We start from the raw sequence: 57671 nt of genomic DNA on the forward strand, positions 1-57671 counted from the left end.
CCAGGCGTGCAGCCTCTTCACGGGCCTCATCGAAATCACGGCCATACTCGACCACCTCGCCGCCAAAGCCGCGCATGGCCTTGTTCTTTTCGACCGAGTTACCTTCCGGCACCACGATCAACGCTCTCAATCCCAGGGCGCTCGCCGCCAGTGCCAGACTCTGACCGTGATTGCCGCGAGTGGCGGTGACGATGCCTTTCACGTCTGGGTGCTCGCGCTTGAGCCAGTGCATGAAGGTAATGCCGCCGCGCACCTTGAAAGCACCCGTCGGTGTGTGGTTTTCGTGCTTGACCCACACCGTGCAACCCAACCGCTGGGCCAACAAGGGCCAAGCGTACTGGGCGGTGGCAGGCATCACCTCGTAAACGTGGCGAGAAGCTTGTTCGATATCGTCGCGGGTCAGTCTGTGCATGAGAAGGTTCCCTGAAGTTTTGCCCAGTCTAGACTCGTCTGCCGCGTGGCGGCTTTCAAAAAACTGACCTGACTTTTGTGCTTCCACTTCACTACTATGCGGTTATGAGCCATCGAAACCATCCGCCACCACCGCTGCCCTCTGAACCGGTCCGCCGCATCGAGGCCGGGCCATGGGCGATTGAATTGCTGCCTGCCTCAGCCTACGCGACCCGTTATGTGGCCGCCCAATCGGCGATCGGCTTTGCCTTCGACAGCCAACGCGGCCTGCACGCTATCGGCAGTGACCGAGTGCTTCCCTTCGAGGCCATGCCCAATGGCCTGGCGTTCGTTCCTGTTGGGTGTGATGTTTTGTCCGAGTCGCCCAAGGGCGGTGAATACCTGCGGGTGATACGCACCGACGGCATTGCACTGGTGGGTGATCGCGCCTTCAACAATCGCCTCGATCCGCAAGCAACAACCCTCGCGCTGCAGATGCGCAGCGCGCTGTTGCGGGCCTCGGTTGAAGACGATTGGGAGGCGTGGGCGCTTGCTTTGTCTGAACGGGTAAACGCTAGCGACGCGTTGGCGACGCCACCCCATGGCTCGATAACCGGTAGCCGGATGCGCACGCTTGATGAGTTCATCGACGCCGGCCTCGACAGTCCGCTGGGTGTACCGGCCATGGCGCAGTTGCTTGGATTGTCCGAAGGCTACTTCATCCGGGCCTTCAAGCACGCAACAGGCAAAAGCCCCCACAGCTACCTGATCGACCGTCGCCTCGCCAAGGCCCGTGCCTTGATGCGCGATTCGACCGCCAGCCTGTCGGCAATCGCCCACACCTGCGGTTTCAACTCACAGGCACACATGGCGACCACCTTCAAGCAACGCCTTGGCGTCAGTCCGGCGCAGTTGCGAGCTCACTCGAAGGGTTTTTAGCGCCAGGGTAACGGTAGATTGTTGCTAGGCGCGTGACGTGGCAATGCAATCGAAATCAACGCTGCAAACAGCACGAATGCACTCGATATCCATAAACACGCTTGCAGTCCATACACCTGATAAACCCAACCGGAAAGCACCGTGCCGATCAATCGCCCCATCGCGTTCGACATGTAATAGAAACCCACGTCCAGCGACACCCCGTCTTCCTTGGCATAGGACACGATCAAGTAACTGTGCAACGACGAATTCACCGCGAACAGCACGCCGAAAACCATCAATCCGCCGAGCAGCACAGCCTGTTGCGAAAGGCCGGTGTTCAGCCCAAGAGCGATTGCCGCAGGCAGACCCGCCAGGGCAAGAGCCCAAAGAAATGCCGCACGACCATCGGGTACATGCCCACGTTTCTTACCCGTGATGTTGGGTGCGAACGACTGCACGATGCCGTAGCCAATCACCCAGGCTGCAAGGAAGCCGCCAACCTTCCAGAAGTCCCAGCCGAAGACACTGCTCAGGTACACCGGCAACGCCACCACAAACCAGACATCGCGGGCGCCGAACAGAAACATGCGCGCCGCCGAGAGGATATTGATCGCCCGGCTCTTGGAGAGAATGTCGCGAAACTTTGGCTTGGCTTTCGCTTTGCCCAGATCCTTCTTCAACAGGATCAAGCTGCCGATCCAGATCAACGCCAGCACGCCCGCCATGGCGAACAAGGCACCTTTGAAGCCGATCAAGGCCAGCAAGGCGCCGCCAAGAAAGAAGCCGACGCCCTTGAGTGCATTCTTCGAGCCGGTGAGGATCGCCACCCACTGGTAAAGCTTGCCCTGCTGCCCATCGGGGACCAGGAGCTTGATCGTGCTTTTGGCACTCATCTTGTTCAGGTCTTTGGCAATCCCCGACACCGCCTGAGCGCCCATCACCCAGGGGATGGTTAGCCAGGCCACCGGAACCGTGAGCATCAGCAGTGCCGCAACCTGGAGGCCCAGCCCGATGTTCATGGTTCGGTTCAGACCCAGCCGGGCGCCGAGGTAGCCACCCACCAGGTTGGTGATCACACCAAAGAGTTCGTAGAACAGAAACAACGCCGCGATTTGCAGCGGGCTGTAGCCCAACGCGTGAAAGTGCAGCACCACCAACATGCGCAAGGCGCCGTCGGTGAGGGTGAAGGCCCAGTAGTTGCACGTCACGAGCAGGTACTGCCGCACTTGCGGCGCGAGGGCTGACAAGGCTTTCATGACCGCTCCTTAAACGGCCAGACCGACCATTTTGGCCAGCTCGACAGTGCGGTTGGCATAGCCCCACTCGTTGTCGTACCAGGCATAGAGTTTGACCTGGGTGCCGTTGATGACCATGGTCGACAGCGCATCGATGATCGATGAGCGCGGGTCGGTGCGGTAGTCGATGGACACCAGCGGGCGCTCCTCGAAACCGAGGATATCTTTCAGTTCATTCTCGGAAGCGTCCTTGAGGAACTGATTCACCTCTTCGACTGTGGTGGGACGCTCGACTTCAAAGACACAGTCCGTCAGCGAAGCGTTGGCCAGCGGCACGCGCACGGCGTGACCATTGAGGCGCCCACGCAGCTCCGGGAAAATTTCGGCAATAGCCGTGGCCGAGCCGGTGCTGGTCGGAATCAGGCTCATGCCTGAAGCACGTGCACGGCGCAGATCCTTGTGCGGTTGATCGAGAATGCTTTGGGTGTTGGTCAGGTCGTGAATGGTGGTGATGGAACCGTGGCGAATGCCCAGCTTCTCGTGGATGACTTTCACCACTGGCGCGAGGCAATTGGTGGTGCAGGAGGCGGCAGTGACGATGCGGTGCTGCGCCGGGTCAAACAGCTGATGGTTAACGCCCATCACCACGTTCAAGGCGCCTTGCTCCTTGACCGGCGCGCAGACCACCACTCGTTTCACGCCTTGGTCGAGGTAAGCCTGAAGCACTGCGACGGTTTTCATCTTGCCGCTGGCTTCAATCACCAGATCGCAGCCCGACCAATCCGTGTCGGCAATCGCCTTGTTGGCCGTTACTTTGATCCGTTGACCGTCGATGATGACGCTGTCGCCCTCGGCGCTGGCTTCGTTGTTCCAGCGGCCATGCACCGAGTCGAAGTTGATCAGGTGGGCATGAGTCGCCGCGTCACCTGCTGGATCATTGATCTGCACGAATTCGAACTCTGGCCAGCGCCAGGCCGCTCGCAGAGCGAGTCGACCGATCCGGCCAAAACCATTGATGCCAACTTTTATAGTCATGTGGTTGTGCTCTGTATCTGTTGTCAGTGGGCGTTCGACCGGCTGTCGAACGGGCCGGTGTATTGGATGTGGGCAGGATGCCGAGTGCCGCGTGGACGCATCGGCTGATCCTCAGATGGAGCGCTGATTGACACGTTTCATGAGTTCTTCCGCCGACTCCTTGCGCTCGGAATAACGATCCACCAGATAGTCTTGGCGGTCGCGAAGCAACAGCGTGAACTTCACCAACTCTTCCATCACGTCAACGACACGGTCGTAGAACGGAGAAGGTTTCATCCTGCCGTTGTCGTCGAATTCCATATAGGCCTTCGGTACGGAGGATTGATTGGGGATAGTGAACATGCGCATCCAACGTCCCAGCACCCGCAGCTGATTGACCACGTTGAATGACTGCGAGCCACCGCACACCTGCATGACCGCGAGGGTTTTGCCCTGAGTCGGGCGTACAGCGCCCATCGCGAGTGGCACCCAGTCGATCTGCGCTTTGAACACCGCGCTCATAGAGCCATGACGTTCTGGAGAGCACCATACCTGTCCCTCGGACCACAACACCAAATCGCGCAGCTCCTTCACTCGTGGGTGATCGTCGGGGGCGTCATCTGGCAGCGGTAAACCTGACGGATTGAAGATCCGCGCCTCGGCGCCGAAGTGCTCCAGCAGTCGAGCGGCTTCCTCTACCAGCAGGCGACTGAAGGAGCGTTCACGGGTCGATCCGTACAGCAGCAAAATGCGCGGCTTGTGAATGGAGGTCTTTTCAATACCGAGTTTGTCTGCCGACGGGAGATCAACCAGTTCGCTATCGAGTTGGGGGATGTGGTCATCAAACATAGTCTTTGTCCTGCGCAATGGCGCTCTTGGATTCATTGAACCAGCGGCGTTTCAACCAAAGGGCAACACCGACCAGGGAAATCAGAACCGGCACTTCCACTAACGGACCAATCACTGTGGCGAAGGCGACCGGGGAAGCTAGGCCGAAGGTGGCAATAGCCACGGCAATCGCCAGTTCGAAGTTGTTGCTTGCGGCTGTGAAAGCCAGTGCAGTGGTGCGTGGGTAGTCAGCCTTGAGCAATTTGCCCATCCAGAAGCTGATGAAGAACATCACCACGAAATAGATCGTCAGAGGGATCGCGATGCGCAGTACATCGAGTGGCAATTGCAGCACCACGTCACCCTTGAGACTGAACATGGCCACGATGGTCAACAGCAGTGCCACCAACGTCAGCGGACTGATCTTGGGAATGAAACGTTCCTGAAACCACGCTTCGCCTTTACGAGCGATGAGGATCTTGCGGGTCAGGAAACCTGCCAGGAACGGCACACCCAGGTAGATCAGGACCGACTCGGCAATGCTGACAAAGCTGGTCTCAATCACACTGCCTTCCAACCCGAACAGCGGCGGCAACAGCCCCAGGAAAACCCACGCATACACACTGAAAAACAGGATCTGGAAGATGCTGTTGAACGCCACCAGCCCGGCAACATACTGATTGTTGCCACCCGCGATCTGGTTCCAGACCAACACCATCGCAATGCAACGAGCCAAGCCGATCAGGATCAAGCCGGTCATGTATTCCGGTTGGTCCCGAAGGAAGATGATCGCCAGCGCAAACATCAAAACCGGTCCGATGACCCAGTTCTGGACCAAAGACAAAACGAGGATGCGCTTGTCCTTGAAGACCTCCGGCAGTTCCTCATAACGAACCTTGGCCAGAGGCGGATACATCATCACGATCAAGCCGATAGCGATGGGGATGTTGGTGGTGCCCACAGATAGACTGTTGAGCCACTGCGGCCAGCCTTCGAACAGACTCCCCAGACCGATGCCCAACGCCATGGCGAGAACAATCCACAGCGTCAGGTAACGGTCCAGGAAGGAAAGGCGGCTTTTACTCATGATCATTGCTCCTGTGATTACAGCGCGCCAATCAAGGCCAACTCTGCCTTGAGCTGTTCGGCACTCAGTTGGGAAAGCGGTAAAGCCAGGAAGGCTTGGATACGGCTTTTGATCTGCTCCAAGGTGGCTTCAAAAGCGGCCTCGATCTCCTCTTGCGCCCCTTGGTATTCCGAGGGATCGGCCAACCCCCAGTGCGCCTTGGTAGCCGGCCCGAAAAATACCGGACAGGCCTCACCGGCAGCCTTGTCACATACCGTGATGACGAAATCAGCAGCCAGGTTCACATGGACATCGCTGGACTTACTGAACAATCCGGCTGTCGAAATACCACCTTTCTCCAACGTTATTAGACTCAGCGGATGCACTTTGCCTTTGGGCTGCCTGCCAGCGCTGCAGGCTTTCATACCTTCCGGCGCCAAGTGATTGAAGACCGCTTCACAAAGGATGCTGCGGCAACTATTGGCAGTGCAGAGAAACAGGATTTTCATCGAGCGGTCTCGTAGTCAAAGGCGGAATCAGGTGATTTTGCTTTCACAGCACGCGGCTGCGCGTTCAGGGCGGTCGCCCATGTCATCAAGGCGTTTGGCATCAAGGCTCAACCAGTGCTTGTTGCTTTCCAGCACAGTGGTCAGCACGTGATGAACCCAATCCGGGAGATTCGGGTGCAGCCGGTAATACACCCATTGGCCTTGCCGCCGGTCCGACAACAGGCCGCAGGTGCGCAGTTGCGCCAGGTGCCTGGAGATTTTGGGCTGACTCTCGTTCAACGCGCAGGTCAGCTCGCAAACACACAGTTCACCTTCACGGGTGATGAGCATCATCGTGCGGACCCGAGTGTCGTCAGCCAGGCATTTGAAAACAGTGGTCGGTGTCAAAGGCTCAGCCATATCGAGGCCATGGGCTTTGCTGGTCAAGGTGAAGTCTCGCCTAATATGCGGTTTGGCGAATATATGGTTATCCGCATATAAGGTAAAGAGGCAACGAACGACTAATCCATGAAGTCGATTGGCTGTCGTCCTGGAGATGGCGGGACAGAGGGCAGTCCCTCCCCCCCGCCTCGATCGCAGCGACGCTATTGGCGAGTCATTTAATCGCCCATTTACTTACGGATCTGCAGCACCCGAAACGGCGAAAATGTTGCAGGGCACTTGATACAGCACATGCTCCGTCGTACTGCCCACCCATTTGCCCAGTCCCTTGCGATGGGCATTTCCCATGACGATCACATCGGCCCGGTGATGGGCTGCAAACTCGGCCAACGCTTTGCCCGGTGGCCCTTCAACGAAGTGTTGTCGCTCAAGGGGCACACCGTAGTGGTCGGCCAATGCGCTGAATGACTTTTGTAGCGACTTGCGCACATCGCTGCTGAAACCCGGCATCGTCACGGCCCCCGCGCCGGCGTCGGATAGATGCGTCTGCGACAGATCGTAGGCATGCAACAGATGCAACTCCGCGTTGCACTGCATGGACAACCCGTTCGCCGCCTGGATGATGCGATCGTTGATGCCGGTGATCTGAGTCTCGGGGTGTGATGGATCGACTGCCGCCACGACCACCCGTGGCAGTGGACACCTGACTTCGCTGACCAAGTGCACCGCCACTGGACATTCGCGCAACAGGTGCCAATCCAGGGGCGTGATGAAAACGCGTTTAAGCGCAGACTCGTGTTGCACGTCCTTGATCACCAGATCCGGCTGCATTTCTGCCACATGCCGAAGTATTTCTTGCAACGCGGTTCGCGTGACAAGCACTTCAGTACTCACCGTGACCCCGCGCCCGCGGATCAGATCGGCTTCATCCTTCAACCATTTTTCGTTCTCTTGCTGACAGGCCTCACGAAAACGCGCACCCGCACTCGTTAACTCCAAGAGGTGGGAGTCTTCGATGAACACTGTGATGTGCAGCGCCGCGCCCGTGGCCTCGGCAATGGCGACAGCTCGCTCCAACGCCGGGGTATGACGCATGGCGGGACCGACTATCAGAAAGAGTCGTTGATATTGGCTCATGTAACACCTCCAAACGTTCCGGGATATCCAGCGCCCCCAGCACTCTGGTCAGTCACGCCACCGACGATTGACTATCGCCTCAACTTTTTGGATCGACACTATCAATATACGCCTGGATACCATGGTGTGCCTGCCTTGTAGAGCACAGCTCCGGCGTGTTGCTGCGGCTGTTTAACCAGGCCATAACCAAAGGTAAACACATGCTGATTTAGTCAACCTTCAAACGGTGGGAGTATCGGCCACCATGATTTCGCGCCTGCGCTTGATCCGTCGCCAGTTGCGCCCTTCCTTCCCGAAATCAGAAGATTCGAACCAAGTTGCCCCGATATCAGCCCTTCAGATGGACCGGCGGGCAGGCACCTCGAGAGCAGACCTATACTGCCAAGTCATGTTGGGTCAGTGACAGCTTTGATCTCGAGGATAGGCGACATGGACCTTGATCAATTTGAAATGCTCCTCGGCGACATCTATGAGTCCGCCTGGTCAACGGCACACCGGAGCAAGGTGCTGAACCGGCTGGCGCAAATGACCGACTGCACAATTGCGCACCTGTATATTTCCGACCATCGCACCCGCAGGATCCTCGAGTCCTACTGTGGTGGGGATGAGCGGCCACTCAAAGAAAATGATATCGCTGTAGGTTCGCGGGGAAAATCGCATCCAGTAAACAAACATATAGCTTCGCAAATCGAGTTTCGGATATAGGTCTACGCTTCTCCATTTACACACACTTGGAGACACCGTGATGATCCGAGCCCTGCTGATCGCTTCCATGCTAGTTGCCGTCAGCTTTCCAGCGACTGCTGAAGTGACGCCATTCCCTTCATCGTTTCGTACGCAAGACATCGCAGTAGACGGTGCCAAAATCCATGTGCGCGTGGGCGGCAAAGGGCCAGCTGTCGTGATGCTGCACGGCTTCGGCGATACCGGTGATATGTGGGCTCCTTTAGCCGCCGACTTGGCCAAGGATCACACCGTTGTAGTGCCTGACCTCCGCGGCCTGGGCTTATCGTCTATTCCGGAGGGAGGCTACGACAAGAAAACCCAGGCGGGCGACGTTCGGGGGGTGTTGGCGGCGCTGGGCATCGAGAACGCGGTGATCATTGGCCACGACATAGGCACCATGGTCGCCTTTGCCTACGCCTCTCGCTATCCGCAACTGACCGATCAGTTGGTGGTGATGGACGCACCTGTGCCGGGTATACCACCGTGGAACGACATTGTTCGCTCGCCAATGCTCTGGCACTTCGACTTTGGCGGCCCCGACGCCGAGCGTCTGGTGGCCGGCCGCGAGCGCATTTACCTCGACCGTTTTTGGAACGAGTTCGCAGGTGACAGTGCCAAGGTCGATGAAGCCACCCGACAGCACTACGCCAAACTCTATGCCCGCCCTGGCACCATGCGCGCAGCCTTTGCCCAGTTTCGCAGCATTCGCCAGGATGCGGTGGACAACGAAACGTCTATGAAGACAAAGCTGACCATGCCGGTGCTGGCCGTGGGCGGCGAAAAGTCCTTCGGCAACAACGAAGCGATCGTGATGCGCAATGCCGCAGACAACGTCAAGGAGCTGGTAATTCCGGGCGCAGGACATTGGCTGATGGAGGAAGCGCCCACTCAAATCATCCAGGCGATTCGCGATTTTATAACCCAGTGACGGAGTCTGAGTCTCGCCCGGCTCGACTCCGGAGTTGAATCTGCTGCGAGAGGCGAAAAAAGGCGCCGTATTGGCGCCTCAAAGTTATTAAGCGATTTTGATCATAACCTTTCCAAATGCTCCCCTCGCGAGATGCTCGTAAGCTTCTCGTGCTTTCTCGAACGGATATACCTGGTCGATCACGGGACGGATCTTGTATTCGTCGAGGAACGTATTCATCCGGTCGAACGATGAGCGCGGCGCTACAGCGATACCGCGAATGGTCGTCTGGCGAAAGATAAGTGGCATCAGATTGAGTTCAACGGTCTGGCCCGGCTGGATTTGTCCAAAGTCCACCAGCGAATACCAGGCCGTGAGCGCAGCAATAGGAAGTGTTGCGGCCTCTTCGTCGCTCATGTTGTCAGGTGCACCGACGGCGCTGTCCTCATGGATAATCATGTATTCGGCCAAACCACCGGGCAATGGCGAGCCGAAGCAGTACTTGCCGAACTCGGCAGCTTTACCAAAGCCGCAGAATCGCTGGACATCGGGCGACCTCAGGTCACTCGGTATATCCAGGAGTTGGAGAGGTCATTAGGTGTGCGCCTGTTCCAGCGCACCACGAGAAAGGTGGCACTCACCGCCGAAGGCGAGAGGTTCTATGAGCGGATACAGGAAATTCTGGCGGGTATTTCTGCTGCGACCTCGATGTTCGACCGATCCGGAGCAACGCTCGCAGGCCGACTTCGCGTCGATATTCCGACCGCTTTCGCGCAAATGGAATTCATCAAAAGCCTTAAAGAATTCACCGCCTCCTACCCCGGTATCAACATGGTACTGGGTGTGACTGACCGGGCCGTCGATCTGATCGGTGAAGGCATCGACTGTGCATTGCGTATCGGCGAACTACCGGATTCGACTTTGATTGCTCGCCCTATTGCGATGGCGACCATGGTGACGTGTGCAGCGCCCGAGTATCTGCACGAGCATGGTGAACCCGAAACACTCGACGATCTGGCCTCCCATCGTGGCGTTAACTTCTTGTCCGGTCAGAGCAACAGGACATTGCCTTGGCATTTCTCGGTAAAAGGTCAGGATCGCGCGTTTGTGAGTAACGCCGGCATCACCGTCACCGAGTCGAATGCGTACGTTCAGTGCGGGGTGTCGGGCTTCGGAATAATCCAGGCACCAGGAATCACCGTGGCCAAGCATTTGGCCAGTCGCGGTTTGGTGGAAATTCTAAAGCCCTATCGACCAGCCCCTCGGCCTGTGTCATTGCTGTACCCAAGCCGGACGCATCTGGCGCCACAGGTTCAAGTTTTTATTGAGTGGCTGCAAGAGCGTTTTCCGCAGCTTCATTCTGACTGGCTGAAACCATAGCGATCATTGAACCAGTTCCGTGAGCGCCTGCTCTGGGCCGGCTGCAGCCCTTCGCAACAGGCAGCAACCAGTCAAACGCAGCTGCTCAAGACGCCTAAAAATCCAAAGGTCGTTCAGCTTTGTGCTGAACCACGTGAATGTTAAACCGCCCCGACAACGCTTACGGGTAGGCCGGGACTGTCTTTGCCTGCTCGATCAGCCAATCGATGAGCAACGCTATTTCAGGGACATCGCGACTCTCTTCGTTGCAGATACAGAAATAATCCATCCCCGTCGGCACTTTCAGTGCAAAGGGCTGCACCAGGCGGCCCTCGTCCAAATCGCGTAATGAATTGATCTCGTCGCTGAGTGCAACACCATAGCCATCTCGCGCCGCCTGCAGGGCAATGCCGAAATCTTCCAGATGAACATCGGCATCACCTGGGTAAGGCAAGCGCGCCTCAAGTAGCCAGCGCCGCCATTGAGCGCCGTCATCCTCATGCAACAGGCGGTGGTGAACAAGGTCGGACGGCTGCTTGAGCGCACGCGGTCCGCGCAGCAATTGCGGGCTGCAGACGGGAAACATATGCAGGCTTTGCAGTGGCCGCCACCAGAACCCCTCCCACGTCGGAGCGTCGTAGAGCACGGCGATATCGGCCCTGCGCCAGTCCACCTCGCTGATGTCGTCGGCAGTAATGACGCGCAGGTGAATGTGCGGATGTTCTGCACGAAAGGCGAACAACTTCGGCATCAGCCAGGCCGCGCCAAAAATCGGTTCCGTGGAAACGGTCAGGACTTTCGTCACCGGCTCCTGGAAGTACGCCTCGGAAATCTGTCGCACCCCTTCGGTGATCTCGCCGATGCCGCGGGCTACCGAGCGTTGTAGCGCCAGGCCTCGTTCGGTCAGCACCAAGTGGCGGCCCTGCTTGTAGAAAAGATCGATGCCGAGTGAGCCCTGTAACGCTCTTATCTGCTGACTGACAGCCCCGGCGGTGACATGCAGCTCAGCGGCGGCCGCACCGACATGGCCCAGCCTTGCAACACATTCAAATACGCGAAACGCATGGAGCGGAGGTAAGGGCATGCGGGCCAACCGTTTAGTTTTTCTGCCTATTTTCCTGTCAGTTTATATAGATTGATTGGAATTCGAGCAACCGCAACAATTCATCCGGAGCCAGGCCAAAAACAATAATTCAAAAGGTGAGAAATTGATCAAGCACAAACTCCCCCGTTCGCTCCTCGCTACGCTCTGCAGCCTGGGCCTGCTGACTGCTAACGCGTATGCGCAAGAGCGCACGCTGCGTGTCTACAACTGGTTCGACTACGTCGCCCCGCAGACGCTGGACAACTTCAAGAAGGAGAATGGCGCAAATCTGGTCTACGACATCTTCGACAGCAACGAAACCCTGGAGGCCAAACTGCTTACCGGCCACTCCGGCTATGACGTGGTGGTGCCGTCCGACAGTTTCCTCGCCAAGCAGATTCAGGCCAACGCTTTCCAGCCACTTGACCGCAGCAAGCTCCCCAACTGGAAGCATCTGGACCCGCAACTGATGAAGCTGATCGAGGCCAACGATCCAGGCAACCGCTTCGCCGTGCCTTACCTGTACGGAACCGTGCTGATCGGTTTCAACCCGGCCAAGGTCAAGGCTGCGCTCGGCGAGAACGCGCCGGTGGACAGCTGGGGCCTGATCTTCAAGGAAGAGAACATTGCCAAGCTCAAACAGTGCGGCGTGGCCCTTCTCGATTCGCCGACGGATATGATCCCCATCGCCCTTCACTACCTGGGTCTGCGGCCCAACAGCACTCAGGCCAAGGACTACGAGAAGGCCGAAGAACTGCTGAAGAAGATCCGCCCCAACGTCGCCTACTTCCACTCCTCCAAGTACATGACCGATATCGCCAATGGTGACATCTGCGTGGCCGTGGGTTATTCCGGAAGCTTCTCCCAGGCAGCCAATCGCGCCAAGGAGGCCGGTAACGGCGTGGTGGTGGACATGCGCTTGCCCAAGGAAGGCGCACCGGTCTGGTTCGACGTGCTGGCCATCCCCAAGGATGCGAAGAACCCGGAGGATGCCCATGCCTTCATCAACTACTTGCTGCAGCCGCAGGTGATCGCCCCGATCAGCGACTTCGTCGGTTATCCCAACCCGAACAAGGACGCCACTGCCCTGGTCAGCCCGGAAATCCGCAACAACCCCAATCTCTACCCCGCCGCCGACATCCAGACTTCCCTGTTCCCGCTGGTGCCACTGCCGTCCAGTGCAGAACGCGCTCGCACCCGTGCATGGACCAAGCTCAAGTCAGGAACCTGACAGTAAATTGCGCTGTGTGAGCGTACACATTTCTGGGTCTGCTTCAGTTAAACCGCATTGAGAATCCCATGCTAAATGACAATTCAATAATCGATCAGGCGATGACGCGTGACAGCCTGTATGGCACCGACGGTGAACCGACCTACGGTGGTATCACCAGTTTTATGCGGCGTCGCTACACCCGCGATTTACGTGGCGTGGATATCGCCATCAGCGGCATTCCGTTCGATACCGCGACCAGCAATCGACCGGGCAGCCGCTTCGGACCACGGGCCATCCGCGAAGCATCGGTACAGTCCGCCTGGGCGCGTCACTGGCCTTGGGAATTTGACCCGTTCGATCTGCTGGCGTGTGTCGATTATGGCGACTGCTATTTCGATTACGGCACCCCGGCGCAGACCCCGGCGGCGATCCGGGCCCATGCCGAGCGGATCCTGGCGGCGGATACTGCGATGCTGACCCTGGGCGGCGATCACTTCATCAGCTATCCGCTGCTGCAAGCTCACGCGGCCAAGTATGGTCCGCTGTCATTGATCCATTTCGATGCGCACCATGACCTGGAGTCGGACGGCGAGGACAAGCGTATCGACCACGGCTCGATGTTCTATCACGCCGTCCGCGAAAGGCTTGTGGATCCTGCACGGTCCATCCAGATTGGCCAGCGCACGACCAATGACGACGTCATGGGCTTTCAGGTGCTCAATGCCAGCGAAGTGCATGATCGCTCTAGCAAGGAACTTGCGCAGATTATCCGGGCGCGCGTTGGCGACCATCCGGTCTATCTCACCTTCGATATCGACTGCCTCGACCCGGCGTTTGCCCCAGGCACGGGGACGCCGGTCTGCGGTGGACTATCGAGCCATCAGGCCTTGGCGATTCTGCGAGGTCTGCGCGGTATCAACCTGATCGGCATGGACGTGGTCGAAGTGGCACCGCCCTATGACCACGCCGAGATTACTGCGCTTGCCGGGGCCGCGCTGGCGATGGAGATGATCTGCCTGTATGCCGCGCGGCATAAGCTGTAAACCAGGGGGCTGGGCAGGCAACCCCGCCCGTTGAAACACCGCGTCCTGCTTAGTACCCAGGGGCTACAGAGGAGTGAATGAGCTCCGCAGGCCTGAGGGTAGTTTTTTATAGCTGGCCGGGCGCCCCACAACAGATCGAAGCCTTCGCGCAGACCTGCCGGGGCTTCGCGGGTGTCATCTCCTCGAAGGTGCCGGCCACTGGATACAGCGAGAACGCGCATCAGTGGTCAACGAACTGCTGTTGGGCTTTCTGAACGAGCCTTGATGAAGCAATTGAATGTCTATCCCAAGTGGGAGGGTTGTCAGTTAGCTGACCTGTCACGCTTATTTTTCCCTTTCTTTTCCGATGACCAGAAAATGCTCACCTCCATGACCAACCAGACAGCCCCCCTTGAATAAGCGCGAAAAGTGCCAGCTCGGGACTGCATGCTGCACACCTGCTTTAATACTCACCTCTCATTCATCCTGCAGTAGGTGCCATCATGGACATCAAGCAACTCAAATTCCTGATCGCCCTGGAGCAGACTCGACACTTCGGCCAGGCAGCTGCGCGCTGCCACATTACTCAGCCGACGCTGTCCATGCGCTTGCGCAATCTTGAGGATGAACTGGGTCTGGAACTGGTCACCCGAGGCCAGCGTTTTGAAGGATTCACCCAAGCGGGTGAACGCGTGCTGGCCTGGGCCAGAACCTTGCTGGCCGCCCATGACGGGTTGTTCGCCGAAGCCGCTGCGTGTCGCGGTCAGTTAGTCGGTAATTTGCGCCTGGGCCTGGTGCCACTCAGCGGCTTCAATCCAATCGGCTACATTCAGGCGCTTGGCAAAACCTTTCCGGAGCTCAAATACAGCCTGTCTTCCATGAGTTCAGACCAGATCATCGAAGCCCTGGGCACCAACCAACTGGACTTGGGTGTCTGCTATCTCGACCATGTGAACCCCAATTACCTGGAGTTTTTCGAACTGGGTGAAACCCGCGTCGGTTTACTGTACGACACGCGCCACTTCCATTTCGAAGGCACTGAAATGAGCTGGGAAGATGCCGCCGAACTGCCCTTGGGGATGATCAGTAATGGCATGCACTATCGAAAATCCATCGACCTGAGCTTCCGCAGCCGCGGGCTCGATCCGCAGCCGATTCTCGAAAGCGATTCGACGTATCAGTTGTATCAGGCAATCCACGAAGGTTTTTGCTGCTCGATCATGCCGCTGGACAGTGTCCTGGAAAACCCGATCGAGAATCTGGCCTTTATCAACCTGCCGGATGCCAGCGTGCTCGCCCCCCTGGGCCTGGTCATGCGCAAAACCGAACCGCGCTCGGCCATCGCCGAAAAATGTTTTGCTGAAGCCCGAAAGCTGTTTTGCGCACAGTCTGGGAGCTGATGCCGACTTCCCTAAAGCCCGCCTCGCGGGCTTTTTATTCCCTGCCCTCTGAACATCTTACCGCCATTGGCGTTTTTTCTTTTTGGCGCTCTTGCGTTTTACGCCAGCAGGCTCAGCGCCTGGCGCTGGATCCTTGAGGGCAACCGTGGTCGATGGCCGCCGGAATCGATCCAGATCCCTGGTCCCCTTGCGCGCCACTTTGGCAACCAGCCAATAGAAAACGATGAGCAAGGGCACTGGCATGACCGCCATCAGCAGTGCGTGTTTGACGTCCGATAGACCGCTGGAGTCCACGTCCTCCAGCAACGAGACCAGTAGAATCATGGTCACCAACCACGAAAACAGGTTGCACATGCAGAGGGTCATCAACCGATAAAAAATCCGCCAGGGCCTGGAGGGATGATCGATGTTCTCGGAAGATGGCGGGATGACTTGTTGAGGTATCACGACACAGCAGCCAATGATTCCGGCGGCAAACTGAAAGGCTAAAACGTAAGGTGTCAGTGTCATGAGGAGGGGCAATCAAGTGCAGTGGCGAGGAGCACGCTGAGGAGTACACATGCGCTCTGGGCTTGAATCAGGGTCATATTGGCTATGACCCTGAAGCTCTGTTTCTGGAATTGTTTACCAGCGCATGCCTTTAAACGGATTCCATCCCTGTTCGCCTTTTCGTTCCTTGAGGTAGTAAGCGTAGTTGGTCGAAAGGGCGTAAAGCAGATTGAAGCAGAAGCCCACGGCAAAGTTGATTTGCTTGGCAAAGCTGACGTCGACGAGAGCGAAGACAACGTCCAGCGCGAGGGAAATGGCAATGAGGATCGCAAGCAGCGTCAGGTTTTTCTTCCACAGGCCCAGCACAAACAGGTAAATCGGCCCAAAGAAGAACGCAATGATGTTGGCGTTGATCTTTATCTTCTGTTTGAAGGGAAGTTGCTGCATTGCCGATTTGTAATCCGGTGCATTGGGCGCACCGTGAGCATCAAAAAACGCGAAACGCTCCTGCCATTTTGCGTTGTACTTGCTGCTGTCTTGCACTTGATCTGTCGTGTTCATTCAATAAGTCCTTTAATCCCTGAATGGTGTGTCTTCCAGATGTCCTTGGTGCTGCGTTGTATCTGGCCTGTTTCATATAGCCAATGCCAGTGTCATGAATGACCGGCAGATATGTCAAGTAGCCACCAAGCCACCGTATGAGCGCTCCTCCCGAAGTAAGTTCCCACGCCAAACCTATTTTTTACACACCCTGTTCGGCGCTGGCCCTACTACGATACCGGACTTGTCCGCTTGCCCGCCGGGAACCAGGCCGTGCTGGTCAATGACCGGCAGGATGGTTCGGGAAATCAGATTCCACTCGTCGTTGATACTGAAAGGCAGCACTGGCCGGATATTGATGACGCTTTGATAACCCTCCCCGCGGGGGCCGAGTTTCTGGTTCCAGTTGTATTGAATAGGCACGCTGTAGAGTGCGGCCACCGGGTTGAGCGATTGCTTGGCCAATTCTGCCTGGCTATCGGCTGACAGGCCGATATCGGGATAAATGAATGCAAAAGCCACCACCGGTGTGTAGCGATTTTTTTATTCATCAGCAACGCTTCCCGACTTGGAGAACATGGACTACCACTTGATAGGTGTGGCTGATCCAGGCCGGTTCAGCTTAGTTCAGGTTTTCTCGACTATAACTAAACGAATTGAGAAGGACAGCGCCGCGCCAGCGGGCTGAATGCCGATCTCTGGGTATTCATTCGCAGTTGCGCCTGATTGAACGGCCAACAGACGTTGGCTCAATACACTTCCAGCAGAGGATGCTGACATGCCCCCTTCTTCATCGCATCGACTCTCAAGATGGCAGCGACCGTTGCTCGTCGCGGCCCTCGTTGCCAGTGTGCTGGCGTTAGGTGCCTGCGCATCGGTAGATGCACAGACCACAGCTTATGTCGGCGTCGAACACCCTGAGCCGACCCTGCCCAACGAAGTCCAGGTGCTACGCACTGAACCGACAAGACCCCATGTGCGGTTGGGCGAAATCCTGGTCGATGCCTCGGTCGAACCGGCACCGCCGATCACCGAGATCGAACAAAAACTGCGTGAAGAAGGCACCAAACTTGGCGCGGACGCCGTAGTTGTCGTTTACGACCGCATTCAACCCGTCGCGGCCTATGTCACTGGGCCGTTGTGGAGCCGGGACATCGAAACGATTCAAGGACGCAAGCTGAAAGGCATTGCAATCAAGTACCAATAACGAGGTGAACCGCAAGGCAGTTAAGCTGTACCTGCCTTCTGCAAAAATCTTGTAGGAGCGAGCAAACTCGCGCCTACAAGACCTCCCCCGGCAAATAAAGCAAAATTGCCATGTGTTCCCCTCGTTCTTTCATACGTCGCAGTGTTCACTGCCCGTTTTTGTCTGTCTGGAGTTTTCTCGATGTCCTCGCCCAATTCCCTGCCCGCAGCGCTGCTGGGGCTGGCCCTTGTCTGTCCGGCCATGACCCAAGCCCAAGGCCTGGAACTGGGGCAAGTGCTGATCGGCGCCGAGGATCAGAGCGACGAAGACCAGACGATCGAAGACGCCAAGGCCCGGCTGGCCGAAGTGCCCGGCGGCACCAACGTGGTCGACATGCGCCGTCCGCTGCAAGGTCGCGTCGCCAGCAATCAGGATGTATTGGCCTATCAGCCCGGGATTTACGCCCAGTCTGCTGGCAACGAAGGAACCAAGATTTCGATCCGCGGATCGGGGATCAACCGTGCACCGGGCGCCCATGCTTCGGGGCTGTACGCCATGCTCGACGGTCTGCCGTTGACCGGTCCTGGCGGTACGCCCTATGAATTGCTGGAGCCGCTGTGGCTCGATCATGTGGAAGTGTTGCGCGGCGCCAACGGTTTCGACAGGGGTGCATTGGCCTTGGGCGGGGCCATCGACTACATCAGCCATACCGGCTACGACGCGCCGAAATTGCAGGTGCGCTACGCGACAGGCAGCCACGGTTATCAGCAGCGTCAGGTCAGTTCCGGGCAGGTGTTGGGAGCGTTCGACTACTACGTCGCCCTGACCGATGCGAACGCCGATGGTTATCAGGACCACACGGCCAGCAAGAGCCAGGGTGTCATCGCCAACTTCGGCTATCGCTTCAACCCGAACCTGGAAACGCGCTTCTACCTGCGCCATCGCTCGACCGACAACGACCTCGCGGGCCGCGTGACCAAACACTCCATCGAGCACGACCCACGGGCAGCCAACCCCGCCTACGTGAAACGCGACGACAGCCGTGACCAGCCCGGCAGCACGTTTATCGGTAACAAGACCACGTTCTACATTGATGACGATTCAAGCATCCAGACCGGCCTTGTCTACCACGACTACCCCATGGACTTGCGTGAGGGGCCCAACCGCCTGAAGGTCGCGTACACCGATGTCAGCGGCACGTTCGATTACAAACGCCGCGACACGCTTTGGGGCCTGGCGAGCAACAGCACGATAGGCCTGCGCGTCACCAAACATTTGCCCAATGCCGGCGCCAGCGAGTTCGTGCGCATCCCCACCGGCAACACCGCCGGTTATGCCCCGGGCACGCTCATGCGCAACTTCACCTATCAAGGTTCGGACACGGTCCTGCATGTGGGCAATGATCTGGAAATCGCCGATGACCTGTGGCTGACCACCGGCTTCGCCGCGATCTACACCCGTCGTGAAAGTGACGTCACCTACCCGCAAGAAGGCGGCAAGACCAGCCTCAACGATTGGGACTACGCCCCGCGCGTGGGCCTGCGTTATCAAGTGACGCCGGACCTGCAACTGTTCGGCAACCTGAGCCGCTCGGTCGAGGCGCCACACCCGTGGTCGCTGATCTACAGCTCCAACATTCGCTTCCCGGTCGGCAGCGGCCCGGCCACCGGCACTCAGCGCGACCCGATCGAGCTGCAAAACCAGACCGCGACCACCCTGGAACTCGGCGGTCGTGGCGACAGTGCGATGGGCCAGTGGAGTCTGTCCTGGTACTACGCTCAAGTACGCCACGAATTGCTGTCGGTGCTGCCAGATGCCAACGCCACCACGCCTTACGAACTCAACGCCAGCCCCACGGTGCATCAGGGCGTGGAAGCCAGCCTGCAAAGCAACCTGTGGTCCGGCGACGATGGCGGCCAACTGAACTTGCGCCAGAGTTATACCTTCAGCGACTTCCACTACAGCGACGACGATCGCTTCGGCGACAACCGCCTGCCGGGCCTGCCGATGCACTACTACCAGGGCGAACTGCGCTACGACTGGACGCAGGGTTTCTTCACCGCGCTCAACACACAGTGGGTGTCCAAGGTCGCGGTCGATTACGCCAACAGCTACTACGCCGATCCTTACGCGATCTTCGGCGCGACCCTGGGCTACAACGCCCCAAAGGACGACTGGCAGACCTGGCTGGACATCCGCAACCTGACCGACAAGCACTACGCCGCCACCGTCACGCCGGGTTACGACGACAAAGGGATGGACGCGGCGCGGTCGACGCCTAGCGAGGGAATGGCGATGTACGTCGGGGTGTCGTGGAGCCTGCGCTGAGGCCTCGCTGCACAGCTGAAATGTCGCTGAACAAACGGGAAAAAACAGGTTTCGATCATCGAAACTTGCGAAAAGCGACAGTCAGCTAAGCTTAGGGTCAGCTAATTGCCCACGATGCTCGCGGCGGCAGTGTTTGGATTTTTCTGGAGAGCGTCTGCAACAGCTATTCAGAGAATTCCAAAATTAGAGCAGGACTGCCGTGATGACCGAGCCTCTCCTCAGCTTTGACGAACTCAAGCGTGCTGCTGTCAGCGGCGAAATCGACACCGTGCTGGTGTGCATGGTCGACATGCAAGGTCGACTGGTCGGCAAGCGATTCCAGGTCGAGTTTTTCATCGACAGCGGCCATGAAGAAACCCACTGCTGCAACTACCTGCTGGCCGACGACATCGACATGGAACCGGTGCCAGGGTACGCGGCCGCCAGCTGGAGCAAAGGCTACGGCGACTTTGTGCTCAAGCCCGACATGCGCACCTTGCGCAAGGTGCCGTGGCTGGAATGCACGGCGCTGGTGCTGTGCGATGTGCTCGATCATCACCATCGGCAAGACCTTCCCCACAGCCCGCGGGCGATCCTGAAAAAACAGGTCGAGCGCCTGCGCGAGCGCGGCTACACCGGCATGTTCGCCTCGGAACTGGAATTCTACCTGTTCGACGAAAGCTACGAGGCCATCCACAAACGCAACTACCACAAGCCGAAAACCGCCGGGCATTACATCGAGGACTACAACATCCTGCAGACCACCCGCGAAGAACCGGTGTTGCGGGCGATCCGTAAACACCTGCAAGCCTCGGGTATTCCCGTCGAAAATTCCAAGGGTGAATGGGGCCCGGGCCAGGAAGAGATCAACATCCGTTATGCCGATGCCATGACCATGGCCGACCACCACGTCATCATCAAGCACGCCTGCAAGGAGATCGCGCAGCTGCAGGGCAAGGCGATCACGTTCATGGCCAAGTGGCGTTATGACGCGGCCGGTTCCAGCAGCCATATCCATAATTCGCTGTGGGACAAGAACGCGAAAAAGCCGCTGTTTTATGACGCCAAGGCCGAGTTCGGCATGTCCATACTGATGCGCTCCTGGGTCGCCGGGCAGCTCAAATACGCCAACGACATCACCTGTTTTCTCGCGCCTTACATCAACTCCTACAAGCGTTTCCAGGCGGGCACGTTCGCCCCGACCCGGGCGGTATGGAGCCGTGACAACCGCACCGCCGGCTTTCGTTTGTGCGCCGAGGGCAGCAAATCCATCCGCATCGAATGCCGCATTGGCGGCGCCGACCTCAACCCGTACCTGGCCTTCGCCGCCCTGATTGCGGCGGGGCTGGCCGGCATCGACGAAAAACTCAGCCTCGAAGCGCCCTTCGAAGGCGATGCCTATGTCGACGAGCATTTGCCGGAAGTCTCCAAGACCCTGCGCGAGGCCAGCGCCGCGCTCAAGGGCTCAAGCATGTTGCGCGAGGCGTTCGGTGACGAAGTGATTGACCACTACGTGCACACCGCCGAGTGGGAACAGAAAGAGTACGACCGACGGATCACCGACTGGGAACTGCAGCGCGGCTTCGAGCGCTATTGAGTAGCTCATGACTTCAATCATTCAACTGATCTCACCGGTCGATGGCCGGGTCTATGCCGAACGTCAGTACGCCGATGCGGCCGCGATCGAACAAGCGCTGGCCTCCGCCGCAAACGCCCAGAGCCAATGGAAACGTCGACCGCTAAGCGAACGCGCGGCGTTTTGCAGCGCTGCGGTGGACGCGATGCTGGCCATGAAGGATGAAATCGTCCCGGAACTGGCCTGGCAAATGGGTCGCCCGGTGCGCTTCGGCGCTGGCGAACTGCGCGGTTTCGAGGAGCGTGCACGGCATATGATCGCCATTGCGCCTGACGCACTGGCAGCGCACGAACCCACGCCCATCAACGGGTTTCGACGGCTGATCAAACGTGAGCCACTGGGCACCGTGCTGGTGGTCGCCCCATGGAATTACCCGTACCTGACGGCGGTCAACACGATCATCCCGGCACTGATGGCCGGCAATGCCGTCATCCTCAAGCATGCCTCGCAAACGCTGCTGGTCGGTGAGCGTTTCGCCGAGGCCTTGCGTCGCGCTCATCTACCCGATGGGTTGTTCCACAACTTGCTGCTCGATCATGCCCAGACAGCCGCGATCATTGGCTCCGGATGTGTGCAGCAAGTGAATTTCACCGGGTCGGTGGATGCGGGCAAGGCCATGGAAAACGCCGCCTCGGGACACTTCCTCGGCGTGGGTCTGGAGCTTGGCGGTAAAGACCCGGCCTATGTGCGAGCGGACGCCAATCTGGAGCATGCGGTAGAAAACCTGGTGGACGGCAGCTTCTTCAACTCAGGACAGAGTTGCTGCGCCGTGGAACGGATCTACGTCGATGAAAAAATCTACCCGCCGTTTATCGAACGCTTTGCCGAGTTGACCCGACAGTACGTGCTGGGCAATCCGCTAGATGAAGCCACCACGCTCGGTCCGCTGGTGACACCGGGGGCGGCGTTCTTCGTCCGTGGGCAGATCGCCGAAGCGTTGGCACAGGGCGCCAAGGCCCTGATCGATTCGCAAGCCTTTGCCGCCGACGTGCCGGGCAGCGCCTACCTCGCGCCGCAGGTGCTGGTCGACGTGACCCACCAAATGTCGGTCATGCGCGATGAAAGCTTCGGTCCGGTGGTCGGCATCATGCCGGTGAGCGGCGATGACGAAGCCATCGCCTTGATGAACGACAGCGAGTTCGGGCTCAGCGCGTCAATCTGGACCCAGGACCTCGATGCCGCCGAACACCTGGGCAACCTGATCGACACCGGCACCGTCTTCATGAACCGCTGCGATTACCTGGACCCGACGCTGGCCTGGACCGGGGTGAAAAACAGCGGGCGCGGCGTCACGCTGTCGCGCCTCGGCTACGAGCACCTGACCCGCGCCAAATCCTTCCATTTGCGCCACGAGATTTGAGCCATGAGCCTGACTGGAAACTGGAATTACCCCACGAGCATTCGTTTCGGTGTCGGCCGCATCAGCGAGCTGGCCGAGGTCTGTCGCAGCCAGGGTATCCAGCGACCGCTACTGGTCACCGACAGTGGCCTGGCGCGGGCCCCGATCACCACGGCCGCACTGAACGCGATGCGCAATGCGGGCCTGGGGGCCGAGTTGTTTTGTGACCTCAAGCCCAATCCCGTCGAAGCCAACCTGGCCGGTGGGCTCGACGCCTGGCGTGCGGGAAAACACGATGGCGTCGTCGCCTTTGGCGGCGGCAGCGGCCTGGACATGGGCAAGCTCATCGCCTTCATGAGTGGCCAGACCCGCCCCGTCTGGGACTTCGAAGACATCGGCGATTACTGGACCCGCGCCGATGAAAGCCGCATCGCCCCGGTCATTGCCGTGCCGACGACCGCTGGCACGGGCTCCGAAGTGGGCCGCGCCGCCGTGATCATCGATGAGCTGACCCACACCAAACGCATCATCTTCCATCCGAAAATGATGCCACGCGTGGTCATCAGCGACCCGGCCCTGAGTGTCGGCATGCCGGCCAAAGTCACGGCCGGCACCGGCATGGATGCCTTGTCGCATTGCCTGGAAGCCTACTGCGCCCCCGGTTTTCACCCAATGGCCGACGGGATTGCCGTGGAGGGCATGCGACTGGTAGCCCAGTCGCTGGTGCGTGCGGTACTCACCCCGTCCGATCTTGAAGCGCGAGGGCAAATGCTCGCGGCGGCGGCGATGGGCGCCACTGCATTTCAGAAAGGTCTGGGCGGTATGCATGCGCTCGCGCATCCGATCGGCGCGCTGTACGACACCCACCACGGCATGACCAATGCGACGCTGATGCCCTACGTTCTGAAATTCAATCGCCCGGCCATCGAAGAACGCATCACCCGTCTGGCTGCGTACCTGCGCCTGCCCTCCCCGGGCTTCGACAGCTTCATGGCCTTCGTCCTCAAGCTGCGCAAGGACATCGCCGTGCCGCACACGCTGTTCGAGTTGGGAGTGGATGAGCAACAGGCCGAGCTGATCGCGGACATGGCAATTGTCGACCCTTCCGCCGGGGGCAATCCGTTGCCCTTGACCAAGGCCGGCGTGACGGAGATTTTCCAGTCGGCATTCCACGGACGTTTGTAGGCGCGAGCTTGCTTCGGGCGGCGTTCCGACGATGGACTCAAGGGCGGCGCGTTTATTCAGAAAGCACGCGTTATCGTTGACGTCCATCGCGAGCATGCTCGCTCCTACAGACAGGTTTATCGGTTGCAAACAGGAGCAGTACGACAAGGGGTTGAAGGCCAGACCATCCGGTATTCCGGATGGATGCGTATCAAAACCTGAAGGGGCACACAACATGAACCCAGCAAGCCAGCCCGGCACCGGCGCACCGCCAGACGACGACACCAAGGTGCTGCACAGCATGGGCTATGCCCAGCAGCTCTCGCGAAGAATGGGCGTTTTCTCCAACTTTGCGATTTCCTTTTCGATCATCTGCATCCTCTCCGGTGGCATCAACTCTCTCGCCCAGGGCACTTCCGGGGCGGGCGGTGCCTCAATCGGCATCGGTTGGCCGATCGGCTGCCTGATCTCCGGGGTGTTCGCCCTCGCCATGGCGCAGATCTCCTCGGCCTACCCCACCGCTGGCGGCCTGTATCACTGGGGTTCGATCCTTGGTAACCGCTTCACCGGATGGCTGACGGCCTGGTTCAACCTGCTGGGGCTGGTCACTGTGCTGGGCGCAATCAATGTCGGTACCTATTACTTTTTCTTCGGTGCCTTCGGCCCGGGATTGGGCATGGAGGACACCACCACGACCCGGGTGATTTTCCTGGCGATCCTGACCGGGGTGCAGGCCTTGTGTAACCACTTGGGCATCGGCCTGACGGCCAAGCTCACGGACTTTTCCGGTTACCTGATTTTCGCCACTGCGCTGGCGTTGACCATCGTTTGCCTGATCTCGGCACCGAGTTATGAGTTCGCCCGACTGGTGACGTTCGCCAACTATTCCGGTGAGGCCGGCGGCAGCGTCTGGCCAGCGGTGTCCAACGGCTGGATTTTCATGCTCGGCCTGCTGTTGCCGATCTACACCATCACCGGCTACGACGCCTCCGCGCACACCTCCGAAGAAACCCGCAACGCCGCCATGTCGGTGCCACGGGGCATGGTGATGTCGGTGGTCTGGTCGCTGCTGTTCGGCTGGGTGATGCTCAGCTCGTTCGTGCTGATGCTACCGAACATGGATGAGGCTGCCAGCAAAGGCTGGAGTGTGTTTTTCTGGGCCATGGACACTCAGGTGAACCCGACATTGAAGCTCGCGTTGTACGTGGCGATTTTCATCTCGCAAGTGCTCTGCGGATTGGCGACAGTCACCTCTGTTTCTCGCATGATCTTCGCCTTCTCCCGTGACGGCGGCCTGCCGTTTTCCAAAGCGCTGTCTTCGGTCTCCCCGACCTTCCGCAGCCCGGTCGCGGCGATCTGGACCGGTGCCACCCTCGCCGTCCTGTTCGACTGGGGTTCGTCGGTGATCTCGGTCGGTGCGACGCCGGTTTATACGATCGTGGTTTCCTGCACGGTGATCTTCCTGTTCTTCTCCTTCATCATTCCTATCGTGCTGGGTCTGTTTGCCTACGGGACACCGAAATGGCCGACCATGGGGCCCTGGAACATCGGGCGCTTCTGGTACACCGTGTTCGCCCTGCTCTCGGTGCTTTCGATGGTGATCATTTTCATCATCGGCATTCAGCCACCAAATGATTGGGCGCTGTACATCACCATCGGTTTTCTGGTGTTGACCGCCATCGTCTGGTTCGGCTTTGAAGCCCGGCGCTTTCAAGGCCCGCCGGTGGGTGACATGATCGTCAAGCGCCAGGCCGAGATTGCGGCGGCGGAAGCGGCGTTGAACACGCGCGCGGGTGGCTGACGCCATTGCGTTCGGCCCGTTGGCGACACAGAGGGGGAAGCTGGATGACTGGAATAACAGAGCGCAAAGGCTCGACCTGGGGCCTGCTTTCCCTGCTCGCCATCAGTCTGGTGTTGATTCCGGGCTGCTCAGGCAACAAGTCCACGACTCGCTATGCGGCCCCCCGCATTGGCTCGGCGTGTTATGCAAAAGCGCTCCCCACTGTAGGTGAAGGCGGCCTGGCCTGGGGCGACACCTTGAGCATGGCGCGGCAAAAATCCCTGAGCAATTGCGCGCGCTATGCGGGGCGATCCGGTGGCACGCCGAGTACCTGCCAAGTGGTGCTATCAGAGTGCAAGCATTGATACAGCGGATTTTCGTTTGTGCGCCGCTTTTGCATTGCTGTGCGACAGATCCCACTTCATGGGCTCCCGTATCGCACCCTCCTGATGGTAGTTTTGGAAATATCTGATTAAACAATCAGACTTTTCCCACAAACCGCCTGCAAAGGAATGCCACCAGAAATGGACTTTTCACTCAAGCACCTGGCCGCGGCCAGCCTGATGCTCGCCAGCCTGTCGTCGTTCTCCACGGCCGCGCACGCCAACATTTCCCCGCAACAGAGCACGATCATCCTCAAGACCTTCAGCGATGCAAAGGTCACGGATTTCCGGCAGTTCCTGGGCAGCCTGGCCAAGAGCGACATCGCCAAATCCGACGACCTCGGCTCGGCCATCCGTGCCTTCCTCGACAACAAGCCGTTGACGGCAGAGCAGCAAAACGAAATCCATCGTTTGCTTGGCCTCTATGCCCGTGTGAAGTACGGCAGCGCAGCCACCGAAACCTTGAAGGAACTGGTGGCCATTCCGACCGTGCGCGTGGACGGTGTTGAGCAGCACGACAACCCCGAATTCATCAAGATTGCCGAGAAGATCAAGGGCCTGGCCAAGTCGTTCAACCTGAACTTCCGCAACATCGACAACCGCGTGTATGAAATCTCCCTCGAAGGCACCGGCGATGAAGTCGTGGGCATTCACGCCCATGCCGATGTCGTGCCGGTCACGCCGGATAACTGGGTGTTGCAGGACGGCACCCGCCTCGACCCATTCAAAGTCACCCTGATCGGTGACCGCATGTATGGCCGTGGCACCGAGGACGACAAGAACGGCATCGTGGTTTCGCTTTACGCCATGAAAGTCATCAAGGAAGAGAAACTGCCGCTGGCGAGAAACTTCAAGCTGCTGGTCGACACCACCGAGGAAACCACGGGCGACGCCATCCCCTACTACTTCGAGCGCAACCCGACGCCGAACTACAACCTGGCGCTGGATGGCGGCTACCCGGTGGTGATCGCCGAGAAAGGCTACGGCACCGTCATGGCCAGCTTCGCCAAGCGCGCCGCGCAAGGCAAAGGCGCAGAAATCACTTCGATGACCGGCGGCCTGGCCACCAACCAGATTCCGTCGACATCGGTCGCGACCCTGGTGACAGACAAACCCGCAGAACTGGCGGCTGACCTGCAAAAGGCCGGCGCGGAGTACGCCAAACGCAATGGCGGCAACTGCACCGTCGCCGCCAAGGTCGACGGCAAGGACGTCAAACTGACGGTCACCGGCGTTTCCGCCCACTCCTCCGAGCCCGAGTCCGGCGTCAACCCGGTCGCCAGGATGCTCGACTTCATCAATGGCCTAGACGGCAAGGTTGCGTTCAAGCACAACGAGATCACTGACGCTGCCCGCTACGCCGCTGATAACTGGGGCCTGGATTACCTGGGGGGCAAATTGGGGGTTGGTTTTTCCGATGAGTTCATGGGCCCGCTGACCACGTCCCTGACCTATGTCGGCATGGATGACAAAACCTTCAAACTGGCGGTCAACCTGCGTGTACCGAAGGGCAAGTCGCCTGAAACGCTGAAATCCGAAATCGCCGGAAAACTGGATGCCTGGAGCAAGAAGAGCAAAATCGCCCCGGTCTTCGACTACGACATTGCCGAACCGATGTTCCGTAACCCCGAGGGTGAATGGGTCAAGGCGTTGCTCGCCGTGGCCAGCGAAAACCTCGGCATGGAACACAAGTTCGGCACCTCTGCGGGTGCCACGTCGGTGCATGAACTACCCAATGGCGTGCAATTCGGCCTGGCCATGCCAGACGTCAAATACACCGGCCACAACGACAACGAGTTCAAGACCACCGAGCAGTTCCTGCTGGACTTGCAGATCGTGACCGAAATGATGGGCCGCATCGGGCAATTGCCGAAACTCTGATATCCCTTCGGACCCGCCGCCCTGGCGGGTCCATTTGCCTTCGCTTCCACTCCAAATGACATGCCTTCCCCAGTAGGAGCGAGCCTGCTCGCGAAAAACCAGAGCACGCCGCAGTGCGCCTGGTTTCCCGCGTCATCGTTGGCCTCCATCGCGAGCAGGCTCGCTCCTACACGGGTGTCGGGCGGATTAATGAGCAATCCTCATGAACCCTTGCCGATTTACCCGTCTAGTGTCTAACCCCTCGCTCACTTACTGTTTTCACGATGTCATGAGTCACGATCCATCACGCTGCACGCGGTGGCACGGTGACCTTCGAACCCGGCGCACGCACGGCGTGGCACACCCATCCGCTGGGGCAGACGCTCATCGTCACTGCCGGCGTCGGCTACGTACAGCAAGAGGGCCGCCCACGTCAGGAAATTCGTCCGGGTGACATTGTCTGGATCCCGCCGCAGACACGTCACTGGCACGGCGCAACGGCCGCCGACGGGATGACCCACATCGCCATCGCCGAAGCCGAGGACGGCAAGGCCGTCACCTGGGCGGAAAAAGTCTCGGATGCGCAGTACCAAGGTCAATAGCCTGCGCAAGACCTGTAATGGATGGAGCTTTTTACGATGACCACTGACTCACCGAATGCACATCGCAAGACCGGCCCCCTCCCCGCGCTGATAGCCCTGTGTCTGGGTTTTGGGTTGGTGTCAGGGGTTGCCACTCGGAACGCCGAGGCATCGCAACCCATGGTCAGCACACAACCCGCATCAGAAACGTTGTCGACCCGGCAACAGGCCATTCCACTGATCGCCGCGTTCATGGCGACCAGCGACATGCCCAAGCTCAACGAAGCCTTGAACCAGGGCCTCGACGCTGGCCTGACGGTCAGTGAAACCCGGGAAATCCTGGTGCAGCTCTACGCCTACGTCGGTTTCCCACGCAGCCTCAATGCATTGAATGAACTGATGACGGTGGTGCAAGCGCGCAAACAACGTGGCATTCACGATGAGCCTGGACGCGAACCAAGCCGTGCCATTCCCACCGGTGAGGCTTTGCTCACGGCAGGCACGGCCAATCAAACCCGAATTTCGGGCGGGCCGGTCAAGGGGCCGGTGTTCGAGTTCGCCCCGGTCATCAACCAGTTCCTGCAAACCCACCTGTTCGGCGACATCTTCGAGCGTGACAACCTCGACTGGCAAAGCCGTGAACTGGCGACCGTCGGGGCGTTGGCCGCAACGCCGGGGGTGGAGTCGCAGTTGCGCTCGCACATGCGGGCGAGCCTGCGGGTCGGGCTGAGCGCAGCGCAATTGCGCCAGCTCACCGAGCAGCTGGCAAAGGGCGACGAACCCGCCGCCAAACGTGCAAGCACGGCCCTGGCACAGGCGCTTGACGCCTCGGGAGGTTGAACATGAAGACCGGAAAAAACCTGCTGAGCGCTGCGTTGCTGAGCTCGCTTGCCGCCTGTGCAAGCCATGCCAATGCCGCCGCGCCCTTGATGATTCAGGAGCAAGGCAGCTTCGCCGCTGGCGGGACGATGATCACCGCACCGGGCACGTTCGATCCACGCAAACCCATGACGCCAGATGGCCAGACTTACCACGGCGACCATGCCTACACCTTCTACCAAATCCCGGTCGATGCGCGAAAACTGCCCATCGTCATGTGGCACGGCGCAGGCCAGTTTTCCAAGACGTGGGAAACCACCGCTGACGGCCGCGAAGGTTTTCAGAATATCTTTCTGCGGCGCCAATACGGTGTGTATCTGATCGACCAGCCGCGCCGGGGCGATGCCGGGCGCAGCATGGTCGAGGCGACAGTCAAGCCTGTCCCGGACGAGCAACTGTGGTTCAACCAGTTCCGCATCGGCCTGTGGCCCAACTATTTCGAGGGTGTGCAAGTTGCCAAGGATGCGCAAACGCGCGACCAATTCTTCCGTGCGATGACACCGAACACCGGGCCGTTCGACATGAACGTGGTCTCCGATGGCGTGTCGGCGGTCTTCGAAAAAATCGGCCCGGGCATCCTGTTCACGCACTCGCAGGGTGGCGGGCCGGGTTGGTTGACGGCGATCAAGAACGACAAGGTCAAGGCCATCGTCGCGTTCGAGCCGGGCAGCAGTTTCGTCTTCGCGCAGGGTGAAGTCCCCGCACCGATTCCCAGCGCGTTCGACACGGTGCAAGGCGCAGCGGTGCCGATGGATCAATTCATGGCGCTCACGCGCATTCCGATCCTGATCCTCTACGGCGACAACATTCCGGAGCACGCCGTCGACCTGCCCGCCCAGGACAGTTGGCGCGCCCGCCTCACCATGGCCCGACTTTGGCGCGATGCCGTCAACCAGCATGGCGGTGATGTGCGGCTGATCCACTTGCCGGAGATTGGCATCAAGGGCAACACGCACTTCCCCATGTCGGATTTGAACAACGTGCAGATTGCGGATCTGGTGTCCGGGTTTCTGACAGAAAAGCATCTGGATTGACGGCTACAGAACTTTTTTCAAACGGCCTTTTTAGTGCTAAGGAGATGCTTATGAGAAACACCCTTTTGAAAGCTTCGCTGATGGCCGCCATGGTTGGTATGTCTGCTGGCGAAGCCGGTGCCGCCGACTACAAGAAGAACCCGTTCACCCTGGCCTACGACGGCGCCATTGCCAGGAATGAACCCGGCAAGGTCAACATCCATCCGGTCACCTACAAGCTCAATGGCCTCGACATTGCGGCCAACGTTTACACCCCTGCCAACTACGATGCGAAGAAGGCTTATCCGACGGTGGTGGTGGCGCATCCGAACGGCGGCGTCAAAGAGCAAGTCGCCGGTTTGTATGCCCAGCGCCTGGCGGAACAAGGCTACATCACCATCACCGCCGATGCCGCGTATCAAGGCGCAAGTGGCGGACAACCGCGCAGTATCGACAAGCCGGGGTACCGCATCGAGGACATCCACGGCATGGCGGATTTCATCACTCAGTATGCCGGCGTCGACGGCAAGCGCCTGGGCCTGCTCGGTATCTGCGGTGGCGGTGGCTACTCGCTGGCCGCCGCGCAAACCGACAAGCGATTCAAGTCGGTGGCGACTGTGAGCATGTTCAACTCCGGCCGGGTGCGTCGCAATGGCTACAACGACTCGCAACTGGACACCCTCGCGCCACGCCTGCAACAAGCTTCCGCTGCCCGCGCCCAGGAAGCGGCCGGCGGTGAAGTGCTGTATTCGGGTGATGCCAATCTCACTGACGAGCAGATCGCCAAGCTGCCGTTCGAGCTGTATCGCCAGGGTTATGAGTACTACTGGAAAACCCATGCCCACCCAAACTCGACGTTCAAATACACCACGAGCAGCCTGCTGGATCTGATGCGCTTCGACGCGACCAACCAAATCGAACTGATCAATCAGCCGTTACTGATGATCGCCGGCAGCAAGGCCGACAGCTTGTACATGACCCAGGATGCATTCCCCAAAGCCACCGGCACGAAAGACAAAGAGTTGTTCATCATCGACGGCGCCACGCACATCGAAACCTACTGGGTGCCCAAGTATGTGGAAGCTGCATTCGGCAAGTTGACGCCGTTCTTCGCAAGAACCTTGTGACGGGCTCGTTGGGGTCGCGCATCCATGCGGAACCTGATTACATGGAATAATCCCGCGCTCCGCATGAGAGGTTCTCATCAATGTCCCGCGCCAACCTCAACGACCTGCAAGCCTTTGTGGTCATCACCCGCGAAGGCAGCTTCACTCGCGCCGCCGCACAACTGGGCGTCTCGCAGTCCGCGCTGAGCCACACCATGCGCGCGCTCGAAACCAGGCTTGGCGTTCGCCTGCTCACCCGAACCACCCGCAGCGTTTCCCCTACGGAGGCTGGGCAACGGCTGTTTCTTTCGATGGCGCCGCGGTTCGAAGAAATTGAACTGGAGTTGGCGGCGGTCAGCGAGTTTCGCGACACCCCGGCAGGCAACGTGCGGATTTCAGCTTCCGAACATGCGGCGAACAACATCCTTTGGCCCAAGCTGTTGAAGGTCCTGCCCGACTACCCGGACATCAAGGTGGAAATCACCGTCGACTACGCCCTCTCCGACATCGTCGCGCAACGCTACGACGCCGGCGTGCGCCTGGGCGATCAGGTGGCCAAAGACATGATCGCCGTCCCGATCGGCCCCCCGTTGCGCATCGCGGTAGTGGGGTCGCCCGAATACTTCAAACAGCGGCCAATTCCAAAAGAGCCAAGGGATCTGGCCGCCCAGAACTGCATCAATCTGCGGCTGCCCACCCACGGGAGCCTGATGCAATGGGATTTTGAAAAGGAGGGTCACGAACTCAAGGCCCGTGTCGAAGGACAATGGACGTTCAACAGCAGCGTGCCGATCCTGCGCGCTGCCGTCGCGGGATGCGGCTTGGGTTTCCTGCCAGAAGATATGGTCGCGAAGGAACTTGCGGACGGAAGCCTTGTGCGGGTACTCGAAGATTGGTGCCAACCGTTTGCCGGTTACCACCTTTACTACCCCAATCGCCGTGAGCATTCTTCAGCGTTCGGCGTCGTGGTGGATGCGCTGCGTTACAAGCGCTGAACCGTCCATCGCTGAAAATGACTCGTTACTTTGTCTCGTCCTTGGGGGTGCAGACGGTGTGGATATGGAACTGCACCCCGTCGAGTGATGCCTTGACCTGATCGGCTGCGTGCTGACAGGCCTCCTTGTTCTGATACTCGGCATGGTCGAGCGCCGGCGCTGGCAATGGGCTGTTTGTGCCAAGAATGATCCAGAGAATGTAGTTCATGTTGCCTCGGATGCTGCGGGTAGATGAAGGAGTCTAGCCGTGGATTGATGACCGCGACACCGGGCATTTTTGAGTCTGTAGTCGATACCCGTCATGCAGGGACGTGGGCCGAGGCTGAGGGCCTGAGCCCGGATGCGATCGAGAAAATGTACAGCGGCCTGGTGAACCACGCCATTACAGAAGAGTTGAAACACTGCGGCCCATCAACCCGACACCTGTCGCTAGTGTCAGGACTATCCGCCATGGATCGATCGCAGCCCTTCGCGACAGGCAACAATCGGCCAAAAGCAGACCATGGCCACGCTGCTAATGCGCCAGTAATGAGCGCAAAAGTCATGTCGCTTTTCCTCCTCACCTCATGACGCATTTCTAGCTTGACTTCCAGCCCAACCAAGGAGTTACGCATGGACAAGGAACGCTATCAGACATAATCGGCGGAAAACATTACGCCAGATGCATCGTCTACTGATAGTTGGGAAGCCAACCAGCTAGCATAGGTTTGAGGCATACCCAAGTCCGGTCAGTGCAATCATCGGCAACCAAACGCCGCGAAGGGAGCAAAGCCTATGTACTCTTCAACGTTCATCTTTGCCAAAAAGCAGTTTGATGAAGCCTTCTACCGACTCGATCAGGAAATAGCTGCAATCGCAAAATCGATCCCTGGTTAGAATCCACAAACTGGTCTCTTCTCCAATGTTTACTACTGGAGTTCTCTCGAAGCACTTCAGATATTGGTTGAGCATCCCCGTCACCTTGAGGCAAAGGCTGCTCAGGAAAATTGGCTTGCCGGTTATCAAGTCATCATCTCTGAGGTCATCAAAACCTATGGTGACTCCGCTCTTGGCGAGAAATGGCCAATCGCAACAGCTACTTGATCATTCCATCGAGCGGCCGCTATGGGTCGATTTCTGCCCATCGTGACAGGCAAAAAACGGCCAGAAGTTGACTGTCGATTTCGTCTGAGGCACATGCATGTGCATGTGCATGTGCATAGCATTTGACCAACGGCTTATTAGGATTAAAGTCTAAGGGAAAGATCGACCCCGTCAGTCTTTGATCCGCAACGGCTAGCGCCACGCAGTTTCCTCAATGGCAAGTGAAACGGAGTATTGCTCATGACCAAATACCTTCGAATGATGGCAATGATTTCAATACTCGCGATCACGGCGGGCTGCCAAATGGGTCAATCAAGTTCCGCCTCAGATGTGAAGGCTGCTAACGCGCAAATGAACCGCGACGCGAACGCGGCGTTACAGAGTTTGTATGCCAAAACGCCGCAAGCGCGAGACCTCGCGCGGCGAGCCAAGGGTATCCTCGTTTTCCCTGATGTGCTGAAAGCGGGCCTCATCGCCGGCGCACAGCATGGCGAAGGCGAATTGATTGAGAACGGAAAAGTCACGGGATACTACGCGACCACAGCAGCCTCATACGGCCTTCAGGCGGGCGTGCAGCGGTTTGGATACGTGATGTTCTTCATGACCTATTCAGCGATGAACGATCTGAAAAATGTTAATGGATTCGAGGTCGGCGTGGGCCCAAGCATCGTGGTCGTGGATTCAGGCATCGCCAAGTCGTTGACCACTTCAACGGCTCATTCCGATGTCTATGCGTTCATCTTTGATCAAAAGGGCTTAATGGCCGGGCTGGGATTGCAGGGTTCAAAGATTACCAGGCTCAATCGCTGACGCCGTCTGCATGTCGCTTACACAGAATTCAGTTGTGTTGTATCGACCTGCTGAATTCACAATCCCTGGCTGCCCTTAGCGGAGGTCAGCTATGGGTCGATTTCGGCTCGTCGTGACAGGCAGAAAACGGCCAGACTCGGTCGCTCGACAGCCGTACTCTCATCGTCGAGAATGAGCCGGGCACTCAGCGCCCGATGGCGATCAGCAATACTAAGGGATGGTTCCGTCCACAGGACTCGCGAGGAAGCACATGATCGATGGTTCCGCCGTTTTGACAGTTTTTTTGGTCTACTTGGCCGGTGTCGTTATCCCTGGGCCAAATTTCGTCGCAGTGATCCATAAAGCGGTGGCTGCTACACGGTCAGAAGCTCTGGCCTTGGTAGCGGGTATCGTACTGGTCAACTTGTTCTGGTCCACCTGTGCAATTGCAGGTCTCGGGATTGTATTTGCTGCGCTCCCTTGGGCTGCACTTGCTGTAAAGGTTCTAGGGGCCGCCTACCTCATGTGGTTCGGATTCCGACTGTTGATCAATGCGGGGAAGAATGCGCTTGGGCCGCTAAATGATGCCGTCGCCGGTAGTTGCAGGCAGTCTTTTATTCAGGGGGTGATTACCAACATTGGCAACCCCAAGTCCATGGCCTTCTATGCCGCTGTTTTTTCAGCCGCTGCCCCCGCCCATGTTTCATTAGGCACGTTTTCGTCGATGCTGGCAGTTGTAGTGGTGGTTTCAATGACCTGGTATGGAATGGTCGCAATCGCTCTATCGCAGCCTAAGATTGCTTCCACGTATCAAGGTCGGAAAAAAGCAATCGATCGACTGTGCGGTGGTTTGATTTTGTCTCTGGGGATCCGCCAGCTGGTTTAGAACTTGTTCTGTGAGACACGAGCTGCCCTTATGGACAGGCAGAAACCGGCCAGAAACGGCCCCTCCAAATTCTCTCGCTCTGCGCTCGAAATTGAAGTATCTCCTTCCCGCAAGGGCGCGCAGATAATCCCTCCGTCCGCCGAACCTTGCATAGGTATAGGGGGTATGCCTATCATGCGCAATGTATAGGTAGGGGGGGTATCCCATGGGTCATATTGCAGCAAACAAAGACGATCTTCTCAAGCGCGTAAAACGCATCGCCGGACAAATCCAAGCCGTTGAGCGGGCATTGGAGTCGGACCTCGATTGCGCCAAAACACTGCACCTTGTTGCCGCTACTCGCGGAGCCATCAATGGCTTGATGGAGGAAATCATCGAGGAACACGCGCGGGAGCATGTCGCGAACCCTGCTCTCAGCGAAGAGGAGCGTAACCAAGGCGTCGAGGAACTTCTTGAAGCCATTCGCCGTTACTCCAAGTGAACGCATCCAGGAACACGCTCATGAAGAGCACGAACATCAACTACACACACGACCATGTGTTCCTTGGCTCAGCGCACGACGAAAATGCCAAGCGTACGCTTTGGGTTGTGGCACTGACCGTTGTGATGATGGTTGGCGAGATCACCGCTGGCTATATCACAGGCTCGATGGCGTTACTGGCTGATGGCTTTCACATGGCAACTCATGCTGGCGCATTGGGCATCGCGGCGGCGGCTTATGGATACGCAAAACGCCACGCTTCCAGCCAGCGCTACAGTTTCGGTACCGGAAAGGTTGGAGACTTGGGCGGATTCGCCTCGGCGCTGATTCTCGGTATGGTCTCCCTGGGAATTGGCGTTGAGTCTGTCATACGCCTCTTGCAGCCAACGGAAGTTCAGTTCGGCACCGCTACGCTCATCGCGATTGCCGGTTTGATCGTCAACATTGTCAGTGCCCTGCTGCTGGGCCATGGGCACACTCATGGACACGATCACGATCACGGCCATGCCCATCACGGGAACGACAACAACCTGAAATCGGCCTACGTCCACGTCATTGCAGACGCGCTGACTTCCGTTCTGGCCATTGCTGCACTGCTCGCCGGCCGGTATCTCGGCTGGGTGTGGCTGGACCCGGTCATGGGCATTGTCGGCGCCATTGTTATTGCGCGCTGGGCATGGACCTTGATGGGGACCACCGCAGGAGTACTGCTGGATCAGACAGACGCACACGTTGCCGAGGAAATCCGCGAACTGGTTGAGAAACCGGGGGATGCCACTATCACGGACTTGCACGTCTGGCGGGTTGGACCGCAAGCCCATGCGGCCATCGTCAGCGTCCTTGGTGAGGCCACTGCGAACGCCGATAGCATTCGTGAACGTCTCAAGCCAGTTCACGAAGTCAGTCATCTGACGGTCGAGTTTCGACCTCTCTGATTCAGCACTTGCCCACCATTGTCTCCAAAGGAACCCGTAATGCCTCCAGGGAAACGTGAACTGGCACGAATCGAACGTCGGTTGATAACCACGCTCACCGAAGCGTGCGAAACAGCAAAAGGTGAAATCAAAGGCTTTGCGTGGCTCACCCACATCGCAAACCTGAACGCGTTGGCTGAAACCCTGAAGGTAATCTGGGTATTCGAGACCCTGGCTGACAGAAAGAACGCCCTGGTTGACGCTAAGGCGCGCATCTTCGAGTTGACGTCCATCGCGTTGAATGACGCCAACATCGACCTGATCCCTTCAGACCACAGTGTCCGATTCGACTCTGAGGAGGAGTGTCTGCGAACTCACGGAGGCGACTGGAAAATCCGCCTGACTCAATCACGTGCGGCCAAAGGTGGCTGACAATGGCTAAAGAAATCGAGAATCCCTGCATCTCAGTTTGCCAGCTCAGTGGTGATTTGTGTGTGAGCTGCGGGCGAAGCAAGGAAGACATCAGAAAGTAGAAACGCATGAAGCGGCCTGAAAAAATGGCCGCGGTGCAAAGGGCGAATGTGCGCTTGAAAGGGCTGAAGAAAGCACAGGGATAGTCACTTGTTCTGGATGACCGCTTTGGGTCGATGCTGTTGAAAAAGTCGGATTTTCAGCTCACCTGAACTCAGGCACGGCCACCAGCGGAGAACCTACTCACCACATTGAGTGGTTTTTCAGTCCTTCGTTGACCTTTACTGCTTTGTTATTGGGTTAATTTGAGGTTTTTTGCTTGGTGCAGGCGCACCTATCCCGTGACTGGTGCCCCTTGAGAGGTAAGTTTGGCCAGCCGTCGCAGGTTCTGTACCGCGGCAGCCAACGTGAACTCATCGGTCGCGCCACTCATGCCACGTAGTCGCAAGCGATCCAGTTTCAGGATGCGCTTGAGGTGGGCAAATAACTTTGGAAAAGGTCGAGTGGTTGGGGACTTCATCTTAAAACAGTCGCTCCTGCCCACTTGATAACTGTCCCATCATGCTCTGTGATCCCCCGCCGGCCAATGAAGCAATTTTGCCGCAGGTCAGACAGGGGAGCTACTTTTTCAACAGAATCGCCCCATAGCGGACATTGGCGAAACTTAGGTGTACGAGTACTGAGTAAGCGTCCGGAAACTCACTTTCCGAACGGTGAGTAGCCGTTTGAAAGTCGCTAGCTGGCCCAGTTTTTGTTGCTGGCGCTTGCTGTAGCGTATGCCTACACTCCAAAAGCCTATCATTCCAGTGCAGGGCGGCGGACAAGCTCGTGCAAGGGCGCTCACAAGGATATGTCGAGTTGGATCGTGAGCAATTACCTACCAGCAGGTGCATATTGAAAACAAATCCGCGCTGGGGAGCGTTGCTTGCGCTGGGAGGCTTGTTGGGGCTGGGCATGCCCTGCGTGGAAGCACGTACGCTGTCCCAGATTCAGGAAAGCGGCGTCCTACGCATATGCGTGGCTGGCTCAAGCGCTTCCTTCTACCGGACTAATGCGGAGGCGTTCGCGCAGTCACTCGGTTTACGCCCACAGGTAACGGAACTGCCGAGTTTCGATGCGCAGTTTCACGACGATCGGGGCGAGACCGTACGCGGGGAAAGCTACGACCCGAAGCTACTCGCCGACGGCCGCTGTGATCTTTATCCAAATGACTTGCATATCATCCCTTGGCGCGAAACGAAGATGTTGCTCGTGCCCTACTACCGGGTACGCAACCTGGTCATCGTCCATCGCTCCAACCAGCCCCTGGGCAACGAGGTGTCTGATTTGCTCGGTCTGTCGGCGGCAGTGCAGAAGGGCACGGACTACGAGCAGTGGATCGATGAAGCCAACCGCGGTCCTCTCTCCAGTCAGCCGGTCAAAATGGTCTATGCGCCAACCGAACAGGCGGTGAAACTGGTCGCCGATGCGAAGGTGGATTTCACGGTATTGGGTAGCGAAAGCGCGCTGCGCTGGGCTCGTGAAGATCCCGAACGTCTCTCCATTGCGTTTCCGGTCAGCGAAGCGACCAGCGTTGGGTGGGGTGTTGCGCGCAACGCCCCGGATCTCGCGCGAGCGCTGGAGCGTTTCTTCCAGTCCAGCAATCGCATTGATTCGCCGCTCGATGCGAGCTGGCGGCGGTACTATCGCGTATCGCTCATGGAATACCGGCTGTTCGAGGATTCCTTCAACGAGGACAGCCTCGATATCAAAACCGTAATGAGCTGGGCGATCCCGAGCTTGGTCGCGGTCCTGCTGTTGCTTGGCGCCATGCTGGCCTGGAACCGACGCCTCAACCGGGAAGTGGACGAGCGCAAGCGCGTTGCCGCAGAGCTGGCCGAGCGCGAAGCTTTCACCCGCGCGCTCATGGATACCAGCCCCGCCAGCCTGGTGCTGGCAGATCGGAACGGGGCCGTCAGGGAAGTAAGCCAACGCTTTTCACAGGCGACCGGTTATGTCAGCGAGGACCTGCTCGGGCGCAACGCCACGAGCCTGTATGTCGATCCTGAGGAGCGCGAACGCTTCCTCGAACTGCTGACACGAAACGGCAAGGTCGAACACTTCGAGACCCGCCTGTTGCACAAAAATGGATCAATTCTCTGGGTTCTGGTCGGTGCATCATTCGTCACAATCCACGGTGAGACCCTGGTCGCCAGCTGGGTGCGCGATGTCACGGATCATCATGCGGCAGCAGTGGCGCTTAGCGAAGAACGCGCGCGGCTGCAGGCAATCCTCGATACGAGTCCAATCAACATAGCCTTTTCTACCCAGGGCGTGATCCGCTTCGCCAACCCCCGCTTCTGTGAAACGTTCGGCGTAGGCGTCGGTGACGCTGCTTCGCAGATTTACGCGAATGGGCATGATCGCGAAGCCATCGTCGAACGACTCACGGACGACGGCATCGCAAAGGGCCAGGAAGTACCGATGCGTGACCGGCAGGGGCGCGAACGCACCATGCTTGTCACCTACCTGCCAATCCAGATCCAGGGGGAGCAAGGGCTGCTCGGCTGGCTGCAGGATATCACCGAGCGCAAGGCAGCAGAGCACGCGCAGCAGCGGGCGAAGGAGATTGCTGAAGAGGCGACGCGGGCAAAAAGCGACTTCCTTGCAAACATGAGTCACGAAATCCGCACGCCCATGAATGCGATCATCGGCATGTCCTACCTTGCGCTGAAGACTTCGCTGGACCAGCGGCAGCGCGATTATGTCTCGAAGATCCATAAGGCGGGCACTTCGCTGCTTGGCATCATCAACGACATCCTCGACTTCTCCAAGATCGAGGCCGGCAAGCTGAGCGTCGAGGCAGTACCGTTTGAGATCGATGCGGTGCTCGACAACGTGTCCTCGCTGATTGCGCAAAAGGCCTACGACAAGGGCATTGAGCTGCTGTTCGACCGGGCGTCGGACGTTCCCAAGACGCTGCTTGGAGATCCGCTGCGCCTGGGCCAGGTCATCCTGAACCTGGTAGGCAACGCAGTGAAATTCACCGAGCATGGGCAGGTGACAGTCGTGGTTCGCAACCTGGGCCGCACCGGCGGCAAAGTTCAGCTGCAGGTTCGTGTCCGCGATACCGGTATCGGCATGACTCCCGAGCAAACCGGGCGACTCTTTGAGGCCTTTGCCCAAGCCGATAGCTCTACCACGCGACAATTCGGCGGTACCGGCCTGGGCCTTGCCATCTCGAAGCGCATCGTCGAGCTGATGGGCGGAACGATCGCGGTGGACTCCGAACCGGGCAACGGCAGCACGTTCTCTTTCAGCGTCTGGCTTGGTCTTGACCAGCATATGCGTACGCAGCACCAGATTGTCCCTGCGGAGCTCGCCGGAGCGCGCGTCCTGGTCGTCGATGACAATGCCGACGCGCGCCAGATCCTTTCCGACATGCTTCGCGTAGCGGGGCTTTCGCCGGTCGCGGTGGCGTCAGGCGAGGCTGCTTTGGAGAGCCTTCGCGGTGCTGCGGCCGACGACCCGTTCCGGGTGCTATTGGTGGATTGGCAAATGCCAGAGATGGATGGCATCGAGACGACGCGCCGGGCTCTTGGCCTGCAGCCTGCACTGTACGCCGTCATGGTCAGTGCATTTGGGCATGACGAAATGCACGCCGCTGCGCAAGCGGCCGGCATTCGCGCGTTCCTGGTCAAGCCGGTCAACCAGTCCTCGCTGGTAGAGGTACTGGTCAACTTATTCGCGCCGCAAACGGGCGTGGTGGCGCTAACCGTACCCATTGCGCAGGCGCAGGTGCTCGCCGGAGTGCGCCTGCTCGTCGCGGAGGACAACGAAATCAACCAACAGATTGCCAGGGAGCTTCTCGAGGCTGCCGGTGCCCTGGTGGAAGTTGCCGGCAACGGCTGCGAGGCGCTGTCAATGTTGGCTGCAGCGCAATACGACGCGGTGCTGATGGACGTACAGATGCCGCAGATGGATGGTCTCGAGACGACCCGGCGTATTCGCGTCGAGCCTCACTGCGCACAGATCCCGGTGATTGCTATGACCGCACATGCCAGGGTCGAGGACCGGGAGCGCTGCATCGAGGCGGGCATGGTCGACCATGTGACCAAGCCCGTGGATCCGCAAGCACTCATCGCCACGGTTCTGCGCTGGGTCGTACCTCGGTCGGCGGCAGTGGAGCCGTCCAGCGCCGCATCGGGCGAGGAGCGCCTACCGGACATTCCAGGGCTAGATAGCGCCGACGGACTGAGGCGAGTGGCGGGCAATCGCCAGCTATACATCAAGCTGCTGGGTCAATTTGCCGACCGCTGGGCTTTGGCAGGGCAAGCGCTGGGGAACGCGCTGCGCGCGGGTGATCGGGCGACGGCCGAGCGAATGGCCCATACCGTGAAAGGCGTTGCAGGCAACCTCGGCTTCAGCGGCCTGCAAGTCATGGCCGGTAAGCTGGAAACCGCGATCAGGGCGCACGCTGAGTCGGACGCATTGGTGAATGAATTGATCGAAGCGCTCTCGCTGGCTGTGCATGCGATTCGCCAAGCGCTGGGTAGCGGCCAGGCAGCACCGGCAGTGGTATCGAGCGTCGACTGGGCACAGCATGCCATAGCGCTCATGCACCTGCTGGAGGCCAATGACGGAGCAGCGCCGGATTATCTGGAGCAGTATGCGGATTCGTTGCGCGGAGCACTCGGCCAGGACAGTTTCGAGCAGTTGCTGAATGAGGTGGACAACTTTGACTTCGAGGCCGCACGGCTAACACTCAAACGTGCATCGACGGCCCGCGATACCCCGTGCTGGAGGGAGCATCATGAGTGAAACGCTAAACTACTCACTTAGCCCGATCATCCTCATTGTCGATGATACGCCGGAGAACATTAAGCTGATCAATGGCCTGCTGAAGGACATCTACCGCACGCGGGTGGCCATCAGCGGTGAGCGCGCGCTGAAGGCAGCGGTGCAGGAGCCTCGCCCGGATCTGATTCTGCTCGACATCATGATGCCTGATCTGTCGGGGTATGAGGTGGCAGAGCAGCTCAAGCGCGATCCGCGCACCGCTGATATCCCGATCATCTTCATCACCGCCATGGCGACAATGGAAGACGAGATCCTGGGTTTGCAGATGGGCGCCGTGGACTACATCACCAAGCCGATCAACCCACCCATCGTGCTGGCTCGGGTGGAAACCCAATTGAAGATCAAGGCGGCCGCCGACTTTTTGCGTGATCAGAAGGCTTACCTTGAGCAGGAAGTCCAGCGCCGCACCGCCGAGCTCACCGCCATCCAGGATGTGACCATTCAGGCCATGACCTCGCTGGCCGAAACCCGCGACAATGAGACGGGTAACCACATTCGACGAACTCAGCACTACGTCAGACTACTGGCCGAGATGCTTCGCGAACATCCGAGGTTCCAGCATTTTCTCAATGACGAGAGCATCCGCCTGCTGTTCAAGTCGGCTCCGCTGCATGACATCGGCAAGATCGGCATACCCGATGACATACTGCTCAAGCCGGGGCGCCTCACGCCGGAAGAGTTCGAGACGATGAAGACCCATACGGTACTGGGACGCGATGCCATCCGGCATGCCGAAGAGCAGTTGGGCATCTCGGTGCGATTTCTGTGCCTTGCCAAGGAGATCGCCTACAGCCACCACGAGAAGTGGGATGGTACCGGTTATCCCGACGGGCTGAGTGCCGATGACATCCCCATCAGCGCCAGGCTCATGGCGGTGGCGGATGTCTATGACGCGCTGATTAGCCGACGCGTATACAAGAAGGGCATGTCACACGATCAGGCGCTGGAGATAATCCGCCAGGGATGTGCTACGCATTTCGACCCAGAAATCTGCGAGGTTTTCCTGGCCAACCATGAGCAATTCCAGGCTATCGCGGTGCGTTTTGCTGATCGCGGTCAGGATGGTTAATCAACGCGTCGCCGTGAAATCAATGCCCAGGGCTTCACCGACAACAACGGAACACGACTTTTTCGTGGAGTGCCTCCCTATGACCTTGGCCCGCAAACTGTTTATTGGCGTCGCACTGGCCGGCCTGCTACTCGGCGGTTGCACCTCCCAAGTAACCGAACGCGAGCAGTACTCGGGCTTCCTGTCCAACTACGACAACCTGCAGGAAGTGACCACCACCACGGGCGAGAAGGCCATGCGCTGGGTGAGCCCGTCGTGGAACCCGAATGCCTATGACACCATAGCGTTCCGAACGCTGGAGTTTTATCCCGCGCCCAAACCCAACGAGCAGGTCAATCAGCAGACGCTGGCCGAGTTGCAGGACTTCATGTCGAGGAAGGCCAAGCTCGTGCTGGGCCAGAAGTACCAGAGGGTGTCTAACGCGGCCGCTGCACCGGCCGGATCACGCACTCTGATCCTGCGTGCGGCCATCACTGGCGTCAGCGCTTCGAACGAAGGCATGAAGTGGTATGAAGTGATGCCGATTGCGGCGGTTGTCGGCGCGACACAAGCCGCCACCGGATACCGGGACCAAGACACTAATCTGTTCATCGAAGCCGAGTTCATTGACGCGAAAACCCATCAGACAATCGCCAAAGTGGTGCGTAAGGTATTCGGCACGCAGCTGAAAAACGAGAGTCAGCGAATCACCACCAAGGACTTTAAAGACGCTATCGAAAATCTGAATACCGACCTCTGGACGTTCATTCACCGTTGACCATTACCTGGCTTCCACCGGATTACAAGGGTGACGTGCCTGCGGTCAACATGGAAAACGTCGGCGCCAAGTACCCGGCCACCTTCGTCGATGCCAAGGGTGAGTTCCTCTCGGGCAGCAATGCCTACGCAAACCTGGAGATTTGCAAAAGCAGTAAACATGAATGCCTCGGAGATATGAGCGTAGGAGCGCTCATATCTCCGAGTAAGTGGCTTGAAGTCATTAGGCGCGGTTTTTACCCACCGTTACCTAACCTCGTACGAAAGCGAGCAAATCGGCGTTGATCGTATCGGCGTTCGTCGTAGGCATTCCGTGTGGGTAGCCCGAGTAGATTTTCAGCGTGCTGTTTTGCAACAGTTTGGCTGACAAGAGTCCAGAATTTTCATAAGGCACGATCTGATCATCATCACCATGCATCACCAGCACGGGGATCGTGATGCTTTTCAGGTCTTCGGTAAAATCGGTCTGAGAAAAGGCCACGATCCCATCATAATGTGCCTTTGCGCTGCCCATCATGCCTTGTCGCCACCAGTTCAAGATGATGCCCGCTGACGGTTTGGCACCAGGGCGGTTATACCCGTAGAAAGGTCCGGTCGGGATATCGTGGTAGAACTGCGCGCGGCTGGCCTTCAGCTGTGCCTGCAAGTCATCGAAAACCGATTTTGGCAGCCCGCCGGGGTTGTTGTCGGTCTTCACCATCAACGGCGGTACGGCGCTGATGATGGCGGCCTTCGACACTCGGTCTTCGCCGTGGCGAGCAATGTAGTGGATGACTTCCCCACCGCCGGTGGAGTGTCCTACATGGACAGCACCTCGTACGCCAAGATGGTCGACTACGGCCGCAACGTCATCGGCATAGTGATCCATGTCGTGCCCGTCCCAGACCTGACTGGATCGCCCGTGGCCGCGTCGGTCATGTGCAACGACCCGGTAGCCGTTGGCCAGAAAAAAGAGCATCTGCGCATCCCAGTCGTCCGCACTGAGTGGCCAACCGTGATGAAAGAAGATCACTCGGGCATCGCGCGGCCCCCAGTCTTTGTAAAAGATCTCAACACCGTCCTGCGTAGTGACATACCCCATGTTCGCATCTCCTGTATGAAATGGAGGCCATGATCAGAGTCGTGTTCTGATCGTGTCCCTTATTGAACAAAGTGCAGCCCACCCAACAGGCGGTCAGAGGAGCCGATCCTGGTCTGGCTCACTTGCCCCTGAGTTCCATTAAATCTGCGCCGCTTGGCCGCCAGATCACTTAAGGTTTAAAGTCAGCTTTAAGGTCAATGGCTTTTTTGGGTGGAATATGAGAATAGGCGAACTGGCGAAAATCAGCGGATTGGCGCCTTCACGCATCCGTTTCTACGAAGCGAGCGGCCTGATCATATCTGTCGAACGCAAAGCCAACGGCTATCGGGACTATGCACCTGACACGGAGCGGGTTCTGGGAATCATTACCGGCGCACAGGCTGCGGGGTTTTCATTGGAAGAAATCCGCCAATTACTGCCGATGAATGCGAACGGTTGCCAGCATGACGCGTTGCTCAGTGGGCTCAGGCGCAAGGTTGAGGAAATCGAGATCCTGCAGCAGCGGCTGGCCCTGAATAAAGCGCAACTGCTACTGGTCATCGAGGGCGTCGAGAGCAAGCCCGAAGGCATGGGTTGTGCGGACAATACGCAGATGCTGTTGCAACGTCTGCGCGAAGAAGGTGTGGCGGCAGTTTCAGGCAAGCCGTGATGTGCGTCTTCCAAGTGAAGGTAACCATGTCCGGAGTACATCCGATCGAGAAGCGGTTGTGAAGCAAAGTACCGCTTAGAATGTTTCTACTCCTTTGTCGGTCGCCGAAAGTGCAAATATATATAAGCTCGCCTGGTTTGCGTCAGCGAGCAGCTGGTAAGCCGTGTGAAGGTGCCCGCCTTTCTATTTATAGAGCGATTGTGTATTGGAATATGGGGAATGCTTATAGATTGGAAAGACGGGATGCTTACCATTCGCGGCAGCAGCGACAAGCTGAGGTGTAGAGCTTGCCGTGATGAGCCGGGGGCTTGCGAAGATGTGCAGAAAAAACCAGTCTTGTCTGATAGACACGCGCAAGTTGCTGAGGCACATTGGGCAAGGATATCTATTTAGTTAGAAATATGAGGGACTTGTGAAATCGCATAGCATTTTGAATTGCAACTGGCAATATTCAGCAAGTGATTTTGCAGACTGCCGAAACATTGCCAAGGGCGCTGTTTTCATTATTGCGTCGGGGAGTTCCGCGAAGGACTTTCCTATTGAGCGATTTGCAGACATTCCGATGATTACCATGAATGGCGCAATCTCGATGTTTGCTAAAACAGATATCAGGCCATTTTTTTACGCGTGCACTGACTTAGGTTTCCCCCGTCAGCAACCAGAATTATTTACCGTGGCGCTGAAGCTCAGCCAGCATGTTGCTCTGTGGAAAGATCAGCTGGACGCATTGCCCGTAGTACCGGCCGGAAGAGTCTTTCCACTGAAAAAGGTGAGGGATCCATCCTTGCTGGAGGCACTGGTAACACGCGAAAAGGGCCTGATACGCAACCGTGCATTTTGGGGCAAGCGATCTAGGTCACTGGGGTTCAGCAAGGATCTATCACTCGGGTTTTTCGATGCCCGCACCGTAGCCTACCTGGCCTTGCAGATTGCTTATCATGTCGGTTTCACCAAAGTGTTCCTTGTAGGTGTCGACCTGAACCAATCTGTGGGTCGCTTCTATGAAACCGGCAAGGTCGCTGTATCGCCCTGCGGGTTGGATCAGCACTTCCCTCGAAGAATTCTGCCTTCATTGCAGCTAATGGCCAACAAAGTGATGGGCGATCAGTTCGCCGTTTACAATCTTTCCCCCACGTCACGAATTCCGAAGTCAGTGATTCCGAAAATTGGCCTTGATGACGTTGAGGCTCTGCTCAGGCATACATAATGTGTCTTTAAATGCAGCACGTGACCAACGCAGCACGGTACAACTGACCGAATTTTTCGCTTCAACAATAATAAATGCGCAGTTCCACCCAGGCAGAGCGCCCGATTGAACATCGATACCCGAATCAAGTTCCGTCATCTGGTGTGTTTTCTCGAAGTGGCGCGCCAGGGCAGCCTGGCCCGTGCTTGCGATAAGTTGGCCATCAGCCAGCCCGCGCTTTCCAAAACGCTGAAAGAACTGGAATCCCTGCTGCAAGCCTCTCTGTTTGAACGCAGTAAAAAGGGCTCGACACTGACCGAGGCCGGGGTGGCCTTTTTGCGGTATGCGGGCCCGAGCGTGCAATCGCTGCGTGAAGGGGTCAACAGTTTGCGCTCCGGGGTACATGAACCCATTACCGTGCAGCTTGGTGCGCTGTCCACGGTCGAAAGCCTGTTGGTACCTGAAGTGGTCGCCCGACTACACGAGCGGCATCCCGCGCTGGTGGTCAGTGTGGTGACCGGGCCCAGTGCCTACTTGCTGTCCCGACTGCGGGTCGGTGAACTGGATCTGGTGGTCGGCAGAATGACCGATAGCCCATTGATTTTCGGGCTGGCGTTCGAACACCTCTACAGCGAATCCATGACCCTGGTGGTCCGTAGCGGCCATCCATTACTCGCCGATCCAATGGGGCATAAAAATCTCGAAGACTACCCGCTGGTATTGCCGTCGGCAGGGACGACGATCCGCAAGTTCGCCGACAGCCTGTTTGTGCAGCACGGGATAACGCCATCCCGACAACGCCTGGAAACCCTTTCGGTGGCCCTGAGCCGACGCTATGTGCAATGCAGTCAGGCCGTCTGGGTTGCGCCATTTGACGCCGTCAGGCAGGACTTGAGGCAAGGCGATTTGGTGGAGCTGGACCTTGGGATGCGTGAACCTGGCGGTTCCGTGGGGCTCTGCACAAATCCGGTGTTGCCCGTGACACCCGCAGCCCAGTGGTGCGTGGAAGCGTTGCGCGAGGTCGGTGAAGAATACCGGGAGGGCAAACATCCATAACCATATGGATATGCATCAAGTCGGTTTTTTCATTTTTTGGTTGGGTCGCACAAGCGGAAACTGGGTGTCACGTCGCTGCCAAGGCAGTGCCCGCCTCCGTCCAACCATAACAACAGGAAAAACGACATGTCTGATGCGCACGACAGCCGCTTCGTCATTCGTGACCGTAATTGGCATCCAAAAGCCCTGACACCGGACTACAAGACTTCCATCCTGCGATCCCCACGCCAGGCACTGGTGAGCATCCCCCAGTCTTTATCCGAGACCAGCGGCCCGGACTTCTCCCATCTGAAGATGGGTCAGCACGATAACGATCTGCTGTTGAATTTCAATCACGGTGGCCTGCCCATTGGCGAACGCATCATCGTCGCCGGCCGTGTGTGTGATCAGTATGGCAAGCCGATCCCCCATACCTTGGTGGAGATGTGGCAGGCCAATGCCGGTGGTCGTTACCGGCACAAAAAAGACAGTTACCTGGCGCCCCTCGATCCGAATTTCGGCGGCGTCGGCCGTGCCTTGACCGACCGCGATGGCAACTACAGTTTCCGCACCGTCAAACCCGGCCCTTACCCATGGCGCAATGGTCCCAACGACTGGCGGCCGGCGCATATCCATGTCTCCATCAGTGGTCCGTCCATTGCCACGCGCCTGATTACCCAGCTGTATTTCGAAGGCGATCCTCTGATCCCCATGTGCCCGATCGTCAAGTCGATCGCCAATCAGGAAGCGGTGCAAAGCCTGATCGCCAAACTTGATATGAGCATGGCCAATCCTATGGATTGCCTGGCTTATCGCTTTGATATCGTTCTGCGCGGCCAGCGCAAGACCCACTTCGAAAACCGCTGAGGAGGCCTGCACATGCCCGTTCAACTTCTGCCCGAGACGCCGTCGCAAACCGCAGGCCCCTATGTCCATATCGGACTGGCACTGGAAGCAGCCGGAAACCCGCCGCGCGATCAGGAAATCTGGAACCTGATGGCAAAACCTGGCGCGCCAGGTGAGCACATTCTATTGATGGGTCACGTTTATGACGGTAACGGCCACTTGATTCGTGACGCATTTCTGGAGTTCTGGCAGGCCAATCATGACGGCCTCTACGACAACGGTTTCGACCTCGAAAACCCCTTCAACTGCTTTGGCCGCACCGCCACGACCGATGTCGGTGAATGGACGATCAACACCGTGAAACCGGGCGTAGTGAAAAATGCCTCGGGTGTTCCCATGGCCGCGCACATCAACGTGGCGCTGTTTGCTCGGGGCATCAACATTCACTTGCAGACCCGACTGTATTTCGACGACGAACCCGAGGCGAATGCGGTAGATCCCGTGTTGAACCTGATCGAACAACCCCATCGGCGCGAATCCCTGGTAGCCAGGCGCTGCACGGTTGACGGGAAGCTGGCCTACCGTTTCGATATTCATGTTCAAGGCGAATCGGAAACCGTGTTCTTCGACTTCTAACCACACTGAGCAGGTGTTGAGACGCCAGCGCTCAACACCCGCTCGGCGCCTTCTTATGCTCGCTGCAAGACCGACTCGCCCGCCTTCGGCGGCAATCGCAGGTTGTCCAGCAATGCAATCCCCCCAATCGCCGCGACACAAAGGAACGCCAGCTGGAAGTCCACTGTCTGTGCCTGCCCGGTATTGCCGTGGACGGTCATGGCGAGTCGCAACAGCAACGCGCCCACGGCAACGCCCATCGCCATGCTCAGTTGGAAAAACATACTGAACAGGGTTGAAGCATCGCTCATCTGCTCCTTGGGCACATCCGCAAACCCCAGCGTATTGAACGCCGTGAACTGCATGGAGCGTGACAAGCCCCCGACGAACAGAATCAACAAGACAAGCGCCCTGCTCATGTATTCATCCAGCAAGGCACAAGCCGCGATCGCCAACACACCGAGGACACCATTGACCATCAGCACCGGACGAAACCCCCAGCGTTGCATCACCGCCGAGGTGAACGGTTTCATAGCCAGGTTGCCCGCAAACACGGCCAGCACCAACAGCCCCGCATCCAGCGCGGAAAGACCGAAGGCCAGTTGAAACATCAGCGGCAGGAGAAACGGTAAGGCGCTGATGGCGACCCGAAAAACCGACCCGCCGCACAGGCAGACGCTGAAGGTACGGATGCCCAAAACACCCAGCCCCACCAATGGCTGAACATGACGACGCATATGTCGCCAGGCCAAGACCCCGAGCACCGCACCAGCACCACTGAGCAACAGTGCCTGAACCATATTCGCCTGGCCTTGCCCCAGCATTTCGACGCCAAACAGCAGCGCAGCGCTGGCGCTGCCAGTCAGCAAAAAACCACTGAAATCGAAGGTTCGGGCAATGACGTGTTCTTGCTTGGGAATCAGGAACAGCGCGGCCACCAACGCCAGCACGCCCAACGGCAGATTGAGGTAGAAAATCCACGGCCAGGAAGCGTGGGTGACGATGAAACCGCCCAACGGCGGCCCGAGCACCGGAGCCACCAGACCGGGCCAGGTAATAAAGGATATCGCCCGCACAAGGTCTTTCTTCTCGGTGGTGCGAAGCACGGCCAGGCGTCCGACCGGGACCATCATCGCTCCGCTGATGCCCTGCAACACACGCGCAGCGACAAAGGTTTCCAGGCTGGCACTCAATGCGCACATCAACGAGGACAGGCTGAACAGCACGATCGCCGAACTGAACACAAGCCGTGAACCAAAGCGATCCGCCAACCAGCCGCTGATGGGGATGAACACCGCCACCGCGAGCATGTAGACACTCATCCCGATGTTCACATCCACCACCGGCACGCCAAACGTACGGGCCATGTCAGGCAGTGCCGTCGCGATCACCGTGGCATCAAGGTTCTCCATGAAAAACGTGACGGCTACCAACAGGGCAATCCACATCGAACGGCGTTGAGACACAGTCACCCCCATCCATGAGCCTCCTCAATAAAGTGCAGCACCGCGCTGGAACGCTCATCGATGCGTGAAATCAGCGACAGTTCGCTGACCATTTCCGCTTGAACCAGCGGCACGATCCGAATGCCGGGCATGGTCAACCGGGTCATCGTTTCGGGCACGATACTCAAGCCGATACCGGCAGCCACCAACCCGGGGATGCTCATCAGTGACGGCACATACATGATGTTCTCGGGGTGCAGCTGGTTTTGCCGGCACGCCTGGAGGGTGTGCGAGGTCAGGCCGATGCCGGCACTGTCCTGCAAAAACACGAATTTCTCGTGGCGCAGCGTCGCCAGTTCACCCGTGAAGCTGTCCGCCAGTTCATGGTTGTCCGGGATCAGCAAAACCAGCCTGGATTGACTGAAATGATGGGTGCGCAGACGATCCGGCAGGTGATCCTTGAACACCCGGGCAAAAGCCAGGTCGAGTTTGTGGTCCAGCAACATGTCGAACTGTGCGCGGATCCCCGCGTCCACCAGCGACACTTTGACTTCCGGGAAAGTACTGAAGTAATGGCGCAGCAATTGCGGCAGGTTGGCCTCGAACAACGCCGAGTGGTAGCCGATGTTGATCTCGCCAACCTCCCCGCGCCGGGCACGCCGTGCGGCGGCAATCGCCAGTTCGCTGGATTCGATGGACTGCCGCGCATGGGGCAAAAACGCCTCGCCCGCAGCGGTCAACGCCACTCCTCGATTCTCCCGGCGGAACAGGGCCAGCCCCAGCTCGGACTCAAGTGTGCGCATCAATTGACTCAGCGCCGGTTGCGCAATACACAGTTGTTCAGCCGCCCGGCTGAAGTGCTGCAAGTCGGCGGCGACAACAAAGGCTTTCAGATGACGCAGTTCCATGAATCTCACCCATAAGGCCAGCTTATCTATTTGTCTTGATTTCGATAATTATTCTGTAGAGGGGATGCGCTAATGTCTACTCACTTCGACGTTTCCTGCCCGTGCCTATGCTCGAACGGAATCGTATGGGTATCCCGTAACCATAAAAACAATGACGAGCACCTCAATGAGCACAACCAGTCACGAGACTCATGATTCGCGCATGCCTCGCAAAGCGGTGACCGCCGCGACCGTTGGTACCGCTTTGGAGTGGTTTGACTTCACGCTGTATGGCGCGGTGTCGGCGACCATTCTGCCCAAGCTGTTTTTCCCGGCCATGGAGCCGACCGCCGGCCTGCTCGCCTCGCTGGCAACGTTTGGCGTTGGCCTGGCCGCCCGTCCATTGGGCGCGATTACGTGTGGTTACCTCGGTGACAAATTGGGCCGCCGCAATCTGATGCTGGCTACCGTGACCCTGATGGGTCTGGCATCGGTACTCATGGGCCTGTTGCCTACTTATGCTCAGATCGGCATTTGGGCACCGATCCTGCTCGTTCTGCTGCGGATCATTCAAGGCTTCGCGCTGGGCGGTGAGTCCACCGGGGCACAACTGATGGCGCTGGAGCACGCATCTCCCGACCGACGCGGACGTTATTCCGGCTTGCTCGGCTTGTGTTCGCCCCTCAGTCAGATATTAGCCAACGGCGTATTGATGGGCCTGGCCGCGACACTGTCCAGCGAACAATTCGAAAGCTTCGGCTGGCGAATCCCGTTCCTCATGAGTTTCGTACTGGTGGTGGTCGCGATTTTCATCCGCCTGAAAGTCGATGAAACCCCAGCCTTCGTCGCCTTGAAAAAGACCCCGATCAAGCAGGAAAAAAGTCCGCTCAAATCCGCCGTGGGCAGCCACTACAAAACCATCCTGCGTTTGATGTTTTTCTTCTGCTCGCCCGCTGCGCTGTTCTATCTGATCGTGATTTTCTCCCTCAGCTACCTGACCAAGCACCTGGGCTTTAGCCAGTCGACGGGCTTCATGTCGCTGATGGTGGCAAACATGTGTGCAATCTTCGGTGCGCTGGCCGGTGGTTATCTGTCCGACCGTTGGGGCCGCAAAAAGGCGCTGGCATTTGGTTCGTGCATGACCTTGCTGATCCTGTTCGTCTACTTCCCGATCCTCAACACGCTGAACGTTGCCGCCATCATGGCAATCATGGGGCTGTTCCTGGGCTTCACCCAGTTTCAAAGCGGCATCCAGCCGGTGGCATTCGCCGAAGCCTTCCCGACCCAGGTCCGTTATTCGGGTTCGGCACTGGCGTACACCGGCGCCAACCTGGTGATCGGCGGTCCTATGCCAATGATCGCCGTGTATCTGATGAGCCAGTCGAACAACTCGCCGTGGCCTCTGGTGACGCTGTGCGCCGTGATCAACCTGATCTCGCTGGCCATGATTCTTATCGGGCCTGAAACCCGCGGCATCGACCTGAACGCCGTAGCGGCACCTGATGCGGACACGACTGCCGCTCCAGCCCTTCTTTCCAAATAACGCAGCAGGACGACCATGAACCGCACCGTCTTCATCCTTAACGGCCCTAACTTGAACCTGCTGGGTCGTCGTGAGCCGCACATCTATGGCCACACCACACTCGATCAGATTCGTCAAAGCAGTGAACGGCTGGCCGAGGAACTTGACCTGGTCTGCGACTTTCGCCAGACCAACCACGAAGGCGTGATGGTCGACTGGATTCAAGAAGCCTTCGAGCAAGGCGCAGCCTTGATCATCAACCCGGCCGGCCTGTCGTTTCATTCGATTCCTGTGCTCGATGCCCTGAAGCTGCTCAGCGCACCGCTGATTGAACTGCATCTGTCGAACATCCATGCACGGGATGAACTGCACCGCCACTCCATCATGTCCGGCGCGGTCAATGCGGTGATCTGCGGTATGGGGGCCGACGGCTATCCGCTGGCAATCAGGGCCATTGACGACCTGCTGCGTCGTCAGGTGGCCAACAGCTAACACCCCTCTTCGCCAAACGCTTACACGGCGGTCTCTCGGCAGATGGTTGCCAGAGCCGCCTGCGCCTGAAATTCAGTCGCACGCTGCAAAAACCGCCAAAAAAATAATAATTCACTGCGAGAGAATCCTCATGCATCACTCTGTTTTTCGCCGTAACGTGCCCGCACATTACGCATTGATCGGCCTGACACTGGCACTCGGTACAGGCGTGGCGACTGCGGCTCATGCCGATGAAAATAGCGGTTTCATCGAGGGTGCAACCAGCACGCTCAACCTGCGCAACGCGTACATCAATCGCAACTTCGTCAACCCCGCCTATCCGCGTCCAGCCGCACCACAGAACAAAGCTGAGGAGTGGACGCAAAACTTTATTCTCGATGCCCGCTCCGGCTATACCCAAGGTCCGATAGGGTTCGGCGTGGACGTCCTGGGACTTTATTCGCAAAAACTCGACGGCGGTAAAGGCACCACGGGCACGCAACTGTTGCCTGTCCACGACGATGGACGCCCTGCTGACAATTTCGGACGCTTGGGTGTTGCGGCCAAAGCCAAGGTTTCAAAGACAGTGGTGAAAGTCGGCGAGTGGGTCAGTACCCTGCCAATCCTGCGTTCGGATGACGGTCGGTCGCTGCCGCAGACCTTTCAAGGTGCGCAGATCACTTCCCAGGAGATCGGCGGGCTGACGCTGTATGGCGGTCAAATCCGACAAAACAGCCCGCGCAACGACGCCAGCATGGAAGACATGGCGATGAACGGCAAAGCGGCGTTCACTTCCGACCGATTCAACTTCGGTGGCGGTGAATACACGTTCAACGAAAAGCGCACTACGGTTGGGCTCTGGTACGACGAACTTCAAGACATCTACCAACAACAGTACTTCAGCCTCAATCACAGCCAACCGGTGGGCGATTGGACGCTAGGCGCCAACATGGGCTACTTCGTTGGCAAGGAAGACGGTGCCAGCCTGGCCGGCGATATGGACAACAAGACCGCTTTCGGCCTGTTCTCCGCAAAACTGGGCGGCAACACGTTTTACGTCGGCTTGCAAAAGCTCACCGGCGATACCGCGTGGATGCGGGTCAACGGTGCCAGTGGCGGGACCTTGGCGAACGACAGCTACAACTCCAGCTTCGATAACGCGCAGGAACGTTCCTGGCAGGTTCGTCACGACTTCAACTTCGCAACCGTCGGCGTTCCTGGCCTGACGCTGATGAACCGTTACTTGAGCGGTGACAACGTGCACACCGGCGCTATCACTGATGGCAAGGAATGGGGCCGCGAATCTGAATTGGCTTATGTGATTCAGTCTGGCGTCCTGAAAAACCTGAGCGTCAAATGGCGCAACTCAAGCATTCGCAGAGACTACAGCACCAACGAATTTGACGAAAACCGGCTCTTTATCAACTACCCGATTTCGTTGCTGTAGTGCGACTCGCATAAACACGCTGCGACCCTCCAAGTGGATGTGAATGAGACCAGGTTGATCTGAAAGCGGGGACTTAGACGATTTTCTTTGTCGAGTCCCCATTCACCGTCCGACTATCATCGGCCGAAAACGGCCTGCCACGTTCGCTATAGGCAGCAACTGCCAATAGCGGACGCTCCCCGCTCATGCGCCCGCCTATACACCGATTTACGGATGATCTGGAACAGGTGTGGTCGTGATGTCGAACGCTTTGTGAAGATCGAGTTCTGACAAACTTCGGCGAAATGTTCCCGAGTGCCAGTGACCGCCACCAGATACTTTGGGAAACCCCGAAACGCCTGTTCGGCTTTACCGCCTGACCTGAAAAATCACCGATCACTCAGAACGGCTCACGCTCTCGCGAGGCCACCACCGTTATCCCAACAGTGCGTGCTTTCATCCAGACACCCCGCGGCCGCCTGATCTCCACTGATGGTCAGTTCAAGCAGCAGCACTCGCTCAATGGCTGGCACAAATTCAATGAACAGTGGTCGATGGGCGGTGAAATGGTCTACGGCCATCAATCGGGCGACGGCAAGGCGTCGACCGTGGACATCGTCACCAGCCCTGGTTTTGACGGCGCGCACTGGTGGGGGCCAACGTCGCGTTGACTTACCAGCAACGCAAGGACTTGTCGTTTTCGGTGCGGGCCGAGCATTTCGACGACCCGGACGGCTACGTGCTGTTCCCCTCTTCCACCGCACGCGGCGCCTTCAATGCGCTGACCACGGGGCTGCGCTACGATTTCAACAAGTACCTGACCCTGCGCCCGGAACTGCGCTACGACTGGTTCGATGGCCGCGATGACGCGCGTCCTTTCGGCCAGGGTGATGCACGAAATCAACTGACCGGGACTGTGGAAGCACTGGTGTATTTTTGAGGTCAGCAGCCTCGGAGAAAAGCTCAGCGGCAGAAAGGCTACTCGAGGCCGACGGCGAACTCACCGTCGGCCTCGAGCGGGGTAACTGCAGGTGTCATTGCAACTACCTGACGGAAAATCGACGATCCAAACTACGACCCGGTTACAGGATTTTAAAGGGAACGTTGATAATCAAACGGAACTCTTCGATATTGTTTTCCAGTTGCAATGGGCTGGACCGGTGCCAGACATAACCGCTCATCACACTCGCCCCTTTGAAACTACCGGACTGCAAGGTGTAGCTGGCCAGCGTGCCGACTTCATACTCGTTTTCGTCATCCTGTTTTTTAAAGTCGGCGTACATGCCGTTTGAGCCACCATTGTAGTGGGTGGCATCGATACCCCAGCCCTTGATGTACCACACCGAGGTCTTCAAGCCTGGCAGGCCGTAAGCGGCAAAGTCGGTCATGTAATTGATCTGGTACGACTTTTCGTTTGGCCCGTTATAGTTCGAGAGCGCGACGTTAGGCAGGTTGATTGCATTCGACTCACCGACAAAATCGAAGAATTCGTCGCCATCGATTTTCTGCAGGCCAAACTTCAGCGTATGGTTTTTCCAGGTCGGTGCCACGCTCAGGCCGTAGGCCTGCTGATCGATGTAGCCGCCCTTTTCGGCACCACTGGACTGGGTGTTATAGACATCCAGCTGCATGTCGGTACTGATCGGGCCCCACTGGTATTTCTTGCCCAGGCCAAAGTACTCACGGTCCCAGATATCGTCGAAGCGCGACAGGTAGGCACTGGTGCGCCATCCGCTTTGGGTCACGAAATCTGCACCACCGTAGGCGATGAAGTCGCCGGTGACGTGCCGGTACGTATAGGTCGGCGTCAGATCCTGAGTGCCCGCGCCAGTCCTGGGGGATGCCCTGTCGAAGAACCCGGACTTGATCGTCAGGCCGTCGATATCACGGCTTTCCAGCGAAACACCGTCGAAGGAAGCGGGCAGAGTCCGGGTGTCTGCGTAACCCATGACCGGCGTTCTGGACATCTGCTGCCGACCCACTTTCAGCGTTGTCTGCGCGAGCTTTACCTTCAACGCCGCCACGCCGATTTTGCTCCAGTCGTCGACCACATTGCCGTCCTTGTCCACCAGCACGCGATTGCTGCCGCCAGCCGTTGTCAGCTGGCTGCGCTCCAGCGCCACTGCCGAATAGGTTGAGACGTCGAGACCGAAACCCAGGGGGCCTTGAGTGAAACCGGATATGTAATCAAGCTTGAACCCCTGCACCCAGGCAGTACGGTCTCGCACCGCACGAGGGCCATCATTGGTCTGTGCGCGGAAGTGCACAGCCTTGCTGCCGATTTCATGGGAATACCACTGACGCGTATTGAGCGTCAGTGTGCTGTCTTCGACAAACCCATGTTCCTCTGCAAAAACCGGCGACGCTGAAATAGCGGCCGCGAGCATACCCGCCGACCATACTGGAAGCTTTTCTGTGCGGTACATTGACTTTGCCTATAGCGGAGTTATTGGCAGACGAACGTCTGAAATTATTGTTGTTGTTTTATCGCGAGGTCGAAGGCGCTTTATCTGCGCACTCCAACCTTCTGCTTCGCATAAATGCAATATTGCACGGGGTGCCAGCGGTTATTCCTGAACGTTGGTGTCACGTGATTCAGGCAGCATCCGCATGGCAATAAGGCTAACGATGCTGATACCGACCAGGTACCAGGCGGGGGCCATGGGGCTGCCGGTTACAGCAATCAGCCAGGTGACGATGAACTGGGTACTGCCACCAAAAATCGCGGCACCAAAGGCATAGGTAATTGACAGGCCGGTGCTGCGCACAG

General features: G+C 58.0%; 52 protein-coding genes and 7 pseudogenes (2 of these 59 only partly in view). 39 read left to right on the forward strand and 20 right to left on the reverse strand.

The genetic code is table 11. The features are described from left to right. On the reverse strand, positions 1-412 hold the beginning of the coding sequence (locus CKW15_RS01470) for a threonine dehydratase (RefSeq protein WP_095151381.1). Its footprint begins 545 nt before the window's first position; only the first 412 of its 957 coding nucleotides appear in the window; its start codon is at positions 410-412; its stop codon lies beyond the left edge, outside the window. Positions 413-516: 104 nt separating this feature from the next. Between CKW15_RS01470 and CKW15_RS01475 the strand changes: the two genes are divergently transcribed. Beyond that, positions 517-1329 (forward strand): helix-turn-helix transcriptional regulator, encoded by an 813-nt coding sequence (locus CKW15_RS01475; protein WP_095151382.1) that lies wholly within the window; start codon positions 517-519, stop codon positions 1327-1329. Here CKW15_RS01475 and arsJ read toward each other — a convergent pair. From arsJ to CKW15_RS01510, 7 genes are all read right to left on the reverse strand, one after another. Continuing rightward, positions 1326-2567, reverse strand: coding sequence for an organoarsenical effux MFS transporter ArsJ (gene arsJ, locus CKW15_RS01480; protein WP_095151383.1), 1242 nt, complete (start codon positions 2565-2567; stop codon positions 1326-1328). The two genes, CKW15_RS01475 and arsJ, sit on opposite strands and share 4 nt — an antisense overlap. 9 nt (positions 2568-2576) lie before the next feature. Next, positions 2577-3581, reverse strand: coding sequence for an ArsJ-associated glyceraldehyde-3-phosphate dehydrogenase (locus CKW15_RS01485; RefSeq protein WP_095151384.1), 1005 nt, complete (start codon positions 3579-3581; stop codon positions 2577-2579). Positions 3582-3692: 111 nt separating this feature from the next. Continuing rightward, on the reverse strand, positions 3693-4409 hold the full coding sequence (gene arsH / locus CKW15_RS01490; RefSeq protein ID WP_095151385.1) for an arsenical resistance protein ArsH: 717 nt from the start codon (positions 4407-4409) through the stop codon (positions 3693-3695). Beyond that, the gene (gene arsB, locus CKW15_RS01495) at positions 4402-5475 is read right to left on the reverse strand and encodes an ACR3 family arsenite efflux transporter (RefSeq protein WP_095151386.1); all 1074 of its coding nucleotides are present in this window, start codon (positions 5473-5475) and stop codon (positions 4402-4404) included. Before arsB ends, arsH begins: the two co-directional genes overlap by 8 nt. Before the next feature lie 17 nt (positions 5476-5492). Next, positions 5493-5963 (reverse strand): arsenate reductase ArsC, encoded by a 471-nt coding sequence (locus tag CKW15_RS01500; protein ID WP_095151387.1) that lies wholly within the window; start codon positions 5961-5963, stop codon positions 5493-5495. Positions 5964-5990: 27 nt separating this feature from the next. Then, positions 5991-6362, reverse strand: a complete 372-nt coding sequence (locus CKW15_RS01505) for a metalloregulator ArsR/SmtB family transcription factor (RefSeq protein WP_095151466.1) — start codon at positions 6360-6362, stop codon at positions 5991-5993. Positions 6363-6578: 216 nt separating this feature from the next. Then, entirely contained in the window at positions 6579-7481 is a 903-nt protein-coding gene (locus tag CKW15_RS01510) for a universal stress protein (protein ID WP_095056746.1), read from the reverse strand. Positions 7482-7910: 429 nt separating this feature from the next. On the opposite strand from CKW15_RS01510, the gene CKW15_RS01515 reads away from it, so the two are divergent. After that, a complete protein-coding gene (locus CKW15_RS01515) occupies positions 7911-8186 on the forward strand; it encodes a hypothetical protein (protein WP_095056747.1) in 276 nt (91 codons plus the stop codon). A 40-nt stretch (positions 8187-8226) separates the two neighbouring features. Continuing rightward, a complete protein-coding gene (locus tag CKW15_RS01520; RefSeq protein ID WP_095151388.1) occupies positions 8227-9135 on the forward strand; it encodes an alpha/beta fold hydrolase in 909 nt (302 codons plus the stop codon). Positions 9136-9222: 87 nt separating this feature from the next. Here CKW15_RS01520 and CKW15_RS01525 read toward each other — a convergent pair. Next, positions 9223-9615, reverse strand: a pseudogene (locus CKW15_RS01525) (zinc-binding dehydrogenase); the annotation flags it as partial. Here CKW15_RS01525 and CKW15_RS01530 point away from each other — a divergent pair. Beyond that, positions 9562-10494 carry a LysR family transcriptional regulator gene (locus tag CKW15_RS01530; RefSeq protein WP_095151389.1) on the forward strand — a complete coding sequence of 311 codons (933 nt, stop codon included), beginning with the start codon at positions 9562-9564 and terminating at the stop codon, positions 10492-10494. The pseudogene CKW15_RS01525 and the gene CKW15_RS01530 sit on opposite strands and share 54 nt — an antisense overlap. Positions 10495-10654: 160 nt before the next feature. Here CKW15_RS01530 and CKW15_RS01535 read toward each other — a convergent pair whose 3' ends face one another. Next, positions 10655-11557 (reverse strand): LysR substrate-binding domain-containing protein, encoded by a 903-nt coding sequence (locus CKW15_RS01535; RefSeq protein ID WP_095056750.1) that lies wholly within the window; start codon positions 11555-11557, stop codon positions 10655-10657. A gap of 172 nt (positions 11558-11729) precedes the next feature. Here CKW15_RS01535 and CKW15_RS01540 point away from each other — a divergent pair, with 172 nt between their 5' ends. From CKW15_RS01540 to CKW15_RS01555, 3 genes are all read left to right on the forward strand, one after another. Further along, on the forward strand, positions 11730-12788 hold the full coding sequence (locus CKW15_RS01540) for a polyamine ABC transporter substrate-binding protein (protein ID WP_256583044.1): 1059 nt from the start codon (positions 11730-11732) through the stop codon (positions 12786-12788). A gap of 68 nt (positions 12789-12856) precedes the next feature. After that, on the forward strand, positions 12857-13813 hold the full coding sequence (speB, locus tag CKW15_RS01545; RefSeq protein WP_095151390.1) for an agmatinase: 957 nt from the start codon (positions 12857-12859) through the stop codon (positions 13811-13813). A gap of 482 nt (positions 13814-14295) precedes the next feature. Next, positions 14296-15192 carry a LysR family transcriptional regulator gene (locus CKW15_RS01555; RefSeq protein ID WP_095151391.1) on the forward strand — a complete coding sequence of 299 codons (897 nt, stop codon included), beginning with the start codon at positions 14296-14298 and terminating at the stop codon, positions 15190-15192. A gap of 57 nt (positions 15193-15249) precedes the next feature. Here the strand turns inward: CKW15_RS01555 and CKW15_RS01560 are convergent, their stop codons facing one another. The 3 genes and pseudogenes from CKW15_RS01560 to CKW15_RS01570 form a co-directional block, all read right to left on the reverse strand. After that, entirely contained in the window at positions 15250-15516 is a 267-nt protein-coding gene (locus CKW15_RS01560) for a hypothetical protein (RefSeq protein ID WP_143498326.1), read from the reverse strand. A 300-nt stretch (positions 15517-15816) separates the two neighbouring features. Next, positions 15817-16242 (reverse strand): DUF2628 domain-containing protein, encoded by a 426-nt coding sequence (locus CKW15_RS01565; protein ID WP_095056754.1) that lies wholly within the window; start codon positions 16240-16242, stop codon positions 15817-15819. Positions 16243-16455: 213 nt separating this feature from the next. After that, a pseudogene (locus CKW15_RS01570) lies at positions 16456-16746 on the reverse strand (transporter); the annotation flags it as partial. Between the two features lie 253 nt (positions 16747-16999). Here CKW15_RS01570 and CKW15_RS01575 point away from each other — a divergent pair. The 13 genes and pseudogenes from CKW15_RS01575 (at position 17000) to CKW15_RS01635 (ending at position 32450) form a co-directional block, all read left to right on the forward strand. Continuing rightward, entirely contained in the window at positions 17000-17428 is a 429-nt protein-coding gene (locus CKW15_RS01575) for a hypothetical protein (RefSeq protein ID WP_095151393.1), read from the forward strand. 180 nt (positions 17429-17608) lie between these two features. Further along, positions 17609-19735 carry a TonB-dependent receptor domain-containing protein gene (locus CKW15_RS01580; protein WP_095151394.1) on the forward strand — a complete coding sequence of 709 codons (2127 nt, stop codon included), beginning with the start codon at positions 17609-17611 and terminating at the stop codon, positions 19733-19735. Positions 19736-19937: 202 nt separating this feature from the next. Then, positions 19938-21311, forward strand: a complete 1374-nt coding sequence (locus CKW15_RS01585) for a glutamine synthetase family protein (RefSeq protein WP_095151395.1) — start codon at positions 19938-19940, stop codon at positions 21309-21311. A 7-nt stretch (positions 21312-21318) separates the two neighbouring features. Then, complete coding sequence (locus CKW15_RS01590; RefSeq protein WP_095151396.1) at positions 21319-22710, forward strand: aldehyde dehydrogenase family protein; 1392 nt, start codon at positions 21319-21321, stop codon at positions 22708-22710. Positions 22711-22713: 3 nt separating this feature from the next. Beyond that, positions 22714-23874, forward strand: a complete 1161-nt coding sequence (locus CKW15_RS01595; RefSeq protein WP_095151397.1) for an iron-containing alcohol dehydrogenase — start codon at positions 22714-22716, stop codon at positions 23872-23874. 214 nt (positions 23875-24088) lie between these two features. After that, positions 24089-25654, forward strand: a complete 1566-nt coding sequence (locus tag CKW15_RS01600; RefSeq protein WP_095056760.1) for an amino acid permease — start codon at positions 24089-24091, stop codon at positions 25652-25654. A gap of 44 nt (positions 25655-25698) precedes the next feature. Continuing rightward, positions 25699-25998 carry a hypothetical protein gene (locus CKW15_RS01605; protein WP_095056761.1) on the forward strand — a complete coding sequence of 100 codons (300 nt, stop codon included), beginning with the start codon at positions 25699-25701 and terminating at the stop codon, positions 25996-25998. Between the two features lie 159 nt (positions 25999-26157). Continuing rightward, positions 26158-27897, forward strand: a complete 1740-nt coding sequence (locus CKW15_RS01610) for a dipeptidase (protein WP_095151398.1) — start codon at positions 26158-26160, stop codon at positions 27895-27897. Positions 27898-28193: 296 nt separating this feature from the next. After that, positions 28194-28478, forward strand: a pseudogene (locus CKW15_RS01615) (cupin domain-containing protein); the annotation flags it as partial. Positions 28479-28514: 36 nt separating this feature from the next. After that, complete coding sequence (locus CKW15_RS01620; protein ID WP_095151399.1) at positions 28515-29297, forward strand: carboxymuconolactone decarboxylase family protein; 783 nt, start codon at positions 28515-28517, stop codon at positions 29295-29297. Between the two features lie 2 nt (positions 29298-29299). Further along, the gene (locus CKW15_RS01625; protein ID WP_095056765.1) at positions 29300-30370 is read left to right on the forward strand and encodes an alpha/beta fold hydrolase; all 1071 of its coding nucleotides are present in this window, start codon (positions 29300-29302) and stop codon (positions 30368-30370) included. Between the two features lie 50 nt (positions 30371-30420). After that, complete coding sequence (locus tag CKW15_RS01630; protein ID WP_095151400.1) at positions 30421-31476, forward strand: alpha/beta hydrolase; 1056 nt, start codon at positions 30421-30423, stop codon at positions 31474-31476. 80 nt (positions 31477-31556) lie between these two features. Further along, a complete protein-coding gene (locus tag CKW15_RS01635; protein WP_095151401.1) occupies positions 31557-32450 on the forward strand; it encodes a LysR family transcriptional regulator in 894 nt (297 codons plus the stop codon). Positions 32451-32475: 25 nt separating this feature from the next. On the opposite strand, the gene CKW15_RS01640 is transcribed toward CKW15_RS01635, so the two are convergent. Further along, entirely contained in the window at positions 32476-32658 is a 183-nt protein-coding gene (locus CKW15_RS01640; RefSeq protein ID WP_095056768.1) for a hypothetical protein, read from the reverse strand. A gap of 101 nt (positions 32659-32759) precedes the next feature. Here CKW15_RS01640 and CKW15_RS28615 point away from each other — a divergent pair. The 7 genes and pseudogenes from CKW15_RS28615 to CKW15_RS01680 all read left to right on the forward strand — a co-directional run. Beyond that, positions 32760-32883 (forward strand): annotated as a pseudogene (locus tag CKW15_RS28615) (isochorismate-pyruvate lyase); the annotation flags it as partial. 890 nt (positions 32884-33773) lie between these two features. Beyond that, positions 33774-34343, forward strand: coding sequence for a YSC84-related protein (locus CKW15_RS01655; RefSeq protein ID WP_095057766.1), 570 nt, complete (start codon positions 33774-33776; stop codon positions 34341-34343). Between the two features lie 250 nt (positions 34344-34593). Next, positions 34594-35208, forward strand: coding sequence for a LysE family translocator (locus CKW15_RS01660; RefSeq protein WP_095056769.1), 615 nt, complete (start codon positions 34594-34596; stop codon positions 35206-35208). Between the two features lie 205 nt (positions 35209-35413). Next, positions 35414-35689 (forward strand): metal/formaldehyde-sensitive transcriptional repressor, encoded by a 276-nt coding sequence (locus CKW15_RS01665; protein WP_095056773.1) that lies wholly within the window; start codon positions 35414-35416, stop codon positions 35687-35689. 20 nt (positions 35690-35709) lie between these two features. Further along, positions 35710-36624, forward strand: coding sequence for a CDF family Co(II)/Ni(II) efflux transporter DmeF (gene dmeF / locus CKW15_RS01670; RefSeq protein WP_095151402.1), 915 nt, complete (start codon positions 35710-35712; stop codon positions 36622-36624). Positions 36625-36663: 39 nt separating this feature from the next. Next, complete coding sequence (locus CKW15_RS01675) at positions 36664-37035, forward strand: hypothetical protein (protein WP_095056775.1); 372 nt, start codon at positions 36664-36666, stop codon at positions 37033-37035. A 2-nt stretch (positions 37036-37037) separates the two neighbouring features. After that, positions 37038-37220 (forward strand): annotated as a pseudogene (locus CKW15_RS01680) (DUF1289 domain-containing protein). Between the two features lie 188 nt (positions 37221-37408). Here CKW15_RS01680 and CKW15_RS01685 read toward each other — a convergent pair. Continuing rightward, positions 37409-37561 (reverse strand): annotated as a pseudogene (locus CKW15_RS01685) (IS5/IS1182 family transposase); the annotation flags it as partial. A 371-nt stretch (positions 37562-37932) separates the two neighbouring features. On the opposite strand from CKW15_RS01685, the gene CKW15_RS01690 reads away from it, so the two are divergent. The 3 genes from CKW15_RS01690 to CKW15_RS01700 all read left to right on the forward strand — a co-directional run bounded on the left by CKW15_RS01690 (position 37933) and on the right by CKW15_RS01700 (position 43739). Next, a complete protein-coding gene (locus CKW15_RS01690) occupies positions 37933-41874 on the forward strand; it encodes a response regulator (protein WP_095151403.1) in 3942 nt (1313 codons plus the stop codon). Then, positions 41867-42982, forward strand: a complete 1116-nt coding sequence (locus tag CKW15_RS01695; RefSeq protein WP_095151404.1) for an HD-GYP domain-containing protein — start codon at positions 41867-41869, stop codon at positions 42980-42982. Before CKW15_RS01690 ends, CKW15_RS01695 begins: the two co-directional genes overlap by 8 nt. A gap of 79 nt (positions 42983-43061) precedes the next feature. After that, a complete protein-coding gene (locus CKW15_RS01700; protein ID WP_095056778.1) occupies positions 43062-43739 on the forward strand; it encodes a DUF3313 domain-containing protein in 678 nt (225 codons plus the stop codon). A 249-nt stretch (positions 43740-43988) separates the two neighbouring features. Here the strand turns inward: CKW15_RS01700 and CKW15_RS01705 are convergent, their stop codons facing one another. Beyond that, on the reverse strand, positions 43989-44819 hold the full coding sequence (locus CKW15_RS01705) for an alpha/beta fold hydrolase (protein ID WP_095056779.1): 831 nt from the start codon (positions 44817-44819) through the stop codon (positions 43989-43991). A gap of 217 nt (positions 44820-45036) precedes the next feature. On the opposite strand from CKW15_RS01705, the gene CKW15_RS01710 reads away from it, so the two are divergent. The 5 genes from CKW15_RS01710 to pcaG all read left to right on the forward strand — a co-directional run bounded on the left by CKW15_RS01710 (position 45037) and on the right by pcaG (position 49171). After that, entirely contained in the window at positions 45037-45468 is a 432-nt protein-coding gene (locus CKW15_RS01710; RefSeq protein WP_095056780.1) for a MerR family transcriptional regulator, read from the forward strand. A gap of 412 nt (positions 45469-45880) precedes the next feature. After that, the gene (locus CKW15_RS01715) at positions 45881-46675 is read left to right on the forward strand and encodes a lipopolysaccharide biosynthesis protein (RefSeq protein ID WP_095056781.1); all 795 of its coding nucleotides are present in this window, start codon (positions 45881-45883) and stop codon (positions 46673-46675) included. Positions 46676-46780: 105 nt separating this feature from the next. Next, positions 46781-47710, forward strand: a complete 930-nt coding sequence (gene pcaQ, locus CKW15_RS01720; RefSeq protein ID WP_095151405.1) for a pca operon transcription factor PcaQ — start codon at positions 46781-46783, stop codon at positions 47708-47710. A 126-nt stretch (positions 47711-47836) separates the two neighbouring features. Beyond that, positions 47837-48556, forward strand: coding sequence for a protocatechuate 3,4-dioxygenase subunit beta (gene pcaH, locus CKW15_RS01725; protein ID WP_095151406.1), 720 nt, complete (start codon positions 47837-47839; stop codon positions 48554-48556). 12 nt (positions 48557-48568) lie between these two features. Further along, positions 48569-49171, forward strand: a complete 603-nt coding sequence (gene pcaG, locus CKW15_RS01730) for a protocatechuate 3,4-dioxygenase subunit alpha (RefSeq protein ID WP_095151407.1) — start codon at positions 48569-48571, stop codon at positions 49169-49171. A 53-nt stretch (positions 49172-49224) separates the two neighbouring features. Here the strand turns inward: pcaG and CKW15_RS01735 are convergent, their stop codons facing one another. Both CKW15_RS01735 and CKW15_RS01740 read right to left on the reverse strand, forming a co-directional pair. Further along, positions 49225-50628 (reverse strand): MFS transporter, encoded by a 1404-nt coding sequence (locus tag CKW15_RS01735; RefSeq protein ID WP_095151408.1) that lies wholly within the window; start codon positions 50626-50628, stop codon positions 49225-49227. Beyond that, the gene (locus CKW15_RS01740; protein ID WP_095056785.1) at positions 50619-51503 is read right to left on the reverse strand and encodes a LysR family transcriptional regulator; all 885 of its coding nucleotides are present in this window, start codon (positions 51501-51503) and stop codon (positions 50619-50621) included. Before CKW15_RS01740 ends, CKW15_RS01735 begins: the two co-directional genes overlap by 10 nt. Positions 51504-51669: 166 nt before the next feature. Between CKW15_RS01740 and CKW15_RS01745 the strand changes: the two genes are divergently transcribed. The 4 genes and pseudogenes from CKW15_RS01745 to CKW15_RS01765 form a co-directional block, all read left to right on the forward strand. Then, positions 51670-53025 carry an MFS transporter gene (locus CKW15_RS01745; RefSeq protein ID WP_095151409.1) on the forward strand — a complete coding sequence of 452 codons (1356 nt, stop codon included), beginning with the start codon at positions 51670-51672 and terminating at the stop codon, positions 53023-53025. A 15-nt stretch (positions 53026-53040) separates the two neighbouring features. Continuing rightward, complete coding sequence (locus CKW15_RS01750) at positions 53041-53496, forward strand: type II 3-dehydroquinate dehydratase (protein WP_095056787.1); 456 nt, start codon at positions 53041-53043, stop codon at positions 53494-53496. A 130-nt stretch (positions 53497-53626) separates the two neighbouring features. Continuing rightward, positions 53627-54922, forward strand: a complete 1296-nt coding sequence (locus CKW15_RS01755) for an OprD family porin (protein ID WP_095151410.1) — start codon at positions 53627-53629, stop codon at positions 54920-54922. A 437-nt stretch (positions 54923-55359) separates the two neighbouring features. After that, positions 55360-55841 (forward strand): annotated as a pseudogene (locus CKW15_RS01765) (outer membrane beta-barrel protein); the annotation flags it as partial. A gap of 142 nt (positions 55842-55983) precedes the next feature. Here CKW15_RS01765 and CKW15_RS01770 read toward each other — a convergent pair. Together CKW15_RS01770 and CKW15_RS01775 are read right to left on the reverse strand one after the other, a co-directional pair. After that, complete coding sequence (locus tag CKW15_RS01770) at positions 55984-57288, reverse strand: OprD family outer membrane porin (RefSeq protein WP_256580295.1); 1305 nt, start codon at positions 57286-57288, stop codon at positions 55984-55986. Between the two features lie 180 nt (positions 57289-57468). After that, on the reverse strand, positions 57469-57671 hold the 3' portion of the coding sequence (locus CKW15_RS01775; RefSeq protein WP_095056790.1) for an MFS transporter. It continues 1120 nt past the right edge of the window; 203 of the gene's 1323 nt are visible here — the last part of the coding sequence; its start codon lies off the right edge, out of view — the gene reads right to left on this strand; the stop codon is at positions 57469-57471.

This window comes from Pseudomonas sp. Irchel s3b5 (assembly GCF_900187435.1).
Classification (GTDB): Bacteria; Pseudomonadota; Gammaproteobacteria; order Pseudomonadales; family Pseudomonadaceae; genus Aquipseudomonas.

Excerpts from the sequence above, each read along its gene's own strand:
- CKW15_RS01655 (WP_095057766.1), top strand. The coding sequence starts at position 33,774 with ATGACCAAATACCTTCGAATGATGGCAATGATTTCAATACTCGCGATC.
- CKW15_RS01535 (WP_095056750.1), bottom strand. The coding sequence starts at position 11,557 with ATGCCCTTACCTCCGCTCCATGCGTTTCGCGTATTTGAATGTGTTGCA.
- CKW15_RS01675 (WP_095056775.1), top strand. The coding sequence starts at position 36,664 with ATGCCTCCAGGGAAACGTGAACTGGCACGAATCGAACGTCGGTTGATA.
- CKW15_RS01665 (WP_095056773.1), top strand. The coding sequence starts at position 35,414 with ATGGGTCATATTGCAGCAAACAAAGACGATCTTCTCAAGCGCGTAAAA.
- arsH (WP_095151385.1), bottom strand. The coding sequence starts at position 4,409 with ATGTTTGATGACCACATCCCCCAACTCGATAGCGAACTGGTTGATCTC.
- CKW15_RS01590 (WP_095151396.1), top strand. The coding sequence starts at position 21,319 with ATGACTTCAATCATTCAACTGATCTCACCGGTCGATGGCCGGGTCTAT.
- pcaG (WP_095151407.1), top strand. The coding sequence starts at position 48,569 with ATGCCCGTTCAACTTCTGCCCGAGACGCCGTCGCAAACCGCAGGCCCC.
- CKW15_RS01625 (WP_095056765.1), top strand. The coding sequence starts at position 29,300 with ATGAAGACCGGAAAAAACCTGCTGAGCGCTGCGTTGCTGAGCTCGCTT.
- CKW15_RS01630 (WP_095151400.1), top strand. The coding sequence starts at position 30,421 with ATGAGAAACACCCTTTTGAAAGCTTCGCTGATGGCCGCCATGGTTGGT.
- CKW15_RS01595 (WP_095151397.1), top strand. The coding sequence starts at position 22,714 with ATGAGCCTGACTGGAAACTGGAATTACCCCACGAGCATTCGTTTCGGT.
- CKW15_RS01515 (WP_095056747.1), top strand. The coding sequence starts at position 7,911 with ATGGACCTTGATCAATTTGAAATGCTCCTCGGCGACATCTATGAGTCC.
- CKW15_RS01745 (WP_095151409.1), top strand. The coding sequence starts at position 51,670 with ATGAGCACAACCAGTCACGAGACTCATGATTCGCGCATGCCTCGCAAA.
- CKW15_RS01700 (WP_095056778.1), top strand. The coding sequence starts at position 43,062 with ATGACCTTGGCCCGCAAACTGTTTATTGGCGTCGCACTGGCCGGCCTG.
- pcaH (WP_095151406.1), top strand. The coding sequence starts at position 47,837 with ATGTCTGATGCGCACGACAGCCGCTTCGTCATTCGTGACCGTAATTGG.
- CKW15_RS01740 (WP_095056785.1), bottom strand. The coding sequence starts at position 51,503 with ATGGAACTGCGTCATCTGAAAGCCTTTGTTGTCGCCGCCGACTTGCAG.
- CKW15_RS01770 (WP_256580295.1), bottom strand. The coding sequence starts at position 57,288 with ATGCTCGCGGCCGCTATTTCAGCGTCGCCGGTTTTTGCAGAGGAACAT.
- CKW15_RS01575 (WP_095151393.1), top strand. The coding sequence starts at position 17,000 with ATGCCCCCTTCTTCATCGCATCGACTCTCAAGATGGCAGCGACCGTTG.
- CKW15_RS01705 (WP_095056779.1), bottom strand. The coding sequence starts at position 44,819 with ATGGGGTATGTCACTACGCAGGACGGTGTTGAGATCTTTTACAAAGAC.
- CKW15_RS01640 (WP_095056768.1), bottom strand. The coding sequence starts at position 32,658 with ATGAACTACATTCTCTGGATCATTCTTGGCACAAACAGCCCATTGCCA.
- dmeF (WP_095151402.1), top strand. The coding sequence starts at position 35,710 with ATGAAGAGCACGAACATCAACTACACACACGACCATGTGTTCCTTGGC.
- CKW15_RS01635 (WP_095151401.1), top strand. The coding sequence starts at position 31,557 with ATGTCCCGCGCCAACCTCAACGACCTGCAAGCCTTTGTGGTCATCACC.
- CKW15_RS01695 (WP_095151404.1), top strand. The coding sequence starts at position 41,867 with ATGAGTGAAACGCTAAACTACTCACTTAGCCCGATCATCCTCATTGTC.
- CKW15_RS01475 (WP_095151382.1), top strand. The coding sequence starts at position 517 with ATGAGCCATCGAAACCATCCGCCACCACCGCTGCCCTCTGAACCGGTC.
- CKW15_RS01505 (WP_095151466.1), bottom strand. The coding sequence starts at position 6,362 with ATGGCTGAGCCTTTGACACCGACCACTGTTTTCAAATGCCTGGCTGAC.
- CKW15_RS01605 (WP_095056761.1), top strand. The coding sequence starts at position 25,699 with ATGACTGGAATAACAGAGCGCAAAGGCTCGACCTGGGGCCTGCTTTCC.
- CKW15_RS01560 (WP_143498326.1), bottom strand. The coding sequence starts at position 15,516 with ATGATTCTACTGGTCTCGTTGCTGGAGGACGTGGACTCCAGCGGTCTA.
- CKW15_RS01510 (WP_095056746.1), bottom strand. The coding sequence starts at position 7,481 with ATGAGCCAATATCAACGACTCTTTCTGATAGTCGGTCCCGCCATGCGT.
- CKW15_RS01485 (WP_095151384.1), bottom strand. The coding sequence starts at position 3,581 with ATGACTATAAAAGTTGGCATCAATGGTTTTGGCCGGATCGGTCGACTC.
- CKW15_RS01555 (WP_095151391.1), top strand. The coding sequence starts at position 14,296 with ATGGACATCAAGCAACTCAAATTCCTGATCGCCCTGGAGCAGACTCGA.
- CKW15_RS01660 (WP_095056769.1), top strand. The coding sequence starts at position 34,594 with ATGATCGATGGTTCCGCCGTTTTGACAGTTTTTTTGGTCTACTTGGCC.
- CKW15_RS01620 (WP_095151399.1), top strand. The coding sequence starts at position 28,515 with ATGACCACTGACTCACCGAATGCACATCGCAAGACCGGCCCCCTCCCC.
- CKW15_RS01585 (WP_095151395.1), top strand. The coding sequence starts at position 19,938 with ATGACCGAGCCTCTCCTCAGCTTTGACGAACTCAAGCGTGCTGCTGTC.
- CKW15_RS01580 (WP_095151394.1), top strand. The coding sequence starts at position 17,609 with ATGTCCTCGCCCAATTCCCTGCCCGCAGCGCTGCTGGGGCTGGCCCTT.
- arsB (WP_095151386.1), bottom strand. The coding sequence starts at position 5,475 with ATGAGTAAAAGCCGCCTTTCCTTCCTGGACCGTTACCTGACGCTGTGG.
- CKW15_RS01710 (WP_095056780.1), top strand. The coding sequence starts at position 45,037 with ATGAGAATAGGCGAACTGGCGAAAATCAGCGGATTGGCGCCTTCACGC.
- arsJ (WP_095151383.1), bottom strand. The coding sequence starts at position 2,567 with ATGAAAGCCTTGTCAGCCCTCGCGCCGCAAGTGCGGCAGTACCTGCTC.
- CKW15_RS01610 (WP_095151398.1), top strand. The coding sequence starts at position 26,158 with ATGGACTTTTCACTCAAGCACCTGGCCGCGGCCAGCCTGATGCTCGCC.
- CKW15_RS01565 (WP_095056754.1), bottom strand. The coding sequence starts at position 16,242 with ATGAACACGACAGATCAAGTGCAAGACAGCAGCAAGTACAACGCAAAA.
- CKW15_RS01500 (WP_095151387.1), bottom strand. The coding sequence starts at position 5,963 with ATGAAAATCCTGTTTCTCTGCACTGCCAATAGTTGCCGCAGCATCCTT.
- CKW15_RS01755 (WP_095151410.1), top strand. The coding sequence starts at position 53,627 with ATGCATCACTCTGTTTTTCGCCGTAACGTGCCCGCACATTACGCATTG.
- CKW15_RS01750 (WP_095056787.1), top strand. The coding sequence starts at position 53,041 with ATGAACCGCACCGTCTTCATCCTTAACGGCCCTAACTTGAACCTGCTG.
- CKW15_RS01520 (WP_095151388.1), top strand. The coding sequence starts at position 8,227 with ATGATCCGAGCCCTGCTGATCGCTTCCATGCTAGTTGCCGTCAGCTTT.
- speB (WP_095151390.1), top strand. The coding sequence starts at position 12,857 with ATGCTAAATGACAATTCAATAATCGATCAGGCGATGACGCGTGACAGC.
- CKW15_RS01530 (WP_095151389.1), top strand. The coding sequence starts at position 9,562 with ATGGATAATCATGTATTCGGCCAAACCACCGGGCAATGGCGAGCCGAA.
- CKW15_RS01735 (WP_095151408.1), bottom strand. The coding sequence starts at position 50,628 with ATGGGGGTGACTGTGTCTCAACGCCGTTCGATGTGGATTGCCCTGTTG.
- CKW15_RS01600 (WP_095056760.1), top strand. The coding sequence starts at position 24,089 with ATGAACCCAGCAAGCCAGCCCGGCACCGGCGCACCGCCAGACGACGAC.